General features: G+C 69.3%; 51 protein-coding genes, 1 pseudogene and 2 riboswitches (1 of these 54 cut by a window edge). Of the genes and pseudogenes, 15 read left to right on the top strand and 37 right to left on the bottom strand.

The annotated features are described in order from the left end of the window. The 4 genes from CA984_RS03325 to CA984_RS03310 form a co-directional block, all read right to left on the bottom strand. A protein-coding gene (locus tag CA984_RS03325) for a hypothetical protein (RefSeq protein ID WP_086567892.1) crosses the window boundary here: on the bottom strand, positions 1–324 show its start. Its footprint begins 471 nt before the window's first position; 324 of the gene's 795 nt are visible here — the first part of the coding sequence; its start codon is at positions 322–324; its stop codon lies off the left edge, out of view. A 155-nt stretch (positions 325–479) separates the two neighbouring features. Further along, positions 480–2630, bottom strand: a complete 2151-nt coding sequence (locus CA984_RS03320) for a (Fe-S)-binding protein (protein WP_086567889.1) — start codon at positions 2628–2630, stop codon at positions 480–482. Positions 2631–2880: 250 nt separating this feature from the next. Further along, positions 2881–3564 (bottom strand): TetR/AcrR family transcriptional regulator, encoded by a 684-nt coding sequence (locus CA984_RS03315; RefSeq protein WP_086567887.1) that lies wholly within the window; start codon positions 3562–3564, stop codon positions 2881–2883. 84 nt (positions 3565–3648) lie between these two features. Continuing rightward, on the bottom strand, positions 3649–4461 hold the full coding sequence (locus tag CA984_RS03310; protein ID WP_086567884.1) for a sugar phosphate isomerase/epimerase family protein: 813 nt from the start codon (positions 4459–4461) through the stop codon (positions 3649–3651). A gap of 161 nt (positions 4462–4622) precedes the next feature. Between CA984_RS03310 and CA984_RS03305 the strand changes: the two genes are divergently transcribed. From CA984_RS03305 to disA, 5 genes are all read left to right on the top strand, one after another. After that, the gene (locus tag CA984_RS03305; RefSeq protein ID WP_165781079.1) at positions 4623–5321 is read left to right on the top strand and encodes a class I SAM-dependent methyltransferase; all 699 of its coding nucleotides are present in this window, start codon (positions 4623–4625) and stop codon (positions 5319–5321) included. 106 nt (positions 5322–5427) lie between these two features. Further along, a complete protein-coding gene (locus CA984_RS03300; RefSeq protein ID WP_086567877.1) occupies positions 5428–5808 on the top strand; it encodes a MerR family transcriptional regulator in 381 nt (126 codons plus the stop codon). After that, positions 5805–6119 carry a thioredoxin gene (gene trxA, locus CA984_RS03295; RefSeq protein WP_086567874.1) on the top strand — a complete coding sequence of 105 codons (315 nt, stop codon included), beginning with the start codon at positions 5805–5807 and terminating at the stop codon, positions 6117–6119. Before CA984_RS03300 ends, trxA begins: the two co-directional genes overlap by 4 nt. Before the next feature lie 246 nt (positions 6120–6365). Next, positions 6366–7766 (top strand): DNA repair protein RadA, encoded by a 1401-nt coding sequence (gene radA, locus CA984_RS03290; RefSeq protein ID WP_086567871.1) that lies wholly within the window; start codon positions 6366–6368, stop codon positions 7764–7766. Between the two features lie 79 nt (positions 7767–7845). Next, on the top strand, positions 7846–8931 hold the full coding sequence (gene disA / locus CA984_RS03285) for a DNA integrity scanning diadenylate cyclase DisA (protein ID WP_086567869.1): 1086 nt from the start codon (positions 7846–7848) through the stop codon (positions 8929–8931). A 313-nt stretch (positions 8932–9244) separates the two neighbouring features. Here the strand turns inward: disA and CA984_RS03280 are convergent, their stop codons facing one another. From CA984_RS03280 to CA984_RS03270, 3 genes are all read right to left on the bottom strand, one after another. Next, positions 9245–9577, bottom strand: coding sequence for a hypothetical protein (locus CA984_RS03280; RefSeq protein WP_086567866.1), 333 nt, complete (start codon positions 9575–9577; stop codon positions 9245–9247). Positions 9578–9783: 206 nt separating this feature from the next. Then, entirely contained in the window at positions 9784–10845 is a 1062-nt protein-coding gene (locus tag CA984_RS03275) for an AraC-like ligand-binding domain-containing protein (RefSeq protein ID WP_086567863.1), read from the bottom strand. A gap of 425 nt (positions 10846–11270) precedes the next feature. Further along, positions 11271–11936 carry a hypothetical protein gene (locus tag CA984_RS03270; protein ID WP_086567860.1) on the bottom strand — a complete coding sequence of 222 codons (666 nt, stop codon included), beginning with the start codon at positions 11934–11936 and terminating at the stop codon, positions 11271–11273. A gap of 112 nt (positions 11937–12048) precedes the next feature. On the opposite strand from CA984_RS03270, the gene CA984_RS03265 reads away from it, so the two are divergent. Then, positions 12049–12924: an A/G-specific adenine glycosylase gene (locus CA984_RS03265; protein WP_207620691.1), complete on the top strand. Its 876-nt coding sequence runs from the start codon at positions 12049–12051 to the stop codon at positions 12922–12924. Between the two features lie 19 nt (positions 12925–12943). Here the strand turns inward: CA984_RS03265 and CA984_RS03260 are convergent, their stop codons facing one another. From CA984_RS03260 to CA984_RS03240, 6 genes are all read right to left on the bottom strand, one after another. Then, positions 12944–13894 carry a TIM barrel protein gene (locus tag CA984_RS03260; RefSeq protein WP_031157984.1) on the bottom strand — a complete coding sequence of 317 codons (951 nt, stop codon included), beginning with the start codon at positions 13892–13894 and terminating at the stop codon, positions 12944–12946. A gap of 358 nt (positions 13895–14252) precedes the next feature. Then, positions 14253–16760 carry an ATP-dependent Clp protease ATP-binding subunit gene (locus CA984_RS03255; RefSeq protein ID WP_086567858.1) on the bottom strand — a complete coding sequence of 836 codons (2508 nt, stop codon included), beginning with the start codon at positions 16758–16760 and terminating at the stop codon, positions 14253–14255. Positions 16761–17025: 265 nt separating this feature from the next. After that, complete coding sequence (locus CA984_RS03250) at positions 17026–17358, bottom strand: histone-like nucleoid-structuring protein Lsr2 (protein WP_012895497.1); 333 nt, start codon at positions 17356–17358, stop codon at positions 17026–17028. A 659-nt stretch (positions 17359–18017) separates the two neighbouring features. After that, a complete protein-coding gene (locus tag CA984_RS45280; RefSeq protein ID WP_133061520.1) occupies positions 18018–18482 on the bottom strand; it encodes an RDD family protein in 465 nt (154 codons plus the stop codon). 217 nt (positions 18483–18699) lie between these two features. Further along, positions 18700–20004 (bottom strand): RDD family protein, encoded by a 1305-nt coding sequence (locus tag CA984_RS48555; RefSeq protein WP_086567855.1) that lies wholly within the window; start codon positions 20002–20004, stop codon positions 18700–18702. A gap of 240 nt (positions 20005–20244) precedes the next feature. After that, positions 20245–20820: an amino-acid N-acetyltransferase gene (locus CA984_RS03240; RefSeq protein WP_423229279.1), complete on the bottom strand. Its 576-nt coding sequence runs from the start codon at positions 20818–20820 to the stop codon at positions 20245–20247. Between the two features lie 407 nt (positions 20821–21227). Continuing rightward, positions 21228–21378, top strand: a riboswitch (cyclic di-AMP (ydaO/yuaA leader). 5 nt (positions 21379–21383) lie between these two features. Between CA984_RS03240 and CA984_RS03235 the strand changes: the two genes are divergently transcribed. Continuing rightward, complete coding sequence (locus tag CA984_RS03235; RefSeq protein WP_242675702.1) at positions 21384–22436, top strand: C40 family peptidase; 1053 nt, start codon at positions 21384–21386, stop codon at positions 22434–22436. Positions 22437–22515: 79 nt separating this feature from the next. Here CA984_RS03235 and CA984_RS03230 read toward each other — a convergent pair whose 3' ends face one another. Then, complete coding sequence (locus CA984_RS03230; protein WP_031157992.1) at positions 22516–22716, bottom strand: LuxR C-terminal-related transcriptional regulator; 201 nt, start codon at positions 22714–22716, stop codon at positions 22516–22518. Between the two features lie 218 nt (positions 22717–22934). On the opposite strand from CA984_RS03230, the gene CA984_RS03225 reads away from it, so the two are divergent. Further along, entirely contained in the window at positions 22935–23609 is a 675-nt protein-coding gene (locus CA984_RS03225) for a TetR/AcrR family transcriptional regulator (protein ID WP_242675701.1), read from the top strand. Positions 23610–24123: 514 nt separating this feature from the next. Here the strand turns inward: CA984_RS03225 and lysX are convergent. From lysX to CA984_RS03210, 3 genes are read right to left on the bottom strand one after another with little or no spacing between them, the layout of a single operon-like run. Then, positions 24124–25626 (bottom strand): bifunctional lysylphosphatidylglycerol synthetase/lysine--tRNA ligase LysX, encoded by a 1503-nt coding sequence (gene lysX, locus CA984_RS03220; protein WP_086567847.1) that lies wholly within the window; start codon positions 25624–25626, stop codon positions 24124–24126. A gap of 24 nt (positions 25627–25650) precedes the next feature. Continuing rightward, positions 25651–26433 carry a type III pantothenate kinase gene (locus CA984_RS03215; protein WP_086567845.1) on the bottom strand — a complete coding sequence of 261 codons (783 nt, stop codon included), beginning with the start codon at positions 26431–26433 and terminating at the stop codon, positions 25651–25653. Further along, positions 26433–28991, bottom strand: a complete 2559-nt coding sequence (locus CA984_RS03210) for an L-aspartate oxidase (RefSeq protein ID WP_086567937.1) — start codon at positions 28989–28991, stop codon at positions 26433–26435. The genes CA984_RS03215 and CA984_RS03210 overlap by 1 nt, the downstream gene beginning before the upstream one ends. Positions 28992–29293: 302 nt before the next feature. On the opposite strand from CA984_RS03210, the gene CA984_RS03205 reads away from it, so the two are divergent. After that, positions 29294–30421, top strand: a complete 1128-nt coding sequence (locus CA984_RS03205; protein WP_133061519.1) for a hypothetical protein — start codon at positions 29294–29296, stop codon at positions 30419–30421. Between the two features lie 110 nt (positions 30422–30531). On the opposite strand, the gene panD is transcribed toward CA984_RS03205, so the two are convergent. The 3 genes from panD to CA984_RS03190 all read right to left on the bottom strand — a co-directional run bounded on the left by panD (position 30532) and on the right by CA984_RS03190 (position 33073). Further along, positions 30532–30960 carry an aspartate 1-decarboxylase gene (gene panD / locus CA984_RS03200; protein WP_086567841.1) on the bottom strand — a complete coding sequence of 143 codons (429 nt, stop codon included), beginning with the start codon at positions 30958–30960 and terminating at the stop codon, positions 30532–30534. 374 nt (positions 30961–31334) lie between these two features. Continuing rightward, entirely contained in the window at positions 31335–32192 is an 858-nt protein-coding gene (panC, locus tag CA984_RS03195) for a pantoate--beta-alanine ligase (protein ID WP_086567838.1), read from the bottom strand. After that, complete coding sequence (locus tag CA984_RS03190) at positions 32183–33073, bottom strand: Rossmann-like and DUF2520 domain-containing protein (protein ID WP_086567836.1); 891 nt, start codon at positions 33071–33073, stop codon at positions 32183–32185. The genes panC and CA984_RS03190 overlap by 10 nt, the downstream gene beginning before the upstream one ends. Positions 33074–33500: 427 nt before the next feature. On the opposite strand from CA984_RS03190, the gene CA984_RS03185 reads away from it, so the two are divergent. Together CA984_RS03185 and CA984_RS03180 are read left to right on the top strand one after the other, a co-directional pair. Next, positions 33501–34466, top strand: a complete 966-nt coding sequence (locus CA984_RS03185; protein ID WP_086567834.1) for an SAM-dependent methyltransferase — start codon at positions 33501–33503, stop codon at positions 34464–34466. Between the two features lie 370 nt (positions 34467–34836). Next, a complete protein-coding gene (locus CA984_RS03180; RefSeq protein WP_086567832.1) occupies positions 34837–35883 on the top strand; it encodes a S66 peptidase family protein in 1047 nt (348 codons plus the stop codon). 162 nt (positions 35884–36045) lie between these two features. On the opposite strand, the gene CA984_RS03175 is transcribed toward CA984_RS03180, so the two are convergent. From CA984_RS03175 to CA984_RS03165, 3 genes are all read right to left on the bottom strand, one after another. Beyond that, on the bottom strand, positions 36046–36729 hold the full coding sequence (locus CA984_RS03175; protein WP_133061518.1) for a hypothetical protein: 684 nt from the start codon (positions 36727–36729) through the stop codon (positions 36046–36048). 181 nt (positions 36730–36910) lie between these two features. Then, a complete protein-coding gene (locus tag CA984_RS03170; protein WP_086567828.1) occupies positions 36911–38110 on the bottom strand; it encodes a cytochrome P450 in 1200 nt (399 codons plus the stop codon). 20 nt (positions 38111–38130) lie between these two features. Beyond that, entirely contained in the window at positions 38131–38898 is a 768-nt protein-coding gene (locus CA984_RS03165; protein WP_242675700.1) for a TerC family protein, read from the bottom strand. A 135-nt stretch (positions 38899–39033) separates the two neighbouring features. Continuing rightward, a riboswitch (SAM riboswitch) is annotated at positions 39034–39149 on the top strand. A gap of 53 nt (positions 39150–39202) precedes the next feature. On the opposite strand from CA984_RS03165, the gene CA984_RS03160 reads away from it, so the two are divergent. Then, positions 39203–40507 carry an aminotransferase class V-fold PLP-dependent enzyme gene (locus tag CA984_RS03160; protein ID WP_086567826.1) on the top strand — a complete coding sequence of 435 codons (1305 nt, stop codon included), beginning with the start codon at positions 39203–39205 and terminating at the stop codon, positions 40505–40507. A gap of 17 nt (positions 40508–40524) precedes the next feature. Next, entirely contained in the window at positions 40525–41721 is a 1197-nt protein-coding gene (locus CA984_RS03155; protein ID WP_086567824.1) for an NADH-quinone oxidoreductase subunit D, read from the top strand. 38 nt (positions 41722–41759) lie between these two features. Here the strand turns inward: CA984_RS03155 and CA984_RS03150 are convergent, their stop codons facing one another. Both CA984_RS03150 and CA984_RS03145 read right to left on the bottom strand, forming a co-directional pair. Continuing rightward, on the bottom strand, positions 41760–42344 hold the full coding sequence (locus CA984_RS03150) for a hypothetical protein (protein ID WP_086567821.1): 585 nt from the start codon (positions 42342–42344) through the stop codon (positions 41760–41762). 52 nt (positions 42345–42396) lie between these two features. Next, positions 42397–42870: a MarR family winged helix-turn-helix transcriptional regulator gene (locus CA984_RS03145; protein ID WP_165781078.1), complete on the bottom strand. Its 474-nt coding sequence runs from the start codon at positions 42868–42870 to the stop codon at positions 42397–42399. A gap of 132 nt (positions 42871–43002) precedes the next feature. On the opposite strand from CA984_RS03145, the gene CA984_RS03140 reads away from it, so the two are divergent. Then, complete coding sequence (locus tag CA984_RS03140; RefSeq protein ID WP_086567816.1) at positions 43003–43872, top strand: 4Fe-4S domain-containing protein; 870 nt, start codon at positions 43003–43005, stop codon at positions 43870–43872. A gap of 348 nt (positions 43873–44220) precedes the next feature. On the opposite strand, the gene CA984_RS03135 is transcribed toward CA984_RS03140, so the two are convergent. The 11 genes and pseudogenes from CA984_RS03135 to dacB all read right to left on the bottom strand — a co-directional run bounded on the left by CA984_RS03135 (position 44221) and on the right by dacB (position 54511). After that, positions 44221–44673 carry a DUF3180 domain-containing protein gene (locus tag CA984_RS03135; protein ID WP_086567814.1) on the bottom strand — a complete coding sequence of 151 codons (453 nt, stop codon included), beginning with the start codon at positions 44671–44673 and terminating at the stop codon, positions 44221–44223. Next, positions 44670–45167, bottom strand: coding sequence for a 2-amino-4-hydroxy-6-hydroxymethyldihydropteridine diphosphokinase (gene folK, locus CA984_RS03130; protein WP_086567812.1), 498 nt, complete (start codon positions 45165–45167; stop codon positions 44670–44672). Before folK ends, CA984_RS03135 begins: the two co-directional genes overlap by 4 nt. Beyond that, positions 45164–45526: a dihydroneopterin aldolase gene (gene folB / locus CA984_RS03125; protein WP_031158037.1), complete on the bottom strand. Its 363-nt coding sequence runs from the start codon at positions 45524–45526 to the stop codon at positions 45164–45166. Before folB ends, folK begins: the two co-directional genes overlap by 4 nt. Continuing rightward, the gene (locus tag CA984_RS03120) at positions 45523–45960 is read right to left on the bottom strand and encodes a nuclear transport factor 2 family protein (RefSeq protein ID WP_012895518.1); all 438 of its coding nucleotides are present in this window, start codon (positions 45958–45960) and stop codon (positions 45523–45525) included. Before CA984_RS03120 ends, folB begins: the two co-directional genes overlap by 4 nt. Further along, a complete protein-coding gene (gene folP / locus CA984_RS03115; RefSeq protein ID WP_086567809.1) occupies positions 45957–46808 on the bottom strand; it encodes a dihydropteroate synthase in 852 nt (283 codons plus the stop codon). The genes CA984_RS03120 and folP overlap by 4 nt, the downstream gene beginning before the upstream one ends. A 525-nt stretch (positions 46809–47333) precedes the next feature. Further along, a complete protein-coding gene (folE, locus tag CA984_RS03110) occupies positions 47334–47900 on the bottom strand; it encodes a GTP cyclohydrolase I FolE (RefSeq protein WP_386448548.1) in 567 nt (188 codons plus the stop codon). 17 nt (positions 47901–47917) lie between these two features. Next, entirely contained in the window at positions 47918–49888 is a 1971-nt protein-coding gene (gene ftsH, locus CA984_RS03105; protein ID WP_031158043.1) for an ATP-dependent zinc metalloprotease FtsH, read from the bottom strand. Positions 49889–50170: 282 nt separating this feature from the next. Continuing rightward, positions 50171–50728 carry a hypoxanthine phosphoribosyltransferase gene (hpt, locus tag CA984_RS03100; protein WP_218919784.1) on the bottom strand — a complete coding sequence of 186 codons (558 nt, stop codon included), beginning with the start codon at positions 50726–50728 and terminating at the stop codon, positions 50171–50173. Positions 50729–50739: 11 nt separating this feature from the next. Next, positions 50740–51753, bottom strand: a complete 1014-nt coding sequence (tilS, locus tag CA984_RS03095; RefSeq protein WP_086567806.1) for a tRNA lysidine(34) synthetase TilS — start codon at positions 51751–51753, stop codon at positions 50740–50742. Positions 51754–52027: 274 nt separating this feature from the next. Then, positions 52028–53098, bottom strand: a pseudogene (locus CA984_RS03085) (zinc-dependent metalloprotease); the annotation flags it as partial. A 51-nt stretch (positions 53099–53149) separates the two neighbouring features. Further along, on the bottom strand, positions 53150–54511 hold the full coding sequence (dacB, locus tag CA984_RS03080) for a D-alanyl-D-alanine carboxypeptidase/D-alanyl-D-alanine endopeptidase (RefSeq protein WP_242675706.1): 1362 nt from the start codon (positions 54509–54511) through the stop codon (positions 53150–53152). Between the two features lie 123 nt (positions 54512–54634). Between dacB and CA984_RS03075 the strand changes: the two genes are divergently transcribed. After that, positions 54635–55123, top strand: a complete 489-nt coding sequence (locus tag CA984_RS03075) for an inorganic diphosphatase (protein ID WP_086567801.1) — start codon at positions 54635–54637, stop codon at positions 55121–55123. 3 nt (positions 55124–55126) lie between these two features. Here CA984_RS03075 and CA984_RS47645 read toward each other — a convergent pair whose 3' ends face one another. Continuing rightward, positions 55127–56542, bottom strand: coding sequence for a C40 family peptidase (locus tag CA984_RS47645; protein ID WP_086567799.1), 1416 nt, complete (start codon positions 56540–56542; stop codon positions 55127–55129). Between the last annotated feature and the right edge of the window lie 204 nt (positions 56543–56746).

Genomic DNA, 56746 nt, shown 5'->3' with positions numbered 1-56746 from the left:
CAGGGCCCGGCGGCTCAGCGCGTAGGCGTCGAGATGGTCGAGGGAGAAGCCGGGATCGATGCTCCGCAGCCGGGTGCGCGTCCCCTCCTGCCGCAGGTGGACGTCCCAGCGGCCGGGAGTGAGGGCCAGCGGCGCCAGCGAGATCGCGAGCGTCGCGTCGCGCGCCTCCGCTCCGGAGGCGCCCAGCGCCACCGTGTGCTCGACGGCGGTGACCCGGTGACGCAGGATCAGTTCGGCGTCGCCCGCGAGCGGCTCGCGGAGGGACAGGCGGAGCGAGAGGACGTCGGCCAGAGTGACCTCGGCATCCGTGACGACGACACGCATCGTCAGCTCCCTCCCCGTCAATGAGCTACGCGACGTTGAGGTTACCGTGATTTTTCCGTAATCGACAGGAAGAGTTTCGGACCTAGCGTCCTTTTCTCAACATCTTTACCGATTGTCAGGCACGGTCCGCAAAGCGGGCCGTGCCTGACCGGGATTCAGGACGTCTTGACGGGCTGTCCCTTGATGGACTTGATCAGAAGCTGGGAGACGTCCACGACCTCCAGCGTCTCCTTCGCCTCGCCCGCGTTCTTCTTCTCGTTGATCGAGTCGCCCAGCATGACCAGGCAGAACGGGCAGGCGGTGGAGATGGTGTCGGGGTCGGTGGTCAGCGCCTCGTCCACGCGCTCGGTGTTGATGCGCTTGCCGATCCGCTCCTCCATCCACATCCGCGCGCCGCCGGCGCCGCAGCAGAAGCCGCGCTCCTTGTGGCGGTGCATCTCCTGGGCCTGCACGCCCGGGACCTTGGCCATGATGTCGCGGGGCTGGGAGTACACCTTGTTGTGGCGGCCGAGGAAGCACGGGTCGTGGTAGGTGATCTTCTCCTCGATCGGCGTGACCGGGACCAGCTTGCCCTCGTCCACCAGCTTGGCCAGGAGCTGGGTGTGATGGACGACCTCGTAGGTCCCGCCGAGCTGCGGATACTCGTTGGCGAGGGTGTTGAAGCAGTGCGGGCAGGTGGCGACGATCTTCTTGACCCCGGCCTCGTTCAGCGTCTCGATGTTCTGCTTGGCCAGCATGTCGAAGAGGAACTCCATACCCAGGCGGCGGGCCGGGTCGCCGGTGCAGGCCTCCATCGGGCCGAGCACCGCGAACTTCACCCCCGCCACGTGCAGCAGCTCCGCGACCGCCTTGGTGGTCTTCTTGGCCCGGTCCTCCAGGGCTCCGGCGCAGCCGACCCAGAACAGGTATTCGGTGTCCTCGGGCATCTTCTCGTCGATGAGCTGGACCTCGATCGGGTCGACCTCGCGGCCGGCGAGCTCCTCGATCCAGTCGGCCCGCTTCATCTCGGACATCCCCCACGGGTTGCCCTTGTTCTCAAGGTTCTTGACCATGACGCCGGCCTCGGACGGGAAGTTCGACTCCACCATCACCTGGTAGCGGCGCATGTCGAGGATGTGGTCGATGTGCTCGATGTCCACCGGGCACTGCTCGACGCAGGCGCCGCAGTTGGTGCAGGACCACAGCACGTCCGGGTGGATGACGCCGTCCTCGCCGACCAGGGGCTTGTCCAGCAGGGCCAGCACGTCCTCGTGCAGGTCGGCGCGCTGGTCCTGGGCGGCCGTCAGGTACGGGGCGACCTTGAAGGCGTGGTCGCGCTGGTCGAGGATGAGCATCTTCGGCGACAGCGGCTTGTCGGTGTTCCAGGCCGGGCACTGCGACTGGCAGCGACCGCACTCGGTGCAGGTGTAGAAGTCGAGGAAGCCCTTCCAGGTGGTGTCCTCGATCTTGCCGCGCCCCAGCCTGTCACCGTCGAGGTCCTCGTCCTCGAAGTCGACGACCTTGCCGTCGATCCGCATCGGCTGGGCCGGACCGTTGCCGTCCGGGCGGCGGGAGAACATCACGTTCAGCGGCGCGGTGAAGATGTGCAGGTGCTTGGAGTTCACCACGATGACCAGGAACACCAGCATGACGCCGATGTGCAGGAGCAGCCCGACGTGTTCCAGCACCTCGTTGGCGGAGGCGCCCATCGGCCGCAGCAGGGCGGCGGTGGCCTCGGAGGCGAACGCCCCCGAGGCGTAGGGGAGATTGCCGGTGTTGAACGCCGCGCCGCGGAAGAGGAACATCGTCCAGATCACATTGAAGATCATGAAGAGGACGAGCCAGGCGCCGCCGAGATGCGAGCCGGAGAAGCGGGACCTGCGACCGAGCTTCTTGGGCGAGTTCTTGATCCTGATGACCGCGAAGGCGATCAGGCCGATCAGGGCCGCGACCGCGATGAAGTCCTGCAGGAAGCCCAGGACGGCCCAGGTCCCGATGAGCGGGATGTGGAAGTCGGGCGTACCGGTGATCGCGCCCTGGATCAGCGAGCCGTAGGCCTCCAGGTAGACGGTCGCCAGGATGAAGAAAGCCCACATGACGAAGAAGTGCGCGGTGCCCGAGGCCGTCCACTTGAGCAGCTTCTTCTGCCCGAAGACCTCGACGAGCTGGGCCTTGATCTCGTCGCCTACATTGTTCTTGGCGTATTCGACCCGCTCGGGCGCGGGTGGCCCGACGGTGGCGAGCTGGTAGAGGAACAGCACACGGCGCGCGGCAAGCGCGACCGCGACGGCTGTCATGACCAGCCCGATGATCGCTACCCAGAGCACGGGGTCCTCCCACAGACGGCGTTGGCTGCCAGCGTACGACCGCCGGTCATCCACGGTGACGACGGGTCGCCACAAATCCTACCGATGGGTAACATGTTCTCCGGTCGCGACCCGTGGTGAACGTGGTCACCATATGGCCACTTCGATGCCCAGAACAATGCTCTGTACACATGTCGCCGCCGGGTTCCGCCCGCCGGCGCCCTCGTGATGCCGCCCGCCGGCGCCTCCCGAGTTCCGCCCGCCGGCGCTGTCAGGATCCATCGAGATAGCGCTGGACCGTGGGGGCGAGCAGCTCCACCAGCTCCTCGATCTCGGCCGAGGCGAGCGGCTCCAGCTTGACGACGTAGCGCATCAGGACCACCCCGAAGAGCTGGGCGAAGGCCGCCTCCATCCGGATCGGCGGGATCCCCAGCCCCTCCGCGACCCGGTTCACGAGCGCGTGCGTGAGGAACTCGCGGACCATCGAGACCACCCGGTCGTTGGTCATCGCGGTGCGGACCAGCGCCAGCACGGGCTGGCGGGCTTCGGCCTCCGAGGTCATCGTCAGGACGAACCGGGTCAGCCGCTCGCCGATCTCCTCGCGCGGCCCGTTCATGATCGTCGGAATGACCTCGTCGGGGTTGACCGGCAGCTCCATGGCCGCGACGAACATCCCCTCCTTGCTGGCGAAGTAGTGATGGACCAGCGCCGGGTCCACCCCCGACTGGCGGGCGATGCCCCGGATGGTCGCCTTGTCGAACCCCTTCTCCGAGAAGGTCTCGCGGGCGGCCGCGAGGATCTGCCCGCGCGTGTCCGCCGACCCGGGCCGGCGCCCGGGACGCCTCCTGCCGCTCTCGGGCCGCTCGCTCTCGGGCCGCTCGCTTACGGGCTGCTCGCCCGTGGGCCGCCCGCTCACCGGCCGTTCTCCCGCGTCGTCCGCGGATCGTTCGCTCACAGGTCGTTCACTCACCGATGTGTTCTGCCGTGTCACCTACGGGCCGTCCGTCCGGAGGTCGTACGCTCATCGCCGGTCCCCCGCTCACACGCTGGAGGGCGTGGCGAGGTGCAGGCGCGCGAAGGCCAGCGCCTCGGCGAGGTCGTCGATCCGCTCCGTACGGCTGGCCGCCTTGCGCGTGTTGATCTCCAGCACGACCAGGCCGTCGTAGCCGTTGCCCGCCAGGCGCTCCAGGATCGGCGCGCACGGCTGGCCGCCCCGGCCGGGGACCAGGTGCTCGTCCTTGTTGGCCGTCCCGACGCCGTCGGCCAGGTGCAGGTGGGCGAGCCGGTCGCCGAGCTTGGTGAACATCTCCATCGCGTCGACCCCGGACACCGCCGTGTGCGACAGGTCCAGCGTCACCTGCGGGAAGTCGTAGTCGACCGGGTTCCAGTCCGGCGAGTAGGGCACGACCTCGTTGCCCCGGGCCTTCAGCGGGAACATGTTCTCCACGGCGAAGACCACGTCGGTCTCCTCCCGCATCCGGGCCAGGCCGACCTCGAAGTCGCGCGCGTAGTCGCGCTGCCAGCGGAACGGCGGATGCACCACGACCGTCCTGGCGCCCACCCGCTCGGCGGCCCGCTGCGCCCGCTGGAGCTTGGCCCACGGGTCCTTGCCCCACACCCGCTGGGTCACCAGCAGGCACGGCGCGTGGATGGCCAGGATGGGCAGCCCGTAGTGGTCCGACAGCCGCTCCAGGACGTCGACGTCCTGGCTCACGGGGTCGGCGCCCACCATGATCTCGACGCCGTCGTAGCCCAGCCTCGCGGCCAGCTCGAAGGCGTCCGGCGTGCGCTCCGGGTAGACGGACGCGGTGGACAGCGCGATCTTCGCACTAGGTACTCGGATAACGCTCATACGGCTTCCTCGCCTCCGGCTGGAGTTCGCGTGAGCGGGCGCCGCCGTGCCCGCAGGCCCCGCTCGCTCCGCTCACTCACGATGCCAGCCTAAGCGGGACGGCGGACGAGTGGAGTCCGGCCTCGCTGATGCAGCGGAGATCACATCGCTACGGTGGGGACATGCCGCGGTTCATGCAGGGCGCCATCCCCAGCCCGAACATCTGGAACACCCCGCACGTCTACGAGCTGGAGAACCGGGCGGTCGACCCCGACGGGCAGGCCGATGCGGCGATGGCCGCCATCCGGCCGTGGGACGGCGCGACGGTCCTCGACATCGGCTGCGGCAGCGGCTACCACCTGCCCTCCCTGTCGGCCGCCGCCGCCCGGGTGATCGGTGTCGAGCCGCACGGCGACCTCGTCGAGCTGGCCAGGCGCCGCTGCCGCCCGCTGCCCAACGTCGAGGTCCACGCGGCCGTCGCCCAGGCCCTCCCGCTGCCCGACGCCTCGGTGGACGTGGCCGTCGCCCGCTGGGCCTACTTCTTCGGCCCCAGCTGCGAGCCGGGCCTGGCCGAGCTCTCCCGGGTGGTACGGCGGGGCGGCGCGGCCTTCGTGATCGACCTCGACGCCACCCGCGGCGCCTTCGGCCGCTGGTTCAGCCAGACCGTCCCCACCCACTCGGCCAGGTCCGTCGAGGACTTCTGGAGCCGCCAGGGCTGGCAAAGCCGCCCCCTCGACCTGCGCATGTCCTTCGAGCGCCGCGCCGACCTGGAGGCGGTGCTCCGCATCGAGTTCACCCCCGCGATCGCCGACCGGGCCATCGCCGAGACCCCCGGGCTGGAGCTCGCCTACCCCAACGTCCTGCGCTGGAAGCTGTTCTGACCGCTCCGGGAGGCCGCCTGCCGGACGGCCGGGATGAAAAGTCCTCCGAAACCGCTTGACCTTGTCGTTGATGTCAACGTTTAGCGTGAGGCCGTAAGGAGGACGGATGCGGATCGGGGAGCTCGCGAGACGGGCCGGGGTCAGCACCCGCGCGCTGCGCTACTACGAGCAGCAGGGGCTGATCACGGCACGGCGGGCGGCCAACGGCTACCGGGAGTACGGCGAGGCGGACCTCAAGCTCGTCACCGAGATCAGGTCGCTGCTCGGCGTCGGCTTCACCCTGGATGACGCCCGGCCGTTCGTGGCGTGCCTGCGGGCCGGCCACGAGTCGGGCGGGTCCTGCCCGGAGTCGGTGGCGGTCTACCAGCGCAAGCTGGCCGAGATCGACGACGAGATCCGCACGCTGCTCGCCCGGCGGGCCGAGGTCGCCGGACAGCTGACCGAGGCCTGTCCCGGATGCGTACTGAGAAAGCAGGGAGAGTCATGATCACTTTGACCGCCGAGAACTTCGCCGAGCAGGTGCTCCAGAGCGACAAGCCCGTCCTGGTCGACTTCTGGGCCGAGTGGTGCGGGCCGTGCCGGATGATCGCGCCGGTTCTGGAGCAGATCGAGGCCGAGTACGGCGACCGCGTCACGATCGCCAAGCTCAACTACGACGAGCACCAGGAGATCGCGGCCCGCTACGGCGTCATGGGCCTGCCGACGCTCAACCTCTACAAGGGCGGCGAGGTGGTCCAGCAGATCATCGGCGCCAAGCCCAAGCGCCTGCTCCTCGCCAACCTCGAAGACCACATCTAGGCGCCCCCGGCTCCCGCAGGACCCGCGGCGCCGCTCGGGGCTCCCCGTCCCACCGGCCGTGGACATCGGGGAGCAGGCCGCCCCGGCCCAGCCGCTCCTGAGCCCCCACGGTACGGCCCGCGGCCGAGGACCCGGCCGAGGAAGGGCCGGACCGCCGCCGGGCCGTGTGACGCCTTTCCGCCCTCCCCGGTACGGCGTGAGCCGTACCGGGTGAAAGTTGTCGGTCGGGACCGGTAACGTGCGGCCATGGCTAAGAAGGTCGGCTATCGCTGTGGTGAGTGCGGTTGGCAGACCGCCAAATGGGTGGGTCGCTGCGGCGAGTGCCAGGCCTGGGGCACGGTCGAGGAGGAGACCGCCCGCGGTGGCGTGAACGTCGCCTCCGCCGGGGCGGTGTCGGCCCCCGCCGTCCCGATCGGACAGGTCAAGGCCGAGGTGGCGCACGCGCGCGGCACCGGCGTGCCCGAGCTCGACCGGGTGCTCGGCGGCGGCCTCGTGCCGGGCGCCGTCGTGCTGCTGGCCGGGGAGCCGGGCATCGGCAAGTCCACGCTCCTGCTGGAGGCGGCGGCCAAGATCGCCCGGCAGCAGACCGTCCTCTACATCACGGGCGAGGAGTCGGCCGCCCAGGTGCGGGTCAGGGCCGACCGGATCGGCGCGATCCAGGACCAGCTCTACCTCGCGGCCGAGACCGACCTGAGCGCGCTGGTGACCCACGTGGAGAAGGTCCAGCCGGACCTGCTCATCGTCGACTCGGTGCAGACGATCGGCTCGGCCCAGGCGACCGGGGTGCCCGGCGGGGTCACCCAGGTCAGGGAGGTCGCCGGCAACCTGGTCCGGCTGGCCAAGGAGCGGGGCATGTCCACGGTGCTGGTCGGCCACGTCACCAAGGAGGGCTCGATCGCGGGCCCCCGGACGCTTGAGCACCTGGTCGACGTCGTGCTCCACTTCGAGGGCGACCGGCACTCCCGGCTCCGCATGGTCCGCGCCATCAAGAACCGGTACGGCCCCGTCGACGAGGTCGGCTGCTTCGACCTGCACGAGGGCGGCATCGAGGGGATCGCCGACGCCAGCGGCCTGTTCGTCTCCCACCGCGCCGAACCGGTGCCCGGCACGTGCGTCACGGTCACCCTGGAGGGCACCCGGCCGCTGCCCGCGGAGGTCCAGGCCCTGGTCGCGCGGACCGAGGCGCAGCAGCCGCGCCGCTCCTCCTCCGGGCTCGACACCTACCGGGTGACGATGGTGCTGGCCGTGCTGGAGCGGCGGCTCAACGCCAAGCTCGGCGGCTGCGACGTGTTCACTGCGACCGTGGGCGGCATCAAGCTCAGCGATCCGGCGGTGGACCTGTCGGTGATGCTCGCGGTGGCCAGCGCCGCCGGAGACAAGGCACTGCCACCCGGGCTGATCGTGATGGGCGAGGTGGGCCTGGCCGGCGAGCTGCGCCCGGTGCGCGACGTGCGCCGCCGCCTGTCGGAGGCGGCACGGCTGGGCTTCACCCGCGCCCTGGTCCCGGCCGGCTCCCTCGACGCGGGCAAGCGAAAGAACGGCGAACGCTCCCTGGTCCCGGTCGGCGGCCGGAGCGCGAGCTTCCTGCCGGGGTTCGACGTCGTCGAGGCGGACAACGTCTGGGACGCCCTCACTCACGTCACCTAGAGGTGACCATCCGGCGATTCGGGCCTCCGCGGGGCGGCCGCCGGTAAGCTGAGCGTGATACGCGGACCACGGGGGTCATGTGCCAGCAAACTACAAAGGGCTCGACGAGCGCCGCAGGGCCGTCCTCGCCGCGGTCGCTCCGGGCACCGCGCTCCGCGACGGCCTGGAACGCATCCTTCGCGGCCACACAGGCGGTCTGATCGTCCTCGGCCACGACAGCACGGTCGAGGAGATCTGCAGCGGCGGCTTCGAGCTGGACGTCGAGTTCTCCGCGACGCGGCTGCGTGAGCTCGCCAAGATGGACGGTGCCATCGTGTTGAACGCGGGCGACCTCAGGATCGTGCGCGCGGCCGTGCACCTGATGCCCGACCCGTCCATCCCCACCGACGAGTCGGGCACCCGGCACCGCACCGCCCAGCGAGTGGCCGTGCAGACGTCCGTGCCCGTCATCTCCCTCAGCAAGTCCATGCGGATCATCGCCCTCTACCTGGACGGCTTCCGCTACGTGCTGGAGGAGTCGGCGGCGATCCTCTCCAGGGCCAACCAGGCCCTGGCCACCCTTGAGCGCTACAAGCTCCGCCTGGACGAGGTCTCCGGCACGCTGTCGGCGCTGGAGATCGAGGACCTGGTCACGGTCCGCGACATCGCGGTGGTCGCCCAGCGCCTGGAGATGGTCCGGCGCATCTCCGAGGAGATCGCCGGCTACGTCGTCGAGCTCGGCACCGACGGCCGTCTGCTGTCCCTGCAGTTCGACGAGCTGGTGGCCGGGACCGAGACCGACCGCGAGCTGATCGTGCGCGACTACCTGCCGATGGCGGGCCGTCGTCCCCGCAAGTTCGCCGAGGCCCTGCACGATCTCGACGAGCTGTCCTCCAGCGACCTGCTCGACCTCTCCGTCGTCGCCCAGGTCCTCGGCCACTCGGGCAACGACGCCCTGGACAGCCCGGTGAGCCCCCGGGGCTACCGCCTGCTGGCCAAGGTCCCCCGCCTCCCGGGCACGGTGGTCGACCGGCTGGTCGACCAGTTCGGCAGCCTGCAGAAACTCCTGGCCGCCAGCATCGGCGACCTGCAGGAGGTGGGCGGGGTCGGCGAGGCCAGGGCCCGCCACATCCGTGAGGGCCTCTCCCGGCTGGCCGAGTCCTCCATCCTGGAGCGCTACGTCTGAGACCGCGGAGATCCGCGGGACGGGCCCTGGCGGGCGGGAGAACGGCATCGAGCCGGCCGGGTCCCGAACACTCGATGCCTACCTCCGCGTGCCGTTCGCCGGGCCGGCCGTAACCCGGGAGACCCTGATCACCCGGCTGGGCGAACAGGGTCTCCCACCTCGCGGCGGCTCTGTTCCGAGCTGCCCGCCCGCCGGCCAGCGCCCTCGATGCGTCACTCGGCGATCGATCGACGACCGGTATGCGGCGTCAGAGGTGTCATGCGTCCCGACGCCTTCGCGGACGGAGATGTCGCTCGTTCACCGGGCGTCACTGTCAGGGGGCGTTACTGCACCAGCGCGACCCGAAGTAGGTGTCCGACGTGTCACCGTCCGACCCGCCGTCGTTGTCCGCCCACCAGTTCCATATGTACATCCCCGAGTTGGCATCCCGCCCGTAATCGCGGACGTAATGGTTGCCGCTGCTGTGGGAGTGACCGCGGGCATCGCTGATGGGATCTCCGCCGGCACTGTCGTTGATCTTGATCCATCCCCAGGTGCACCGGGTGTCCGCATGCGCCGACGTCGTCCCGCCTGCGACGACCATGACCCCTGCCAGCGATACGGCCGCGGCGCCGAGGGCGCCCCATTGTTTGAGGGTCCGCTTCATTTCTTTCCCCTTTGCTAAGAAGTTCACGGAAACGTGCGGTGTCAAATCCACCCATTGCGATCCGACCGGTTCAGTATTCCGGTGACCGATCACGGAAGTCTTTACCACGGCGCGCAGTGTTCCTTGGCGATGAGCGCACACGGGGGTCCGGCGCCGGCCGTCATCCGCTCGGGAGGAGTGCGGCGCCGCCGCCTTGACTTTCCTCCTCACATATCCGGAGAGAGGTGTCCGCCGTTGTTCAGGACCGTCGGCGGCGTGGTGTCCAAGGCGTTCGCCGGCGGGATCGCACTCCGATCACCGGCGCGTGCCGCATGGCGGTATTCCGAAGGAGACATGCCGTACGCGGAACGGAACGCGCGGCTGAAGTCGGCGGAGGTGGCGAAGCCCCTCCGCAGGGCGACGGCACGGATCGAGTGACCGCGCAGGGAGGGGTCGGCGAGGTCCTCGCGGCACCGTTCGAGGCGTCGCCGGCGGATCCAGCCCATCACGGTCTTGTCCTGCTGCTGGAAGAGGAGCTGCAGGTAGCGGACGGATATGTGGTGATGGGTCGCGATAACGGCCGGCGTCAGAGCGCGGTCGGCGAGGTTGAGCTCGATGAAGGCGTGAATGCGCAGGATCAGGGTCCGTCGGTGGGTTTCCGGCGGGAGGATGTCGTCGGCCTCCAGGGTGCGGGCGAACAACGCGGACACGAGGTCGACCGCGACCGTCCCCAGCCGCAGCCCGTCGGACGGCTGGTACGAGCCGGCTCCTTCCGTCAAATGGGTGAGGAAATGGGCCAGCAGGGCGCCGAAGCCCTCCCGCACCGGCAGCTGGCGCGTGGTCAGCTTCTCGAGCGTGTTCCCGGGCAGGTGCAGCAACGCCTTGGGAATCTCAAGCGCCACGCCCGTATGCAGGTCGGAGAAGTCACCCGCGTGTAAATCGGTAGGCTGCGAGGTGTCGTGAACACACAGGTCATATGGCCCGTACACGATCTCGTGATCTTCACGGACGGTCACGAGAGGACCGTTCGTGGGCAGCGACAAGTGCACCCCTTCGGGATCGGACTGCCGGATCAGCTTCGGGGTCCGGCGACAGCACAGGGGCTGGAAGGCCGTCCGCCATACGGAAACGGGGCCGAGATCCAGCAGATGCTGGGAGGCCCGGAAATCCTCCCGGTAATCGCTGGACATCTCCATGGGCGCGTGCGCCTGATTGATGAGATCACGCCACTGCTCGAACCGATCCGCCGCAGGCACGTCATCACTCCGGAACACCGTCTCGGACAGCATGTCACTCTCCTTCGCGTTGGCCGAAATCCATACCGCCGGACCTCACACCTCCGACGGGCGACAGCTCCGGACATCCGGAGCGCCCCACTGATCAACTTCACCCTTACATGATCAGAAGAGCCGGTCGAGAGTGCCCGAATAACCGGAAATGGATGGGCGGCGAATCAGCCGGAAGGGTTTACCCGGTAGTTTTCTGCATTTGACATGGTCAGCTCGCCGTTTCATCCACCGCGGAACACGCCTCACCGGTTCGGCGACCGATCGGCCCCGTGAGTGAATATCGGATGTCGGATGTCGGAGAAATGGTGACGGTCGGGCTACCGGGCCTTCGCACCCGGACGCGTGGCGCCGGACCCCGAGGATCGCCGCAGCCGTCCAGGCGCCCCGCCGGGACCAGCGGAGGTGGAAGACGGTCCTGGCCGGGACTAGCGGAGATGGAAGACGGTCCTGCGGCTCTTCAGGCCGGGACCGCGGACCACTGCCACGTAGGTGCCCGCCAGGGCGGCGTCAGGCTCTGCCGCGCAGTCGCCGCCGGACCGGCGGCGGTCCCACTCGATCTCCCGGACGTACGGGATGCCGCGGTCGAGCTTGCGGATGTCGTCGGTCTCGCCGCTGACGCAGTCGGCCGACGACCAGACCCGGTCGCTGCCGGAGGTGATGCGGACCTCCATCGCCCGGGGTCCGACGTCGGCCGTGCACATCACCTTGCCGATGTTCACCAGCGTCAGGATGAACCGGGGCCGGTTTCCCGGCGCGTAGACGTCGCCCTGGCCCTGCATGTTCAGCACGAGGTCAGGAGACTCGCAGGCGTCGCCGGGCCGCTTGGTCCCGGCGGCCGCCTTGGCCGCCCCGGGAGTCGTCGTCGGGCTCGGCGAGGGAGTGACCGTCACCGTGGGCAGCACGGTCACCATCGGATCCGGCGTGGGCGACCCGCCGAGCTGGGCCTGCACCTTCGACGTGTCCTCCGGCCCACTCGACGAGCAGGCCCAGGCCACGACGGCGACCACCACGAGCACACCGACGAGCGCGGCCATCCGACGCCGCCAGTAGACGTCCACCCCTATATCGCTACGGAAAGTGTCCGGGTCCATACACACAGTATGAAGATTCCTCATGAGTGATGAGGGACGACCCGCCGCTACCCCCGCCGTTTCGGCCGCCGAAGAGGAGGGAAGGGCTCCGGACCGGCACTATCGTCGAGAGGTGCCCGAGTCGAACCTCCTGTTGGAACCCGTTCTCGACTGGTATGCCGAGAGCGCCCGCGATCTCCCCTGGCGCGCCCCCGGCGCCTCCCCCTGGTCGATCCTGGTCAGCGAGATCATGCTGCAGCAGACACCGGTGATCCGGGTGCTGCCCGTCTGGACCGAGTGGATGGAACGCTGGCCCACGGCCGCCGCGCTCGCCGAGGAGCCCCCCGGTGAGGCCGTACGCCACTGGGGGCGTCTGGGCTACCCGCGCCGCGCCCTCAACCTGCACGCCTGCGCACGGGCGATCACCGACCACCACGGCGGCGAGGTCCCCTCCGACCACGCCACCCTGCTGACACTCCCCGGCATCGGCGAATACACCGCGGCCGCGGTGGCCAGTTTCGCCTTCAAGGGCCGCCATGCCGTTCTCGACACCAACGTCCGCCGGGTCCTGGCGCGGGCCGTACGGGGCGAGGAGTATCCCCCGAAGGCCACCACGTCCGCCGAGCGCCGGCTCGCCGAGTCGCTGCTCCCCGGCGCCGACGACGCCCCCGTCTGGGCGGTCGCCGTCATGGAACTGGGCGCCCTGGTCTGCACGGCACGCGCCCCCCGGTGCGCCGACTGCCCGATCGGCGACCTGTGCGCCTGGCGCCTGGCCGGCAAGCCGGCCTACGACGGCCCCGCCCGCAAGGGCCAGACCTACGCCGGCACCGACCGCCAGTGCCGCGGCCGCCTCCTGTCCGTCCTGCGCCAGGCCCACGGCCCCGTCCCCAAAGACGCCCTCGACGTGGTCTGGGACATCGCCCCGCAGCGGGAGCGCGCCCTCGACGGACTGATCGCCGACGGCCTGGCCGAGGTCCTCGACGACGGCACCTACCGCCTTCCGGGGTGAGCGGCCCGCCCGGAGGCGCTCAGGCGGCCAGGCGCAGGCCGAGTGCGGTGAGGTTGGTGCGGGCCCAGTCGAGCTCCTCGGCGAGCATGTCGACCAGGGCGCCGGGCCCCCTGGTCCGCAGCGGCACGGCCAGGTCGTGGGTCTCGACCTCGATGTGGGCGGTGCCGTTCACCGCGCCGGAGAGCATGGCGGTGAGGGTGTCCTCCAGGACCGAACGGGTGCTCGGCAGCTCATGGCGGGCCTCGCTCACATGGTTGTGGACGTGGCCGAGCTTCACCACGGGGGCACCGGCGGCCGCGAGGCCGCGCAGGGCGGCTCCGGGCTCCTCCGAGCCGCCGGCGAGGTGGCAGGCGTCCAGGCAGACCCCGAGGTGGTCGGAGTCGATGTCGCCGACCCGCTCCAGCGCCTGCTTGGTGGTCTCCAGCACGCAGCCGGGCCACGGCTCGAAGCCGACCCTGATCGTCTTTCCGGTGACGCTGTAGAGGCCGCGCAGCTCGCGGGAGAGGCGCTCCAGGCGTCGCGAGGCGATCGTGTGCAGGTCGGCCGGCCAGTCGCGGCGCCAGCCGATGGGGATGGTGGAGATGCTTCCGAACCGGACGTCCTCCGGCAGCAGGAAGGCAAGGATCTTGGCCAGCGCCATCGTGTAGCGGTAACGCTCGGGCTTCGCCCAGTCGGGGCCGGGGGCGTCCTGGTTGCGCCCGCCGGTGCCGTTGAGGCTGACGACCTCCAGGCCTCGCTCCTCAAGGGAACGGCGCAGGCGCACCAGCTCGATCCGGTCGGCGGTGAGATGGTCGGCGACGCTCGGGGAGAGCCAGAGGCCCACGCCCATCCGCTCCACGCCGAGCCGCTTGCGCACCGGGACCGCGTATCGGGTCAGGTGCGCTATCAGGTTCTCCAGGTCCTCAGCGGGATGTACGCCCGCGTTGTAGGACAGGTGAACGAGCGTCCCGTCCTCGTGCCGCAAACGCATCCGATGCCTCCCAGGCGTGCTCCGTGTAAGCGACCTCGATTGCCCCACGCCGGCGGTTGTGGCGTCATGGGTCAACAGGCCTTCCCTGCCGGGAACTCGGCCCGGCCCGCCGAGCATCCCGCACGGGCACCGATCTCCGCGTCACTCCCGGAGTTGATTCCTCGGTACGTCGCTGGGCTGACCTCGGGGGCGCCCTCACCGCAATCAGTACGATCTGTGGATCACTTCGGTGAGATGAGCCGGATTCACTCTACGGAGTGTAGTACTACCTATGGTGGCGGCATACCTTATTGCATAACAAATGAGTAGACCCCGCCGTGAATCTCCTCACGGCGGGGTCTCTCTTTACCTGGTGGGACTAGTTCTGGATCGGCTCCGCGATGGCGGCCGCCGAGTCCGGAACCTGGTCGGCCGGCGCGGACTCACCCACGAAGACGAACTTCGCGTTGTCGCCCTCGCCCTCGATGCTGATCTTGACGATCTGACCGGGACGGAGCTCGCCGTACAGGATCTTCTCCGACAGCGAGTCCTCCAGCTCGCGCTGGATGGTGCGGCGGAGCGGACGGGCGCCCATCACCGGGTCGTAGCCGCGGTCGGCCAGCAGCTGCTTGGCCTCCTGCGTGACCTCCAGACCCATGTCGCGGTCCTTCAGACGCTCGCCCACCTGCGCGAGCATCAGGTCCACGATCTTGATGATCTCCTTCGGCGTGAGCTGGTGGAAGACCACGATGTCGTCGACACGGTTGAGGAACTCGGGCCGGAAGTGCTGCTTGAGCTCCTCCTGGACCTTGGACTTCATCCGGTCGTAGTTCGACTCGGTGTCGTTGGACTTCGCGAACCCGACGCCCTGCCCCTTGGAGATGTCCCGGGTGCCGAGGTTGGTCGTCATGATGATGACGGTGTTCTTGAAGTCCACCACGCGGCCCTGGGCGTCGGTCAGGCGACCGTCCTCCAGGATCTGCAGCAGCGAGTTGAAGATGTCCGGGTGGGCCTTCTCGATCTCGTCGAAGAGGACCACGGAGAACGGCTTGCGCCGCACCTTCTCGGTGAGCTGGCCGCCCTCCTCGTATCCGACGTAGCCGGGAGGAGAGCCGAAGAGCCGGGAGACGGTGTGCTTCTCCATGAACTCGGACATGTCCAGCATGATCAGCGCGTCCTCGTCCCCGAACAGGAACTCGGCCAGCGCCTTGGAGAGCTCGGTCTTACCGACACCGGACGGACCGGCGAAGATGAACGAGCCACCCGGACGGCGCGGGTCCTTCAGACCGGCGCGCGTACGGCGGATCGAGCGGGACAGACCCTTGATGGCGTCGTCCTGGCCGATGATCCGCTTGTGCAGCTCGTCCTCCATGCGGAGCAGTCGCTGGGACTCCTCCTCGGTGAGCTTGAAGACCGGGATGCCGGTGGCCGTGGCGAGGACCTCGGCGATGAGCTCCTCGGTGACCTCGGCGACGACGTCCATGTCGCCGGCCTTCCACTCCTTCTCACGGCGCTCGCGCTTGAGCTGGAGCTGCTTCTCCTGGTCGCGCAGCGCGGCGGCCTTCTCGAAGTCCTGCGCGTCGATCGCGGACTCCTTGTCGCGCCGCACGTTGGCGATCTTCTCGTCGTACTCGCGCAGGTCCGGCGGCGCGGTCATGCGACGGATGCGCATGCGCGAGCCGGCCTCGTCGATGAGGTCGATCGCCTTGTCGGGCAGGAACCGGTCGCTGATGTAGCGGTCGGCGAGCTGCGCGGCGGCCACGAGAGCGCCGTCGGTGATGGAGACCCGGTGGTGCGCCTCGTAACGGTCGCGCAGGCCCTTGAGGATCTCGATCGTGTGGCTGAGGCTGGGCTCGGCCACCTGGATCGGCTGGAAGCGGCGCTCGAGCGCGGCGTCCTTCTCCAGGTGCTTGCGGTACTCGTCGAGGGTGGTCGCCCCGATGGTCTGCAGCTCACCGCGGGCCAGCATCGGCTTGAGGATGCTGGCGGCGTCGATCGCGCCCTCGGCGGCACCCGCGCCGACGAGCGTGTGGAGCTCGTCGATGAACAGGATGATGTCACCGCGGGTGCGGATCTCCTTGAGCACCTTCTTCAGGCGCTCCTCGAAGTCACCGCGGTAGCGGGAGCCCGCCACCAGCGCGCCCAGGTCCAGGGTGTAGAGCTGCTTGTCCTTGAGCGTCTCCGGGACCTCGCCCTTGACGATCTTCTGGGACAGGCCTTCGACGACGGCGGTCTTGCCGACGCCGGGCTCACCCACCAGAACAGGGTTGTTCTTGGTCCTCCTGGAGAGGACCTGCATGACCCGCTCGATCTCCTTCTCCCGGCCGATGACCGGGTCGAGCTTGCCCTCGCGGGCGGCCTGTGTCAGGTTGCGGCCGAACTGGTCCAGCACAAGGGAGGTCGACGGCGCGGCCTCCTGCGGACCGCCCGCGGCGGCCGGCTCCTTGCCCTGGTAGCCGTGGAGCAACTGGATGACCTGCTGCCGCACGCGGTTGAGATCCGCGCCCAGCTTCACCAGCACCTGGGCGGCGACGCCCTCGCCCTCACGGATGAGGCCGAGCAGGATGTGCTCGGTGCCGATGTAGTTGTGTCCCAGCTGCAAGGCCTCGCGGAGCGACAGCTCAAGGACCTTCTTCGCGCGCGGGGTGAAGGGAATGTGCCCCGACGGCGCAGACTGTCCCTGGCCGATGATCTCCTCGACCTGCTGACGCACACCTTCAAGACTGATGCCGAGGCTCTCCAGAGCCTTGGCGGCAACGCCTTCACCTTCGTGGATCAGACCAAGAAGGATGTGCTCCGTACCGATGTAGTTGTGGTTGAGCATCCGGGCCTCTTCTTGAGCCAGGACGACAACCCGCCGTGCGCGGTCGGTGAACCTCTCGAACATCTCGTCGCTCCTCACAGAGCGGTCAGGCAGGTCCGGGATGTCCGGGCCCTGTCATCCCGCATGGTAGCCCCGACCCGGCGACCGCTCTATGCAGAAGACGTTCCCCGAGAGCAGGGCGTTCACCCTCCATCCAACTACTTACAGGGGGTGGGATGTTCCCGATACGCCGCAAGCGAACGACGTTTATCGGCCACTCAAACGCGTCATGCGGTCATGGCCGCCACCGGACCCCACCGTGGCCGCCATAACCGCATGATTCAACGATCTAGTGAGCCGCTTCGTACTGCTCGACGATCTTGGAGGCGATTCGACCGCGCTCGCTGACATTAAGGCCGTGCGACTTCGCCCACGCCCGGATGTCAGCGCTCTTCTCCCGCGTCAGTGCCCGAGCGCCACCTGCACGGCGGCGACGAGGGGCCAGCGCGCCGGAACGGCGAGCGCTCTGCACGAAAGGCGACAGGGAGTCGCGGAGCTTCTTCGCGTTTACGTCACTCAGATCAATCTCATAGCTGGTGCCGTCAATCGCGAAGGCGACAGTCTCATTGGCCTCGCCCCCATCGAGGTCGTCGATGAGAATCTCCTGGATCTGCTTGGCCATCTACGCAATCCTTTCGCGGAGTATTGTTTCATTCGCTAGCTAAACATATACCCGCAATCGGAGAGCGGCAATTCCGGGAGCCCGGCGATTCTCGCCGGGAACCCAGACGGCGAGTGGATCAGCTGTTCTGCGACTCAGCCTGATCCCGCCGTTTTGCCGGACGGCGGCCGGCGGCTTCACTGCGAAGAAGCTTGACCACTCCGTAGATGAAGGCCCCGCCGACGACCACTGGAGGTATCAACGCGGACAATACGTCGCTCATTCGTCCTCGCTCCGTACCGGGGATGACATTTTGGGGACCATGGAATTTTTGGCGGCGGCATCCCCGGCCGCGCCGGGGACTCGCTCGATCACTCTGGATCCACCCACACATGACCATAGCGTCACCATCGAGCAGCGCACGTCACCGGGGCGGCCATGTCGCCCGTTCACTACCTTAATGCTTCTCTCCAGCCGTCTTACCGGTTGCACTCCGTAAAGCTGTGTGGAAAAAACCGACAGAGCGATCAGGTGATGATCAACTTTGCCGGAAAACCAATGCCGATCCGGGTCCCGACCCCCTGGACTACCCACCATCCGGTCGCGAAACCCCTGCTCAAACAGCCCGTGGGCAAGGACGGACGGACTTACCGCGGAGCCGGGGACCGGTTCCGCGAGCTTCACCACGGAATGCCCGCAGTGATGAGAACACCCGGTCGGAGAGCTGCCCGCTTCATCGGGCCGGCGGCTCGCGGCGCAACGCCATCGTAGGGAACAAGGCGGATCTTCATCGCTTTCTTACCAAGAGTACGTCCGCCTCCGCCATGCGGGACATAGTCGTAGCCCGTATAACCACCAAACGCGATCAGGTGTGCCGACAAGCCCGGCGACACCGCGGAGCCCGGCCCCGGATCGACGAGAAGACCTTCACCCACCGGCCGGAAGACCCGGAAGGCGGCGTAGAAGGCAGGCCCGGAAGAGTAGAAGGCAGGCCCGGAAGACGGGTGCGGAAGGCGCGCGTAGAAGGAGAAGGAGAGAATCCGGTAGAGCGTCACGGAGACGGAGACACCGGTGATGCCGGCGGGCGGGCGCTCCCGCCATTCGGCCGCCGGTCCGGGAACTCCCGGCGGCGACTGGCCGCCCATTGACCCCTCATAGCCCCTCACGGGCGACGGGGTCGCGGGTTGACCGGGAATGTCGGCGACGGGCCCCGGGGAGGCTGCCATAACGTTCCTCCCGGCGGCGCGTACGGGTTTGCGCTTCCATCGCACTGCGGCCGGACGCCGTTACGACGCCGCTTTTCTCACCCGCGCATGAAATCGGGGCCGGCGGTTCATCCCGCCGACCCCGATATTCACGGAACTACTTGGTCTTGACGACGACCGTCCCGGCGACCTTGTCGTGCAGAGCCTGCTGCAGGGGCTTGTCCCACAACGGCCACAGCACGTCCACCAGCAGGAAAACTCCCACCACGAAATTCACCACCAGGCCGAGGAAACCCAGGAAGCCGGCGAACGCGTTGATGATGTAGGAGCCGAACAGCACGAGGGCCCGCTTGGCCGCGCTGACCGTGTCGACGCCGCCGGCGAGCTGGCCGCCCAGCCGGACGACCCTGATGCCCATGATCTGCTTGCCGAGCGTGGTGCCGTTGCGCCCCAGCATGAAGATCTCGTAGCCGATGAGGGCCAGTCCGACGATGAGCGTGTTCACCGCCGTCGAGAGGAAGAGGTTGCCGCTGACGGCGTAGGTGGCCGGATCGAACGACGGCACGAACGGCAGCGAGACCAGGAAGCCGATGATGCCCGCGGGGATGCCGACGATCAGGAGGTCGAGGATGCGGGCCACCAGACGCTGCCACCACTCCGCGAGCGGAGCAGGCACACCGGGGGGCATCGCGCCCTGCGGCGCGTATCCCTGACCGTAGGCGGGGGCCTGCTGGCCGTACGCCTGCTGCTGGCCGTACGCCTGCTGCTGCCCGTACGCCTGCTGCTGGCCGTAGCCCGGCTGAGAGGCCTGCTGGCCGTAGGGGGACTGCTCCTGGGAGGGCTGCTGGCCGTAGGCCGGCTGCTGCCCGTAGGCGCCGGTCCCCTGCTGCCCGTACCCCTGCTGCTGACCGTAGCCGGGCTGCTGGCCGTAACCCGGCTGGGAGGACTGCTGACCGTAGGGCGACTGCTCCTGAGAGGCCTGCTGGCCGTAAGGGGACTGCTCCTGGGAAGGCTGCTGGCCGTAGGCCGGCTGCTGGCTGTAGGAACCGGTCCCCTGCTGGCCGTACCCCTGCTGCTGGCCATAGCCCGGCTGAGAGGCCTGCTGGCCGTAGGGGGACTGCTCCTGGGAAGGCTGCTGGCCGTAGGCCGGCTGCTGCCCGTAGGAACCGGTCCCCTGCTGCCCGTACCCCTGCTGCTGGCCGTAGCCCGGCTGCTGACCGTAACCCGGCTGGGAGGCCTGCTGGCCGTAGGGCGACTGCTCCTGAGAGGCCTGCTGACCGTAAGGGGACTGCTCCTGGGAAGGCTGCTGGCCGTAGGCCGGCTGCTGCCCGTAGGCGCCGGTCCCCTGCTGGCCGTACCCCTGCTGCTGGCCGTAGCCCGGCTGCTGACCGTAACCCGGCTGGGTCTGGCCCGGACCGGTGTGCGGCTGTGAGGCCTCCGATCGATATCCCACAATTGTCATGTCGGGGTCATGTTCGCCAGGGGCTCGACCCGCATTGTGCTGTCCGTACTCCGGCTGCCCCGACGGTGTGCGATCGCGGTCGGGATCATCCTGATACGGCGGCTGTCCGGTGCTCACCGCGTCACCTCACTACTTCGACGGCGCATGTGGCATATGTGAGACTCACATGCTTGCTGCAGCACAAGGTATCGACATAGGTATCAACAGTCATCTTTCTGATCGGTAACCGTCAAGGTCACGTCAGTCGCGATCCCGTGTCAGGTGGAGCAGCATCCGGGTGTTTCCCAAGGTGTTCGGCTTGACGTGCTCCAGGTCGAGGAACTCCGCGACGCCCTCGTCGTAGGAGGCGAGAAGTTCGGCGTAGACCTCCGGTGAGACGGGCGTTCCCTGGATCTCACGGAAGCCGTGCCGGGTGAAGAAATCGACCTCGAAGGTGAGGCAGAAGACCCGGCGGAGCCCGAGCCCGCCGGCGGTGCGGATGAGCTCCGAGACGATCCGGTGGCCGATGCCCAGCCCCCGGCAGGCGGGGTCGACGGCGACGGTACGGATCTCGGCGAGGTCCTCCCAGAGCACGTGGAGCGCTCCGCAGCCCACGACGGCGCCCGCCCGCTCGGCCACCCAGAATTCCTGGATGTCCTCGTACAGGGTGACCGTGGCCTTCTCCAGAAGGCGCGGGCCGGCTCCCCCGTAGGTGTCGACGAGCCGCCGGATGGCGCGCACGTCCGGGGTGCGGGCCCGCCGTACCGTGATCTCCGCCGCGTCCGCCGGGCGGTCCCGCGGATCCCGTTCCACGTCCGCGCCCCCATCCCCGGCCACGGCGCGTCGTCCCGCGATCTCGGTGTCGCGAACGGCCGGGGTGGGGGAGTGCTCCGCAACCTGCTCCATAACCGATCAGCGTACGTCCTCGGGACGTGCGAATTACGGCTCACCCTTAACTCGTGCCCCACGGCCAACAGGTGACAGATGGTAGTCGAGTCCTGACACTGGGCTGCGGGCGCCGACAACGGGGCAAATCTCGCCTTTCACATGGTCCCGGAGCTGCGAAGACCTCCACCTCCCGCAGGCCGAGGGCGCATAAAACCAGCTTAATGCCCATGTTGATCATGAAAATGCGTGATCTTCCTGTGACATTCCGGTTGTGAAAGCTCTACCGAGTTTGTAGTTCTGGTTGAGCATGAACCTCCAATTGCACTAATGTCCGTGCTCGATGTCAGCGACGTTAAAGCGCTGAACCGCCGAATCCCCGGACCCGGGGAACCGGGGACCCACCCTTTAGTCCCCTGGGGTGAATCCGAGGTGCCACCAGCACCCTCGGTAGGGCTGCCTCCGGCCCGAACCCGTCAGCTAACCCGGTAGGCGGCCGAGAGAGGAGCCTGTTGGTGAAGCGCACGCGTGACCGTGGAGGGAAGAACGCGGGCAGACATGCCCGCTATCGAGAACACGCCCCGCGTGGACTCGCCCGCCGGATGGCGTTCATCGGACTGGCCTTCGCCACCCTGACCCTCGGCACCCCTCTCGTCGCGGCCACCGCCGACCCGGAGCCCAGCCTCCCGGAGCTCGCCAAGCAGGTCGAGAAGCTGCACACCGACATCGAGACGCTCACCGAGCAGTACAACGGCGAGCGCGTCAAGCTCAAGCAGGCGCAGCGCGCCGCCGCGAGCGCCAAGAAGACCCTCGCCGTCAGCGAGTCCGAGCTGGCGTCCCGGCGCACCAAGGCCAGCCTCCTCGCGCAGAGCTCCTACATGTCGGGAGGTCTGGGCTCCGCCATGCTCTTCAGCCAGCCGACCGATCCCGACACCTTCCTCGACCAGGCCACCACGAACTACGCCCTCCAGCAGCAGCAGAGCGAGGAGGTCGCCCAGGTCGCACGGGCGATCGAGGCCGCCGAGCGGGCACAGGCCAGCGCCAAGGCCCGGACCGCCGAGGTCAAGGACCTCCTGTCGGAGATCGGCACCAAGCGCACCAAGATCGAGCGGCTCGTCGACAAGGTCGAGAGCAACCTGTTCAGCGAGGTGCGCAGCCGGGCCAAGTCCAACAGCCGGGGCAGCCGGGTGAAGATCAGCGTGCCGATCGTCGGCAGCGGCAAGGCCGCCGAGGCCGCCCGCTGGGCACTCACCCAGCAGCTCAAGCCGTATGTCTGGGGCGCCGAGGGCCCCAACTCCTTCGACTGCTCCGGCCTGGTCATGTGGGCCTACCAGAAGGTCGGCATCAGCCTGCCGCACTACACCGGTGACCAGTGGACCGCGGGCACCCACATCTCCAGGGACGAACTGCGCCCGGGTGATCTGGTCTTCTTCTACAACGACCTGCACCACGTCGGCATCTACATCGGCGCCGGACTGATGGTCCACGCGCCCCAGACCGGCGACGTCATCCACATCGCCTCGATCGACAACCGGCCCTTCGCCGGCGGCGTGCGGGTCGCGGACTGAAGCGGGCGGCGAAGGACCACCTGATCCGGCAGGACGGCGGACCGCCCGGCCGGATCAGACCGGGTGACGGACCGCGCGGCTAGATCAGCCGGCGGCGAGCCGCCCAGGCCACGGCTTCGATCGCCGTGGCGACACCGATGCGGTCGCAGATCCCACGGAGCCTGCGCCGGACGGTCCGGCCGCTGATGTCGAGGCGACGACCCACCCGGTCCACGGTGACGCCCTTGGCAAGCTCTGCCAGGAGCACGAGATCTTCGTCACTGAGACCGATCTCGCCCATGCCCAGGAGGCTGTCGCCACGACGGGAATCCACTTCTGGATATGCCATCTAGAGTCGCTCCCCCCGCACTGGAACTCGGGCGCGAGTATGTTGGATATCAATGTCGCCCGTCAGGAACGGTAAACGCCTTGTTCAAAGGTCGTCAAGTTCCCCTCTTCATAGAGGCGACGAGCGCCATTGACATAGCGGGCGCTACGTGAAGTACTCATGATATGTCGGTGCCTTTGCGGTTAAGTCGCGGCCAAGCCAAGGCACGCACCCGCAACCGCCTGCTGGCCGCGGCCGCCGAAGTCTTCGCAGAACAAGGTTTCGCCGGAGCCTCCGTCGACGAGATCGCCTCCAGAGCGGGCCACACGGTCGGCGCCCTCTACTCCCATTTCACCGGGAAAGATGAGCTGTTCCTCACTCTCTTCGACGAGCACGCCGCCCACCGCCTTGACGGCGTCGAGGAAATCGCCTCCCAATGGGAGGAGGACCAGACCGTTTTCGTCGCGCTCGGTGAGTATCTGGCCGAGATCGCCGATCACCACACGGTATGGAGCACACTGGAAATGGAGTTTCTGCGCTACGCGCTGACCCGGCCGGAATTGCTCGACCGTCTGGCCGCCCGCTGGTGGGCTCCCCGTACGGCCGTCGCCCGCCTGGTGGCCCCGCACTGCGCCACGCACGACCCGGTCGCCGTCTCGACCGCGATCATCGGGCTCTTCGAAGGGCTCGTCACGCAGCGCCGCGTCGACCGCGCCGCGGTGCCGTCCGAGCTGTTCGCCGAGGCGCTGCGCTGGCTGACGACCGGACTCGCCCACTCTTCCGGACCGGCGGCCGCGAACACACCGCGGCCCCCGCGGCCGGCATACCGGGAGACCGGCCGTAAGCACGCCGGGAGGACCTCGTGAACATGCCGGGAGACCGGCCGTGAGTCACCGAACGTGCCAGGAGACCCGTCAGGAGCACGCCGGGGGATCGTGGTGAACATGCCGGGAGACCGGCCGAGTCACCGAACGTGCCGGGAGACCGGCCGTGAGGCACCTGAAGGGCCGTCGGCCTCCGGGGGCGTTCCGTCCCGCCCAGGCTCCGCACGCGCGCCCTACGGGCTCCGTGGGAGCGCAGCCACCCGCTGCGCGGGCTCCGTGGAGGCGCGCGCATGCCGTGAAAGCCCGTGGAGGCGCGCGCATGCCGTGAAAGCCCGTGGAAGCGCGGGCACATGCCACGCGGGCTCCATGGAGGCGCGGGCACATGCCATGCGGGCTCGATCGTGCCGCCGCCCTCCGACGGCGGTACCGGGCCCGGCCCCTGACGGCACCGCCGTACGGGATCACGGTGCCCGTACGGGATCACGGTGCGGGGAGCCGGTGCCGCCCGGCGGGGAGAGCTGAGCCTCCCGCCGGGCGGCACCGGTTGCCGTCGGGCTCAGCCCGCCGGCTTGACCAGCGGGAACAGGATGGTCTCGCGGATGTTCTTGCCGGTGAAGGCCATGACGAGGCGGTCCACGCCGAGCCCCATGCCACCGGTGGGCGGCATCGCGTATTCCAGGGCGGTCAGGAAGTCCTCGTCAAGCTGCATGGCCTCGGGATCGCCGCCCGCAGCGAGCAGGGACTGCTCGGTGAGGCGGCGGCGCTGCTCGACGGGGTCGACCAGCTCCGAGTAGGCGGTGCCGAGCTCGGTGCCGAAGCCGATCAGGTCCCACTTCTCGGTGAGGAGCGGGTTGTCCCGGTGCTGGCGGGTCAGCGGGGAGGTCTCCAGCGGGTAGTCCATGACGAACGTGGGCTGGATGAGGGTGTGCTCGACGAGCTCCTCGAAGATCTCCTGGACGAGCTTGCCCTGACCCCACTTCGGGTCCCAGTGGATCTCGTGCGCGTCGGCGTGCTTGCGGACGTGCTCCAGCGGCGTCTCGGTGGTGATCTCCTCGCCCAGCGCCTCCGAGACCGCCCCGTAGAGGGTGATCCTCGGCCACTCGGGCAGGCCCAGGTCGATCTCCTGACCCTCGTGGGTCACCACGGAGTGGCCGAGCGCGGCCACGACCGCGCTCTGGATCATCCGCTGGGTCAGGTCGGCCATGTCGTTGTAGTCGAGATACGTGCCGTAGGCCTCGAGCATGGTGAACTCGGGGTTGTGGGTGGCGTCCGCGCCCTCGTTGCGGAAGTTGCGGTTGATCTCGAAGACCTTCTCGATGCCGCCCACCACGAGCCGCTTGAGGTAGAGCTCGATCGCGATGCGGAGGTAGAGCTCCATGCTGTAGGCGTTGATGTGGGTCTTGAACGGCCGGGCCGTCGCGCCGCCGTGGATCGGCTGGAGCATCGGCGTCTCGACCTCGAGGTAGCCCTCTCCGTGCCAGAAGTCGCGGATCGCCCGCACGACGGCGCTACGGGTGTAGGCCATCTTCCGCGCCTCGTCGTTGACGACGAGGTCCAGGTAGCGCTGGCGGACCCGCGCCTCCGGGTCGGTGAGCCCGGCGTGCTTCTCCGGCAGCGGGCGCAGGCACTTGGAGGTGATCGCCCAGCGGTCGGCGAGGATGGACAGCTCGCCCCGGCGGGAGGTGATGACCTCGCCCTCGATGCCGACGTGGTCGCCGAGGTCGACGTCGCGCTTCCACGCCGCCAGGGACTCCTCGCCCACCTTGTCCAGGGAGATCATGACCTGGAGGTCGGCGGAGCCGTCCCGGATCGTGGCGAAGCAGAGCTTGCCTCCGGTCCTGGAGAGCATGACCCGTCCGGTGACGCCGACCCTGTCGCCGGTCGCGGTGTCAGCGGTGAGATCGGCGTATTTCTCACGGATCTCGCCGTTGGTCGCGGTGCGCGGGAAATTCACCGGGTAGGGGTCGACGCCCTCGGAACGGAGGCGGTCGAGCTTCTCCCGGCGCACGCGCATCTGCTCGGGCAGATCCTCAGCGGGGTTCGTCACTTCATCGGTCACAGGGCAAGGTTACCGACGTCCGTGCTAAGCGGTGTTGCGGTGATAGATCAGCCGGAGACCGATCAGTGTGAGCCACGGCTCGTGCACGTCGATCGAGCGCGCCTCGCTGACCACGAGCGGCGCCGCGCTGCCGGTCGCGACGACGGTGACGTCGTCCGGGTCGTCGGCCAGCTCGGCCGCCATGCGCTCGACGATCCCGTCCACCTGGCCGGCGAAGCCGTAGATGATGCCCGACTGGAGTGCCTCGACCGTGTTCTTGGCGATCACCGACCGGGGCCGGATCAGCTCCACCTTGTGCAACTGCGCCCCGGCCGCGGCCAGCGCGTCCACCGAGATCTCGATGCCGGGGGCCGTCACGGCGCCGATGTACTCCCCCTTGGCGGAGACCGCGTCGAAGGAGGTGGCGGTGCCGAAGTCGACGATGATGCACGGCCCGCCGTACAGCTGGATGGCCGCCAGCGCGTTGACGATCCGGTCGCTGCCGACCTCCTTCGGGTTGTCCATCCTGACCGGCACCCCGGTCCGGATGCCGGGCTCGACGATCACCGCGGTGACGTCGCCGTAGTAGCGGCGGCACATCTCACGCATCTCGTTGAGCACCGACGGCACCGTGGAGCAGAGCGCTATGCCGTTGACGTCGGCGCCTTTCAGCAGTGGTGACTGCCCGAGCAGCCCCTGCAGCACGACGGCTATCTCGTCGGCCGTGCGCCGGGCGTCGGTGGCAATCCGCCAGTGCTCGATGACCTCGTCGCCCTCGAACAGGCCGAGAACGGTGTGCGTGTTACCGACGTCGATGGCGAGCAGCATCAATTCCCCCGGAGGTCCAATGCGATGTCAAGAGCCGGCGCCGAGTGGGTGAGCGCGCCCACTGCAAGGTAGTCAACGCCTGTTTCGGCCACATCACGAGCTGAGTCGAGGGTCAGCCCGCCGCTGGACTCCAGCCGCGCCCTGCCGTCCACCAGCCGTACGGCCAGCACCAGGTCGTCCACGGTGAAATTGTCCAACAGGATCTCCTCGGCTCCCTCGGCGAGCACCGGCTCGATCTGGTCGATCCGATCGACCTCGACCTCGATCGGCAGGCCGGGGTAGGCGTCGCGCACCGCCCGGAACGCCTCGGCCACGCCACCCGCGGCCACCACGTGATTGTCCTTGATCAGCGCCGCGTCCGAAAGCGACATGCGGTGATTGACCCCGCCCCCGCACCGCACGGCGTACTTCTCCAGGGCCCGCAGCCCGGGCAGCGTCTTGCGGCTGTCCCTGATCCGCGCCCCGGTCCCCTCCACCGCCCGGACCCAGCGGTCGGTGAGGGTCGCGATGCCGGACAGGTGGGTGAGCAGGTTGAGCGCGGTCCGCTCGGCGGTCAGCAGGTCCCGCGTGGGGCCGGTGACGGTCATCAGCACGTCGCCCCGGGTGACGTGCTCACCGTCCTTGACCAGCCGCTCGGCCGTGAGGCGGCCCTGGCTGAGATGGGAGAACACGCCCTCGGCGACGGCGAGCCCGGAGACCACCCCGTCCGCGCGGGCCACCACGTCGGCGGTGTCGGTCTGCCCGGCCGGGATGGTGGCGAGGCTGGTGACGTCGCCCGGGGCCTGGAGGTCCTCGTCCGCGGCGGCCCGGAAGAGGGCCGTAACCGTGGCCGGGTCGAGCCCCGCCTCGATCAGGTCCGTCTCCACCCGGGGCGGCAGCGCGGTCGCGCGCTGTCCGTGCGGCACGTACGTCATGGTCATTCCCTCCGCTGTCAGAGTCACGTCGAGGTGGCCCAGCCACCAGGCATCGTTCCGTTCGGGGAAGTCCTCGCGCCAGTGCGACCCGCGGGTCTCCTCGCGATTGCGGGCGGCCTCCACCAGCGCCGACGCGACCGTCAGCAGGTTGGTGGCCTCCCATGACTCGGTGCACGGCTCGACCGCCACCGGGGTCCACCGGCTGCTCACCAGCGCCCGGGCGACCTCGCTCAGGGACTCCTGGCCGCGCAACACGCTCGCGCCCCGGCTCATGTGCCCCTGGATCCTGGGCCTGGCCCTGGGGTCGACCAGGCCGGTGGGCCGGTCGTCGGTCACCGGCTCGCCCGGCGCGGGCCGTACGGCGTCCGGAGATCCGGCCCGCCGCCCGGCGTGGATGTCGGCGGCGATCCGCTCGGCGAAGACCAGGCCTTCGAGCAGCGAGTTCGAGGCCAGCCGGTTGGCGCCGTGCACCCCGGTGCAGGCCACCTCGCCGCAGGCGTACAGGCCCGGCACGCTGGTACGGCCGTGCAGGTCGGCGCGGACGCCGCCGCTGGCGTAGTGGGCGGCCGGGGCGACCGGGATGGGCTGGGTGACCGGGTCGATGCCGTGTTCCCGGCAGACGGCGTGAATCGTCGGGAAGCGGGTGCGCCACTTCTCCTCGCCGAAGTGACGGGCGTCGAGATACATGTGGTCGGCGCCGGTCTCGCGCATCCGCCGCATGATCGCCTTGGCCACGACGTCGCGGGGCGCGAGGTCGGCGAGCTCGTGGACGTCCTTCATGAAGCGGACGCCCTCGGCGTCGACCAGCACCGCGCCCTCGCCCCGGACCGCCTCGGAGATCAGCGGCTGCTGGCCGGTGGAGTCCTCTCCGAGCCAGAGCACGGTCGGGTGGAACTGGACGAACTCCAGGTCCCTGACGACGGCGCCGGCCCGCAGCGCCAGTGCCACCCCGTCTCCGGTCGAGACGACGGGGTTGGTGGTGGCGGCGTAGACCTGGCCCATGCCGCCGGTGGCCAGCACCACGGCCCCGGCCCGGACCGCTCCCACGCCGTCGCGCTCGCCCTCGCCCATGACGTGCAGGGTCACCCCGGCGGCCCGGCCGCCGGCGTCCTTCAGGAGGTCGAGCACGAGCGCGTGCTCGATCACCTCGATGGACGACTCCCGGAGGGCCTGGACGAGCGCCCGCTGCACCTCCGCGCCGGTGGCGTCTCCGCCCGCGTGCACGATGCGGTTGCGCCGGTGACCGCCCTCCCTGGTGAGCTGGAGCTCTCCCGAGTCGTCGGTGTCGAACCGGGCGCCCGCCGCGATCAGCCCGCGCAGCGCGCCGGGCCCCTCGGTCACCAGGACCCGCACGGCCTCCTCGTCGCAGAGGCCGACCCCCGCCAGGAGCGTGTCGGACAGGTGCTCGGCCGGGGTGTCCTGCGGGTCGAGCACAGCGGCGATCCCGCCCTGCGCCCAACGGGTGGATCCCGACGACAGCACGTCCTTGGTGACGACCAGGACCTTCGCCTCGGGGTCGAGACCGGCGTACCGCAGCGCCAGGGTCAGCCCCGCGATGCCGGATCCCACCACGACCACGTCGGCCTCGACCGTCCAGCCCGGGGCGGGCGCGGTCAACCTCTGGGGAATGGCAGGGATCGCCATGGCCGTCTCCTCGCGGGGGTTGAGAGGCACTTCATTTCGTCAACGTGACGATAACGTGCGCATCATCGTGCTTCTTCCCCGGGGGTGCCCCGTCGGGTCCGTCCCGCGGCGAGGCCGGCGGGCGGCGGCCTCGCACGCCGGCGGGTCACGGGGGCGCGGGCCGAGGGCCCGCCGCGGCCACCGGGACTCCCCGAGACGCATGTTCGAAGATCTGCGACGTCGGGCCGGCCACTTCCAGGACCCGCGACTTTCTTGATCTTTATTCAACTGTCGTTGACATACATGTAACCGCCCTACATAACATGCATGTAGCCGATGATCATCCCCCAAACCATCGCAGCGGAGGCATCGCCGTGGCGCCTGAACCAGACCCGCAACAGTGGCGAGAGTGGGACGGCGGGCTTGATCTCTCCCGCTCGTGGCCCTCCCCCCACGCGGACATCGACGTCGACACCGCCGGTCTCAGGAAGGTCGGCGAGACGATCACCACGGAACTGGCTGCCGCGGACAGCCATGAACCGGACGGCCCTACATCCTCCGGCCTGAGGTCCTGGAAGGACACGGCCGTCGCCGTCAGCCAACTCGAGTTCGATATGACTGCCTACGGCCTGTGGCCGCGTTGGATTGCGTTCGACAGATTCTGGGGGACGGTGTCGTTCATCGGCGACCGCATCGTGACGGAAACCGATTTCGTCCTGCTAACTTACGGCCAGTTCGGCAACATGATCATCGCAACTTCGGCGAACTATGCCATGGCCGACAGTGTTTTCGACAAGAAGATCTCCCAGCTGCGATACATCGTCAACGGCAAAGGCGTCCACCACACCACCATGCTCATGAAGGCCGGGTGGGAGGCGGACAACATCTCGGACTATGACGCCCCCAAGATCAAGGCCATGCTGTTCAGCTTTGATGTGGCGACCATGCTGCGTAAGGGCGGCGAGTGCGCCGAGCTGGCCGCGTGGTTGATCAGTCTGCAGTCCCTCATCGAGGAGCGCGCCAGGCAGCTGGCCGACGTCTGGTCGGGCGAGCCGTCCGAACTCGCCCTGGAGGCCTTCCGCAAGGTGCACGCCAGCGTCAGAGCGCTGGCCCACTCCATCGGCACGACCGGTGAAACGATCATCTGGCTGGCCAACGTGATCCACCGATATCAGGTGAACTTCGAATCCGTGGTCAAGCTGGGCGACTGGGAGTTCGACGACGACCTGCCGGACTGGCTGCTCCCGTCGGGCGGCGGCGCGCACGACCGCGCCCGCGACTACCTGCGCGACCTCAACCAATACGTGAAAGCCGCCTACGACGCGCTTCCCGCGGAGATCGAGACCCTCATCCCCGGTGCCCCCAGCAGCCTCGTCTACCCCGACCTGTCCAAGGGCGTGAAGGACTACTGGGATTCCACGCTCGTGGGCAGCGGCGAGGATGAGCCCTGACAGAGCCCGCCCGCATACGTGCGGCGGGTTGGGTAAGGGGAGCCGGACGGGCCGCCGTCCTACCGGCGCCGACATCCGACTCCGCCGGAGCATTTCCCCGTGAGGGGCTCTCAGTCCGCCGGCCGGTGGAGCCTGTCACCGCGCAGGAGACCGGTGGCGGGCTCCGGAGCCGAGGCGGGGTCGTGGCCGAGATCGACGATCCGGTTGCCACCGTCGACGTGGACGACCCTGGGCCGGAAGGTCCGCGCCTCGGCGTCGTCGAGCTGGCCGTACGCGATGATGATCACCAGGTCGCCCTGGTGGACGAGGCGGGCGGCCGCGCCGTTGATGCCGATGATCCCGGAACCGCGGGGGCCCGCGATCGTGTAGGTCACCAGCCGGGCGCCGTTGTCGATGTCCACCACGTGGACCTGTTCACCGGGGAGCAGGCCCGCCGCGTCCAGCAGATCCTCGTCGACGGTCAGCGATCCCACGTAGTGCAGGTCGGCCTGGGTGACGGTGGCACGATGGATCTTGGACGTGAGCATGGTGCGGAGCATGTGTCGATCACCTCTCACTCGGTCGCGCCGCCTGGTGGCGTGCACGCCTGCGCGGAATATATCCGACACCCCGGAAACGCCGCAGTGCTTCCGTCCCTCCGGGCTCCCTGAAGACCGATCACCGAAGGCCGACCGTTCCTGAAGACCCGCCATCCCTGAAGCCCGACCGTCCCTGAAGCCCCGCCATCCCTGAAGCCGGTCGGACCCGCCGTCTCTGAAGCCTGACCGCCCCCCGAAGACCCGCCGTCCCTGAGACCCGCCGTCCCTGAGACCCGCCRTCCCTGAAGCCGGYCGGACCCGCCGTCTCTGAAGCCCGACCGCCCCCCGAAGACCCGCCGTCCCTGAGACCCGCCGTCCCTGAAGTCCGGACGTCCCTAGAGGCCGATCGTCACGTTGTCGATCAGCCTGGTCGAGCCGAGCCTGGCGGCCACGGCGAGGATCGCCTCACCCGTGTGGCCCTCGCCGACCTCCGCGAAGGTCGCCGGGTCCACCAGGACCAGGTAGTCGACGGCCACCGAGGGCTCCTCCGCCAGCACGGCACGCGCGACCCGCCGGATCTCCCCGGGGGTCCGCTGCCCGGCCCCCGCGAACAGGGCCCGGGACAGGACCGTCGCGGTCCCGCGCTCCTCCGGGGACAGGTAGCGGTTGCGGCTGGACATGGCCAGGCCGTCGGCCTCCCGGAGCGTGGGCGCCCCGACGACCGAGATCGGCAGGTCGAGGTCGGCGACCATCCGGCGGATCATCGCGAGCTGCTGGGCGTCCTTCTGCCCGAACACCGCCACGTCCGGCCGGACCAGGTTGAACAGCTTGAGCACCACGGTCAGCACGCCGTCGAGGTGCCCCGGCCGGAACGCCCCCTCGACGATCGCGCCCATCTCCCCCGCCGAGACGCCGACCTGCCGGTCCGGCAGATACATGTCCTCGGCGGCGGGGGCGAACACCATGCCCACGCCCTCCGCGGCGCAGACCTCCAGGTCGTCGTCGAACGTGCGGGGATAGCGGGAGAAGTCCTCGCCGGGACCGAACTGCAGCGGGTTCACGAAGATGCTCACGGCCACGTGCTCGGCGTGCTCGCGGGCCAGCCGCATGAGCGAGCGGTGGCCCTCGTGCAGCGCGCCCATGGTCGGCACCAGCGCCAGGGCGGCCTTCCCCGGGGGTACCGGCCCGCCGATCCCCAGGGCCCGCCTCGCCTCGGCCAGCTCGGCGCGGTCACCCGCCACGATCACGTCCATATGTTGCCTCCCAGGGCGTCCAGGAGGCGCTCGGCGGCCTCGGGCTTGAGCAGCCCGGCCGCCAGCGCCCGGTCCGCCGTGAGCCTAGCGAGGGCCACATAGGCGTCCGCGGCCTCGGGGGCGGCCAGGATCAGCGCGTCCACGTGCTTGCGGACGGTCCCCGCGTCTCCGCGCACCACCGGGCCGGTCAGCCCGGCGATGCCGAGCCGCAGCACGTTCTCCAGGGCGGCGCCCAGCAGCGGGCCGAGCATCCGGCCCGGCTGCTCCACGCCGATCTTCTCCAGCAGCTCGGAGGACTCCGCGACGAGCGTCACCATGTGGTTGGCCGCTCCCGCCAGGGCCGCGTGGTAGAGCGCCCGGTCCTCGTCCTCGATCCAGACCGGCTCGCCCTCCATCTCGATGACCAGCGCCTCGGCCACCGGGCGGAGCGGGTCGGGCGCGGTGACGCCGTAGGAGATGCCGACGAGCCGGCGGAGGTCGTCGTCCTTGCCGGTGAAGGTCATCACCGGGTGGAGGGCCAGCGGGAGCGCCCCCGCCTTGATCGCGGGGTTCAGCACCGCCAGGCCGTACGCGCCGCTGGTGTGGGCCACCAGCTTGCCCCGCAGGTCGGCGCCGGTGCCCACCAGGCCGGAGACCAGGTCGGGCAGGACGTCGTCGGGGACCGTCAGGAGGATGAGGTCGGATTTCGAGACCACGTCCTCGGGGCGGGTGGGGACCAGGCCGAGCCGCTCCGCCGCCCGTTCCCTGGAGGAGTCGGAGACCCCGCTCGCGGCGACGACCCGGTGGCCCGCTCGCGCGAGCGCGGCGCCGAGTGCCGAGCCGACCCGGCCCGCGCCGACCACTCCGACGGCCAGCCGTGCCGGGCGATCACGTGTGTCCATCAGATGCCCATCAGATCTAGCGAGCGAACTGTCGGATTTATCCGCCAGGGGAATCGCCTCATCGAATATCTCCAGCGTGGAGACCCCCGCCTTCAGGCGGAGGAGGAAACACTGACTGATAGCGTTCTTTCGTCCGAAACGGGCAGGGCTTGTGCGTCGCCCACCTCGGCTGAGGCAAGCGAGAAGCCGCTCCCTTCAGGGAGTCGAGGGGTCACGACGTCCCGTCCTTCGACCATCTGGGCTCCTTGCCCAGGTGACCAGCGTAACGGGCCGAGCCGTTCCAGCCACGTCACGGCGTGAATCGGAAAACGGCGACGGGTGCCGCCCCTCCCTTCAGCCCCGCGTCCGCCGGGTATCCGGCCGGTCATGGGGTGACCTGGGCCGTACTCCTCAGGTGAGCGGGCCGGGCGCTGTAGCGTCTGTTGACGTGTGGCTCACCTGGCGCGACGCGATGGAGCATGCGCTCTACGGCGACAACGGCTTCTACCTGCGGGAGCGACCCTCGGGGCACTTCCGGACCTCGGTCGGCGCCTCCCCCGTCTTCGCCGAGGCGGTGCTGCGCGAGCTCGTCGCGGTGGACGACGCGCTCGGTGCCCCGCCGGTGATCGACCTGGTGGACATCGGCGCGGGCGAGGGCGTCCTGGCGGCCGGCGTGCTCGCCGCCGCACCGCCCGGCCTCCGCTCCCGGTTGCGGGTGACCGGGGTGGACCTGGCCCACCGGCCCGCCCGGCTGCCGGAGGAGATCAGATGGACGGCGTCCGTGCCGGACGGGGTCCACGGGCTCGTGATCGCCAACGAGTGGCTGGACAACGTGCCCGTGGACGTCGCCGAGCAGACGGCGGACGGCCCCCGGCTGGTCCTGGTCGACCCGTCGAACGGCGCGGAACGACTCGGAGACAGGCCGCAGGACGCCGATCTGGCCTGGCTGGCCCGCTGGTGGCCGATGCGGGCGGCGGGCGAGCGGGCCGAGATCGGCAGGCCACGCGACGAGGCCTGGGCATCGGTGATCGTACGGCTGGCACGCGGGCGTGCGGTCGCGATCGACTACGCACACCCTGTGGACGACCGTCCGCCGTGCGGGACGCTGGCCGGTTACCGTGACGGGGCGGCCGTCGCGCCCCTGCCGGACGGATCGTGCGACATCACCGCGCACGTGGCCCTGGACGCCTGCGCGGCAGCCGGGGAGCGTGCCGGGGCCGCCACGACGGTTCTGACCACGCAGCGGCAGGCGCTGCGCGCCCTCGGCGTCACCGGGGTCCGCCCGCCCGTCGAGCAGGCCCGCAGCGACCCGCGCGGCTATCTCCGCGCCCTGGCCAGATCCTCCGAGGAGGCCGAGCTGATCGCCGCCGGGGGACTCGGCGGCTTCGGCTGGCTGTCCCAGACCCGGACCTGACGAGCCCGCATCCGCGAGCCGGAGCGGCAGAACGCCGGAAGCGACCAAGCCCCCTTGGCCTCGGGCGCCTTGGTCCTGGCGATGCCCAGCGCGAACGGCTTGCCGACGGCCGGCGAGCCCCACGCCGTACCGCCCGGCAGGAGTGGGCGGCATGGGCGGCCGGCAGATCCACCAGCCCCCGGCTCAGACGGGCTTGAAGGCGGATCTGGAAAGGGCCCTGTCCGATCCGGCGGATCAATGAGGCCTCCCGCCGGTCACAACGGCGACGCCGGCATCAAGCCCGAGCTCAGCGATCCCCCTGCCGGCGCGGATCCCAACCACGATCCAAAAATGTCACTTGAGTATTAGATCTTGCGTATTAAATAAGGGGATGCGCCCTGATCTAACCCTCCCTCCGAAGCTGACGGCCGGAGACCGGGTGGCGGTGGTCTCCCCCTCCTTCGCGGCGCCGGGGATGTTCCCGGCCGTGCATGAGCTGGCGATGCGGCGGCTCCGCGACGAGTTCGGGCTGGAACCCGTGGAGTATCCGACGACCCGCCGGTTGGGCGCCACGGCGCGAGATCGGGCGGCCGATCTGACGGAGGCGTTCACCGATCCGGGCATCCGCGCGGTGCTGTCCACGATCGGAGGGGACGACCAGCTCAGCGTGCTGCCCTTCCTGGATCCCGCCGTGGTCACCGCCGACCCCAAGCCGTTCGTCGGCTACAGCGACAACACCAACCTGCTCAACTGGCTGTGGAACCTCGGTGTGGCGGGCTACCACGGCGGATCGACGATGGTGCACCTCGGCCGCGGCGGCGGTCTGCACCCGGTGTCGGCCGGTTCGCTGCGGGCGGCGCTGCTGACCGGCGGGGACATGGAGCTGCATCCGGTCGAGGTGTTCAGCGAGGACGAGCTCGACTGGGGCGATCCCGCGTCGTCGGACCGCGCGGCGCCGACCCTGCCCAGCCCCGGCTGGACCTGGCACCGGCCCGACCGGGTCGTCACCGCCCCCACGTGGGGCGGCAACCTGGAGATCCTGCACTGGAACCTGGCCACGGACCGGTGGATCCGTCCGGTCGAGGACTACGCCGGGTGCGTGCTGCTGCTGGAGACCTCCGAGGAGATGCCCTCGGCCCAGGAGGTGTTCTACATGTTGCGCAACGCGGGCGAACGCGGGCTGCTCGCGCAGTTCCCGGCCGTCCTCGTCGGTACGGCCAAGGCCAGCAGCCTGATGCGCCGCACCACGCCCGAGGAGCGGGACGGCTACCGCACCGAGCAGCGCGAGGCGATCCTGCGGGCGCTGGACCACTACAGCCCCGAGGCCATGGCGGTGTTCGGCGTCGACTTCGGACACACCGATCCCCAGTGGGTCCTGCCCTACGGCGGACTGGTGACCGTGGACGGCCCCGCCCGCCGCGTCATCGCTCACTTCTGACCGGCCGTGTTTAGGTGGAACACCGTACCCGCTCCCTGGTGCTGCGCCAGACGCCCGCCTGACCCCGGGCGGGCCCGTCTCCCCTGCCATACTCCTGCAGGGGCAGACCTCCAGGGACCGGGGCGCGGCCGTCCTGCGTCGACATCGGCCGAGAGCCGGCAATCATCCTCGCCGAGTACACACGCCGGGAAGGTCGCAGACCTTCTTGGCCATCTTCTTCGCCCTGTTGGTGAGTATCTTGGTCGTGTCCTCGCCGGCCCAGTAGGAGTCGGCGGTGTAGAGGACCAAGGCGCTCCCGCGGCGGACGACGACGTACCGATCTCCGCTGGAAATGTACAGCTCGCCCTTGAGGGGCTCCTCCGTGCCCCTTTCGTAGAAGCTCCCCTTGACCAGCAGGGCCTCGTCTGCGATGTTCACCTTCTTGCCGGTGTAGCGGTGAAAGCCCCCGGCCACGATCGCCGTCTGCGGAGTCTTGGCCTTGGCGCATTTTTCCACGTCGGCGCGGAGCCTGCGGAACACGGCCCCGGCGTTCTTCGCGCTGGGATACAGCACGAGCTGCTCGGTGGCGTACGAGGGGGCGCTGGTCCCCTCGGTGATGGTCCGCATCGCGATGCGGCCATCGCGGGGCTTCTCCTTGGAGCGGCAGGGGATGAGCTCAAGCGGCTTGGTCAGCTTGTCGCTGACCGTCCACCACTCATCGGCCGCCTGATCCTCAGTGAGGGGCTTGGTCGCCTCGGCCTCGGTCAGCAGAAACCCTTTGGGGATCTTGACGGTCTCCGCCTGGGCCGTACTGGCCGCGCCGACCGCCGAGGCCACCATGACCGCCGTTGCGATGATCGATACCATCGCTCTCTTGCCCGTCATTTCGATCATGAGCTGTTAGATGCGTGATCCTGCTGAAAAGTTCTCCGGCGTCGAGACGGGCAGGGGGCACAGCGAAAGTCATTCCGTCAGGAGCTGTTAGCCGGGTAGGCACGGGCTCGGCGTGGTTGATCGCCCCCGAGGGATTCGGGGGCGATTACATGGATCAGACCCGCACGTCGAGTGAGGTGAGTCCCCGGATGATGTAGCCCGGTCCCCACGAGGGCTCGGCGGTCAGTTCCAGCTTCGGCGCCCTGCGCAGCAGCGCGCCGAACGACTCGATCAGCTCGATCCTGGCCAGCGGCGCGCCCAGGCAGAAGTGGATGCCCGCGCCGAATGAGATGTGCGGGTTGTCGACCCTGCCGACGTCCAGGCGGTCGGGGTCGGCGAACACCTCGGGGTCGCGGTTGGCCGAGCCGAACAGCAGCGCCACCTCCGTGCCGCGCGGGATGTCCACCCCGCCGACCGTGATGTCCTCAAGGACCCAGCGTTCGAACATCTGCAACGGGGTGTCCCAGCGCATCAGCTCCTCGATCGCCGTGGGGAGCAGGCCGTGGTCGGCGCGGAGCCGCTCCAGCTCGGCCGGGTTGCGGAACAGCGACCACCAGCCGTTGCCGGTGACGTTGACGGTGGCCTCGTGCCCGGCGTTGAGCAGCAGCACGCAGGTGCCGACCAGCTCCTCCTCGGTGAGCTTGTCGCCCTCGTCGGCCACCAGGGCCAGCGCGCTGATCAGGTCGTCACCGGGGTCCGCCCGGCGGGCACGGGCCAGTCCGACGAGGTAGTCGGAGAACTCCTCGGCCGCGCGCACGGCGGTGTGCTGCGCCTCGATCGAGGGATTGAGCTCGTACATCCCGCAGATGTCGGCCGACCAGGGCCGCAGCAGGTGCCGATCGGCCTCGGGCACGCCGAGCATCTCGGCGATCACGGTCACCGGGAGCGGCTCGGCCACCTCCGCGATCAGGTCTCCCCCGCCGCGCTCGGCGAACCGGTCCACCAGCTCCCCGGCGATCCGGGCGACCTTGGGGCGGAGCGCCTCGACCATGCGCGGGGTGAACGCCTTGGACACCAGCCGCCGGAGCCGGGTGTGGACCGGCGGCTCGACGTCCAGCATCCCGGCCCTGACCACCCGCCAGAACGGGTCCTGGAACCCGGGGTCGTCCGGCCTGCCGAACTCCTGGTGCGTGGCCACGTGCAGGTAGGAGCGGCCGAGCCTGCGGTCGCGCAGCAGCGCGTTGACGTCGGCGTGCCGGGCGATCAGCCACTGGCCGGTCGGCTCGAAGAAGCTGACCGGCCGCTCCCGCCTCAGCTCGTTGTAGACGTCATAGGGATGGGCGACGAATTCCGGATTCCAAGGATCAAAGCGCACGTCAACATCGTAATGTTGACTTAAGACTCAGCCTGCTTGTCCGCCTCGTAACGCTGGTGCAGCTCAACCGGCTTCTCCCCGTTGGATTTGCTGCGCAGCCGGATGTTCAGCAGCTCCACGGCGAGCGAGAACGCCATCGCGAAGTAGATGTAGCCCTTGGAGATGTGCTGCTCGAAGCCCTCGGCGATGAGTACGACCCCGATCAGCACCAGGAACGACAGGGCGAGCATCTTGATGCTCGGGTGCTTGTCCACGAAGCGGCTGATCGGGCCGGAGGCGAAGAGCATCACGACGACCGACACGACGACGGCCGCGACCATGACGCCGAGCTCGTCGACCATGCCGACCGCGGTGATCACCGAGTCGAGGGAGAACACGATGTCCAGGACCATGATCTGGAGGATCACCGAGGTGAAGGAGGAGGCGACCTTGCCGCTGGCGTGCCCCGACTTGCCCTCAAGGCTGTCGTGCATCTCGAAGACGCTCTTGGCCAGCAGGAAGAGACCACCGAAGATCAGGATCAGGTCGCGCCCCGAGATCGGCTGGCCGAAGACCTCGAACATGGGCGATGTGAGTTTCACCACCCACGACAGCGCCAGCAGCAGCGCGAGCCGGCTCAGCAGGGCGGCGAGGAGGCCCAGCTTGCGCGCCTTGTCCCGCTGTTCCGGCGGGAGCTTCCCCGCCAGGATCGAGATGAAGATGATGTTGTCGATGCCGAGCACGATCTCCAGACCGACAAGGGTGACAAACCCTATCCAGATCTCCGGGTTGGTCACCCAATCCATCATCTGCTCCTTCATCAAGCGTTACGGGGTCACTGCCTAGACGGGTGGAGACCTCCAGGAGTTCCTGAACCAGGATCACATCTGCGCATTTTGAAGACTTGCGGAGCCCGGCCGGCTGTCGGTTATAGTTCCCCTGTAGGTCATGAGTGCCAGTGACAAGCCCCGGCTCGCTGGCCGGCAACCCTCGCGTCCGCGGCGGGGTGCCCCGGGTGAGGACCTGGTCCGGCACGATGTGTGCCGGGCAAGCGCGGGCTCCACGCACCAATGCCACGGCTTGGGGTCCGATGACCTCTCAGGGAGCCTTGGCGTGTCCGCACTGACGATCTTCACCTCCGCCGCCACCACCGCCGCAGCCGTGACCGTCCCGGCGACCCGCGCCTCCGAGGACCGGCGGATCCCCGCGGTGCTCGGCTCGGACCTCGAGGTCCCGGTCAAGGGCGGCAGGCTCGTCCCCTACGCCAACCTCGACTACGCCGCCAGCGCGCCCTGTCTGGAACCGGTGAGCGCCGCCGTCGCCGCCGCGCTCCCGGCCTACTCCAGCGTCCACCGCGGCGCCGGATACGCTTCCCAGCTCACCACGGCCCGCTACGAGCAGGCCCGGCACACGGTCCGCGCCTTCGTCGGGGCCCGCCCCGACGACTCGGTGGTCTTCACCCGGAACACCACCGACGCCACCAACCTGCTGGCCCGCAGCCTGCCCGAGGGGACCACCGCCGTGGTCTTCGACACCGAGCACCACGCCTCGCTCCTGCCCTGGGCCGACGCCGTACGGCTCGCGCCCCCCGCCTTCCCCGGTGAGGCGGTCCGCGCCGCCGACGAGGCGCTGGCCGGGATCGACGGCCCCAAGCTGCTGGTGGTGACCGCCGCCTCCAACGTCACCGGCGAGCTCTGGCCGATCGCCGCCCTGGCCCACATCGCCCACCGCCACGGCGCCCGCATCCTCGTCGACGCCGCCCAGCTCGTCCCGCACCGCCGTCTCAACCTGACGGCGCTGGACCTGGACTACGTGGTCTTCTCCGGCCACAAGCTCTACGCCCCCTTCGGCACCGGCGCCCTGATCGGCCGGACGGACTGGCTGGCGGCGGCGGAGCCGTACCTGCGGGGCGGCGGCGCGGTGAAGGCCGTCAACGACGACGAGACCGAGTGGCACGTCGACCCCGAGGCCCGCCACGAGGCCGGCACCCCGAACGTCCTGGGCGCCATCGCCCTGGCCGCCGCCTGCGACGCGCTGAACGCCACCGGCTGGAGCGCCCTGCTCCGCGAGGAGGAGCGCCTCATCGGCCGTCTCCGCGCCGGGCTCGCCGCCATCGAGGGCGTCCACGAGCTCTCCCTGTGGGGCCCCGACCACCCCCGCGTCGGCATCGTCTCCTTCGTGGTGGACGGCTTCACCGCCCGTGAGGTCGCCGAGGTCCTGTCCGGCGAGTACGGCATCGGCGTGCGCGACGGCAAGTTCTGCGCCCACCCCTTCGTCCGCCACCTCCTCGGCGCCAAGGACGGCGGCTGCGACGACGTCACCGCCTCCGCCGTCCGCGCCTCCATCGGGATCGGCACCACCGAGGAGCACGTCGACCGTCTGGTCGCCGCCCTCCGGGATCTCCTCAACCGGGCCTGACGTGACAGCATGGCCGTATGACTGAGCGTCGTGCCGCAGGCCCGCCCCGGGAGATCAGCGTAGGGATCGGCGCCGGAGCGGACGCCGTGCACGGAGCGCGCGGCAAGGAGCTCGCGACCGAGGACATGGTCCTCAACATCGGGCCGCAGCATCCGTCCACGCACGGGGTGCTGCGGCTGCGGCTCACCCTGGACGGGGAGCGGATCAGCGCGGCCGAGCCGATCGTGGGCTACATGCACCGCGGCGCGGAGAAGCTTTTCGAGGTGCGCGACTACCGGCAGATCATCATGCTGGCCAACCGGCACGACTGGCTGTCGGCGTTCGCCAACGAGCTGGGCGTCGTGCTCGCGGTGGAGCGGATGCTCGGCATGGAGGTGCCCGTCCGGGCCGTCTGGATGCGCACGCTGCTGGCCGAGCTCAACCGGGTCCTCAGCCACCTGATGTTCCTCGGCTCCTACCCGCTGGAGCTCGGCGCGATCACCCCGCTCTTCTACGCGTTCCGGGAGCGCGAGACCCTCCAGGCCGTGATGGAGGAGATCTCCGGCGGGCGGATGCACTACATGTTCAACCGGGTCGGCGGCCTCAAGGAGGACGTGCCCGAGGGATGGACCGGCCGGGCCTCGCGCGCCGTCGCGGACGTGCGGCGGCGGCTGCCCGACATCGAGAACCTGATCGCCGGGAACGAGATCTTCCTGGCCCGCACGGTCGGGATAGGCGTGCTGGACCGCGAGACGATCATGCAGTACGGCGTGAGCGGCCCCATCGCCCGCGCCTCGGGGGTGGACATCGACCTGCGCAGGGACGAGCCCTACCTCGCCTACGGCGAGCTGCCGGTGCGGGTCGTGACCCGGTCGGCCGGAGACTGCCACTCCCGCTTCGAGGTGCTCCTGGAGCAGGTGAAGGTCTCCCTGGACCTGGCCGACGCCTGCCTGGAGCGGCTCCGGGAGCTGCCACAGGGGCCCGTCAACCAGCGCCTGCCCAAGGTGCTCAAGGTCCCCGAGGGCCACACCTACGCCTGGACGGAGAACCCGCTCGGTATCAACGGCTACTACCTGGTCTCCCGCGGCGAGAAGACCCCGTGGCGGCTGAAGCTCCGCTCGGCCTCCTACAACAACGTCCAGGTGCTGCGCGAGATGCTACCGGGCCATCTGCTCGCCGACATGGTGGCCATCCTCGGTTCGATGTTCTTCGTCGTGGGCGACATCGACAAGTGACCGCGCGGGCGGACCCTAGATGATTGCGGCTAAGGGGTTCAGTGGTCGTAGGCGGTCAAGGCACGTTTGACGGGCTGGCCGGTGTGGTCGTTGTGCCAGATCGCGGCGGTCAGCGTCAGGACGCGCTGCAGAACGCGAGCGATCACGCCACTGGGGGTGCGTCCGCGGTGGCGCTCCAGATCGAGCCGGCCTTTGAAAGTCTCGTTGATCGACTCGATGACCTGCCGCAATGGCTTGAGCATCGGTGCGCCTGGCCGCTCCCCCTCGCTTTCGCGGGCTGGCCGGAGCAGCCGGAGGTTCCACAGCGTGGCGTAGATCGCCAGTAGCCGTATGGCCTGCTGGAGCAGGGCCGCCGCCTTGCGCAGCCGCTTGTTGTAGCCGAGAGCCATCGGTAGGTACGGGAACAGATGCCGCAGGTGAGCGCGGGCATGACGGATCCACCGCCGCTCGGAGGTGAAGCCCAGCAGGGCCTGCAACACCGCCGGCGTGACCAGCTCCGCGTCGCTGAGCTTCGGTGCGATGCCCACCGACGGGCGCCAGGGCGCCAGCTGAGGTGATTGTTTCAGCAGGTCGCCGAATCCCACGTACAGTGCGGTGGCCAAGCTGTCGAGGTCCGGCTTCACCGATGTCTCCGTCTCCCCCAAGCTGAGGAACATGGTGCGACGTGGGGCCTGGCTATCGAGTCAGGTGATCACACTCTTCGGCGGCACTTTCGTAACTACCCAGAAGGAAGGTGTGGATAGCCGCCAGTTGGTCGCCGGAGAAGGTGGCCATCAATCGGCGGCCGCGGGCGTCGATCCCGTCGTAGAACGAAGCGATCCGTTCGAGCCCTGGGGTCGAGGCTTCGACGAGTACGCGGCGGCGGTCCTGCGGGTCGGGTTTACGCCGGACGTATCCCGCCTTCTCCAGACGGTCGAGCATGTGCGTGACCGCGCCGGTGGTACGCCCGAGCTGAGAGCTGAGTGCACCGGCGGTGCAGGCTCCGGCGCGGTTGAGTACGTGCAGGCAGAGCAGATCGGTCTGCGCGATGCCGAGATGCTGGGCGATCAGGTCGTTCAGGCGTCCCAGGGCTCCGGCGAGGTCCGTCATGGACGTAATGATCCGGTCGGGTAGTTCGTCGTTCTGGTCGTCCTGCGGTTTGACGGGCATGCGAGGTTCCATTTATCTTCGCGATTCAGATACTTAGCTATGCAGCTACTTTATCCGATGCGTTGCCTCTGCGACTCGGAGAGGCAATGGCGGCCCTGGTCCGGGTCGTTCCCCTTGGGAAGGAGTCCTGCCATGGACGGCTGGTACGTGGACGACCGCTGCATTAACTGCGATGCCGCCCGACAGCTCGCGCCAGACCTGATCGGCGAGGCCGGCGGAAGGTCGCAGATCCTGCGCCCGCCGAACGGTGAGGCGGAGACACGGCGCCTCCACGCGGCCGCCTTCGCCTGCCCCACACGCTCGATCCGCCCGGCGTCCGGGCCGCCGAACCAAGCACTCGACCCTTTTCCGATGGCCTTGGACAACGGCGTACTGATGTGCGGGCACAACTCCCGACACACCGCCGGGGCCAACTCCTACCTGCTGCTGCGGCCGTCCGGCACGGCCATGATGATCGACACACCGCGCTGGAGCCGTGAACTCGCCGAGCGTTACGCGGCATCGGGTCTGGTCACCGATGTGCTGCTCACACACCGAGACCACGCCGCACACGGCCGCCAATACGCGGACTATTTCGGCGCCCACCTGTGGATCCACGAGGGCGACCTCGACGCGGCACCGGACGCGGACCACGTGATCCGGGGCCTGGAACCTCTCGAGATCAGCGAGGGAGTCACCGCTCATCCACTGCCCGGCCACACCCGGGGCAGCGTGCTCTACCTCGCGGATGACCGGTACTGCTTCAGCGGAGACAGCTTCTACTGGTCGCGCACCACCTGTGATCTGGAAGTCGCGGAGAGTGTGACCTGGTACTCCATCGAGGAGTTGGCCGCCTCCTTGGCCAGGACGGCCGGACGGCTGCGATTCGAATGGATCCTGCCAGGCCACGGTGACCGCCAACGCCTGGCCGCCGACGAGATGTCCCGGCGGCTGCGAGCGCTGGCCGAACGCACGCGACTGCTACGGCCCGGGCCGATCGACTTCACGGCCGTCCGCTGGTGAGAGAGCGGCCCAACCGGCACAAGGCCCGCACGGCATCGGCTACAGCACCATTCCTCAATATCGGCGTACTGCCGGAGCCCGATGAGACAGTCCCCCATGGTGCTGCACGGCGAGCGGAATCGGACCGGGGGTGCTGGGCCTTCACAGCTCCGATTCCGAACACGAGAGCGTCATCCCCAAGGCCCCACGTCGGCAAGCGCGGCGGCGAGAGCCGGTCCGGTCCTGGCCTGCGGCCGCCTCGATGGTCTCTACACACGCTGACACCGCACCGACGGCGCAACAGCAACGCTAGAACTTCTCGTTACGTCGGGTTCAAGCCCACGCAGCCCACGCCTTGGAAGCAATCATCTAGCGGTCCTCCTCCGAGGAGTCCTTCGGCACCTTGCAGCAGTACTCCAGGTAGAGGGCGGCGCACACCAGCAGCACGCAGACGACGAACGAGCCTCCGGTGATGAGGAAGTCGCGGCGCGGCACGCCCTGATCCAGCAGCTCGGCGGTGTAGAGGGTGAATCCGGCGAAGATCCCGCCGAAGATCGCCCCGCCGTACGCGGAGGCCTTGGCCAGGGCCGCGAGCCGGGCCACGGCCAGCGGTTCGACGGGTTTGGTGTCGCCCCTGCGCTCGATCCGGGCCTTGGTCATCCATCCGCTGTAGATCTCGCCGACGGCCAGCAGGAGCACCGTGGGGATCGCGGTCCACGGCACGGTCGGCAGGGACGAGTAGAGGGGCTTCAGCAGTGCCCAGGTGATGATCGCGAACACGACGAGGAGACCGACGAGCACGCCGGGGCGGGTCGGTTTCAAATGGGCCTCTGCAGCGTCAGGTCGGCGCGGAGCCGTACGTAGTCCTGGTCCAGCGCGGCCAGCAGGTCGTCGACCCTGCGGCCGGACAGGACCGCGTCCGGGTCGGCCCGCGACCACGGCACCAGCACGAACGCGCGCTCGTGTGCCCGGGGGTGCGGCAGCGTCAGCTCGGGGTCGTCGGAGACGACGTCCCCCACGGTGATCAGGTCGACGTCCAGGGTGCGCGCTCCCCAGCGCTCTGTCCGGACCCGGCCGAAGGCGTTCTCCACACCTTGAGCACGATCGAGGAGCGCCCTGGGTTCCAGGATGCTGTCCGCGATCACCACCGCGTTGAGGTAGGGCCCCTGCTCGGGGCCGCCGAACGGGTCGGTCTCGTAGACCGGCGACACCGCGACGAATTCGAGGCCCGGCGCGTCGAAGAGCGAGTCGAGCGCGCCCTGCAGCGTGTCGAACCGGTCGCCCAGGTTGCTGCCGAGCGCCAGCACGACCTTCATCCCCGGCTCCGCGTGATCGTCACGACCACGTCGTCGAACGGCAGCGGGATCGGCGCGGCCGGCTTGTGCACGCTCACCTCCGCCGACAGCACCTGCTCGCGGGCCAGGCAGACATCCGCCAGGCGCTGGGCCAGGGTCTCGATCAGATTGACCGGCTCGCCCTCCACAACTTTCACCAGGTCCTGGGCCAGCTCGCCGTAGTGAACGGTCCTGGTCAGGTCGTCCCCGGCCGCCGCGGGCGCCGTGTCGAGGAAGAGCGTGGCGTCGACGACGAACTCCTGGCCGAGCTCCCGCTCGGCGGCCAGCACGCCGTGCCGCCCCCGCGCCCGCAGGCCCTTCACACTGATCCGGTCGGTCACGCGGCTTCCTCTTCCTCGTCCTCGTCGCCCTGCAGCACCGGTGAGCCGTGGTGCAGCCAGAGCCGCCACCCCGACTCCGTCCTGATGAAGGTGTTGCTCGCCACGACCTTGCCCGCGGCGAAGCTGGAGTCGCCCTCGTCCCCCGCGGTGAGGATGTTCTCCTCACAGGTGAGGATGGCCACGTCACCCAGGACCATGACGCGGACGTCGGTCAGCACGAACTGGATGTAGGGGGTGTTGGCCATGATGAGCGCCCAGGAGCGCAGCACCTCCTGGCGGCCGTTCACGATCGGCCACCCCGGATGCACGCAGCTCACCTGCTCGCCGTCGACGTCCTCGGCCCAGATCTCGGTCATCCTGTCGAGGTCGGCGTTCTCGATCGCGGTGTAGAACGCCTGGTTGACCGTCTCGACGGCGGTGGTGTCGACGCTCATGCTCTCGCTCCCTGAACTGCGGCAGCCACACGGACGGCGTCCGCGTTCGGGCGTACGTCATGCACGCGCACACACCATGCCCCCGCCTGTGCGACGAGGGCGGTCACGGCCAGCGTGGCGTCGTCACTGCGACTGAAAGGACGCGGAGCGCCGTCCGGGTCCGCGAGCAGGCGGCCCAGGAAACGCTTCCGCGAGGCCCCGATGATCATCGGATAACCCAGCTCGGCGAGCTGGTCCAGCCCCGCGAGCAGAGCCCAGTTGTGTTCGGGGTTCTTGGAGAAGCCCAAGCCCGGGTCAAGCACGATCTGATTGTCGGCCACCCCCTCGGCCAGCACGGAGGAGACCCGTTTGGAGAGCTCCTCCCGCACCTCGGTCACGACGTCGCCGTAGACCGCCCTGCTGTTCATGGCGTGGCTGTGGCCCCGCCAGTGCATCACCACGTACGGCACGCCGGACGCGGCGACGACGCGCGGCATCGCCGGATCCGCGAGGCCGCCGCTGACGTCGTTGACCAGCTTCGCCCCGGCCGCCACGGCCGCCTGGGCGACCTCGGCCCGCATGGTGTCGACGCTGACCGTGACACCCTCCCGGCTCAGCTCCCTGATGACCGGCTCGACCCTGGCCAGCTCCTCTTCGAGCGACACCCTCGCCGCCCCGGGCCTGGTGGACTCCCCGCCCACGTCGACGATGTCGGCGCCCTGCTCGACCAGCTCCAGGCCGTGCCGTACGGCCGTCACCGGGTCGAACCACTGGCCGCCGTCGGAGAACGAGTCGGGGGTCACGTTGACCACGCCCATCACCAGGCATCGGCCCTCCGCGGGCATCCCCGGCACACTCCACGTAGTCATGCGGACAAGCCTAGGCGTAGTCCACTCTTCGCCCATCTCGCGGGTCCAGCTTGTGCCATAACGAAACAGCCCGTCCATCCCGGGGCGGACGTCCGCCGATCGGGGCATCCGCCGGTCATGTTCTCCTCCGCCCAGATCCTGAAGCTCCGCCGGGCTCCGCCGCCCCCGCCCGCGACGGGCGCCGTCCGGTGACGATCCGCGCCGGCCCCGGCTGCCCGGACGCGGCGACCGTCACAGTGACCCGCCCGACCGGGCCGGCGACCGCCGAGGCGACGGGCCGACGTGGACAATCGGTGACATTTCTGGCGATCATCTCCCCGGTTGGGCCGCATCTGTCCCGGTCAACCGATCGGAGGGCATTCGGATCAGGAGTTCGGAGCATGCCGGACCTTGGCAAGTGTGGAGATATTAGCCCGAGCAAAGCGGGATTGGAGGGCTTTCGAACCGGCCCCCAAAACAGAAACCTTGCTCGGGCCGCCGTGGCGGCCCGAGCAAGGCGGGATATCTGCGGGCGAGGAGCGGGGATCAGCGGAGGATGAGCGCCATCGCTTCGGCCCGCGTCTTGTCGCTGTTGCGGAAATCACCGCGCACAGCCGAGGTGATGGTCTTGGCGCCGGGCTTGCGGACACCGCGCATGGTCATGCAGAGGTGCTCGCACTCGATGACGACGATGACCCCGCGGGGCTCCAGCACGCTCATGAGCGCGTCGGCGATCTGGGAGGTCATCCGCTCCTGCACCTGGGGGCGGCGGGCGTAGACGTCGACGAGGCGGGCGAGCTTGGACAGGCCGGTGACCTGACCCTTCTCGTTCGGGATGTAGCCGACGTGGGCGACACCGTGGAACGGCACCAGGTGGTGCTCGCAGGTCGAGTAGACCTCGATGTCGCGCACCAGCACCATCTCGTCGTGGTCGACGTCGAAGACCGTGGTCAGTACGTCTTCCGGGGACTGCCCCAGCCCGGCGAACTGCTCCGCGTAGGCACGGGCGACGCGGGCGGGGGTGTCCTGCAGACCGTCCCGGTCCGGATCCTCACCGAGCGCGATCAGGATCTCGCGGACGGCTCTCTCGATCCGGGCCGAATCGACCTGCAACGGCTTCACACTCACTCTCAGTTCCCGTCCCTGGGCACGGAGTCGACGTGGCCCGCACCCGCGGGGAGCGCGCCGTTGCCGGACTGCTCCTTCGGGGTCAGGATCGGCGGGCGGTCCGAGGGGAGCCGCTTGCCGTAGCCGGAGTAGGAGGGGCGCTTCTCCTTGACGACCACCGGCGCGAAGATCTGCAGCACCATGTCGCGGGAGAGCGTCTCCTTCTCCATGAGTTCGAGCACCAGGTTGTCGAGCACGTCGCGGTATTCGACGAGGATCTCCCAGGCCTGGTCGTGGCCGGCCTCGATCAGGCGGCGCACCTCCTCGTCGATCGTGGAGGCGATCTTCTCGGAGTAGTCGCGCTCGTGACCCATCTCACGGCCCAGGAAGACCTCGGCGTTGCCGCTGCCGAACTTCCGCGCGCCGAGCTGCTCGCTCATGCCGTACTCGGTGACCATGCGGCGGGCGATGGAGGTGGCCTTCTCGATGTCGTTGGAGGCGCCGGTGGTGGGCTCGTGGAAGACGAGCTCCTCCGCCGTACGGCCGCCCAGCAGCATCGCGAGCTGGTCCAGCATCTCCGAGCGGGTCGCCAGGAACTTGTCCTCCATCGGCAACGTCATCGTGTAACCGAGGGCGCGTCCGCGGGACAGGATCGTGATCTTGTGGACCGGGTCGGAGTTGGGCAGCGCGTGCGCGACCAGGGCGTGACCGCCCTCGTGGTACGCGATGATCTTCTTCTCCTGGTCCGACATGACGCGGGTCTTGCGCTCCGGGCCGGCCATCACGCGGTCGATGGACTCCTCGAGCATCTCCATCGTGATCAGCTTCTGGTCCGCGCGGGCGGTGAGCAGCGCGGCCTCGTTGATCACGTTCGCCAGGTCGGCGCCGGTGAAACCGGGCGTCCGGCGGGCGATGATGTCGAGCTCGACGCCTTCGGCGAACGGCTTGCCGCGGCCGTGCACCTTGAGGATGCCCTTGCGGCCCTCCAGGTCGGGGCGGTCGACGGTGACCTGGCGGTCGAAACGTCCCGGACGCAGCAGTGCCGGGTCCAGGATGTCGGGCCGGTTGGTCGCGGCGATCAGGATCACGCCGCCCTTGACGTCGAAGCCGTCCATCTCGACGAGGAGCTGGTTCAGCGTCTGCTCGCGCTCGTCGTGACCGCCGCCGAGGCCCGCGCCGCGGTGACGGCCCACCGCGTCGATCTCGTCGATGAAGATGATCGCCGGCGCGTTCGCCTTGGCCTGCTCGAACAGGTCACGGACTCGCGAGGCGCCGACACCGACGAACATCTCGACGAAGTCGGAACCGGAGATCGAGTAGAACGGCACGCCGGCCTCGCCGGCGACGGCCCTGGCGAGCAGGGTCTTGCCGGTTCCAGGCGGGCCGTAGAGGAGGACGCCCTTGGGGATCTTCGCGCCGATCGCCTGGAACTTGGCCGGGGCCTGCAGGAACTCCTTGATCTCCTGGAGCTCCTCGATGGCCTCGTCGGCGCCCGCGACGTCGGCGAAGGTGGTCTTCGGGGTGTCCTTGGTGATGAGTTTGGCCTTCGACTTGCCGAAGTTCATCACCCGGGAGCCGCCGCCCTGCATCTGGTTCATGATGAACAGGAAGATCAGCACGATGATGACGATCGGCAGGAAGCTCACCAGGAGGCCGAGGAGGAAGTTCTCCTTCGGCACGTCGACGGTGTAGCCGCCGGTGAGCTTGCCGCTGGTCGCGGCGGATTCGAGCTTGTCTGCGAGCTGGACACCCTGCCCGGTCACCCACGAGGAGTAGTAGCGCTTCTTGTCGGTCAGAGTGACCTCGATGCGCTGGTCCTTGTCGATGATCTTCGCGTTGGCGACCTTGCCCTCGTCGATCCAACTAATGATCTTCGAAGTGTCGGCCTTCTCGTAGTTGCCGTCGCCGCCCCACATCGTGGTGACGAGCAGGAGCAGCACGACGATGCCCAGGATCCACAGCAGTGGCCCACGTGTAAATCGCTTGAGATCCATCCGATGCGGAACCCCGGCGGGCCCGTCCCTTCCTGACCAAGGCCTGACACCCCGGGCGAACCCGGGGTTCGCGGTATCCCTAACCGCTCCAACTGACTCCCCAGAGACACCCCGAAAGGTCATCTCTTTGGTGTCCGAAGGTACACCGGCGTGCCGCGCAGAGTAACTGCCCGGGCGGTACCGGCTTTGCCCTACCAACGTACGTCAAGTAGCCCGGTGTTCCCCGCCGCTATGAGCAATGTCGGCCCCCTTGGGGGGCGCGCTTCGCGCAGGGCGTACTTTTCAGCCCGCTCCATACACATGCGGGGCGAGGGTCCCGATGAAGGGAAGGTTGCGATATCGCTCCGCGTAGTCGAGCCCGTAACCGATGACGAACTCATTGGGAATGTCGAAACCGATGTATTTCACATCGATCGGCACCTTGACCGCGTCCGGCTTCCGCAGCGCGGCGCAGATCTCGACCGAGGCGGGATTGCGCGACTTCAGGTTGTGCACCAGCCACGACAGGGTCAGGCCGGAGTCGATGATGTCCTCGACGACCAGCACGTGCCGGCCGGCGATGTCGGTGTCGAGGTCCTTGAGCACGCGCACGACGCCCGAGGACTTGGTGCCCGCGCCGTAGGACGAGACGGCCATCCAGTCCATCTGAACCGGCACATGCAGTGCCCTGGCCAGGTCGGCCATGACCATGACCGCCCCCTTGAGCACTCCCACGATCAGCAGGTCCTTGCCCGCGTAATCCTCGTCGATCCGGCTCGCGAGCTCCTTGATCTTTGCCTGGAGCTCTTCCTCCGGGATGAGGACCTTCGAGAGATCCTTGCCCATGTCGGCTGCGTCCACCTGGGATTTCCTTACGAGACGGGGCTTGCTGGCTGTCTGGCGAATATCAGGGTGCCATACCGCCGGACCGCTCCCACCCCCCCGGGGACCTCCACGCGCCGCTGCCCCCGCCAGTCGGTCACCAGACGGTCCACCTGAAGGATGTGGAACGCGGCGAGCGTGCCCGGCGGGGCTCCGGCCTCGATCGCCGCCCGGCGCAACACCCGCCGCCGCACCGCGGCCGGCACGTCCTCCACCTCCGGTACGGCCACCGCCACCGCCCCGATATCGCTTAGAGCGGAATCGGAGACGACCGCCCGCGCGTAGACCGCGTCGGCCCAGCCGTCGAGCGCGTCGGCGTCGTCCCGGCAGAGGGCGGCGGTCCGGGCGAGCGCCTCGGCGACCCCCGGGCCCAGCTCGTCCTCGAAGGCGGGCAGCAGCCGCTCGCGGACCCGGACCCGGGTGTAGCGGGGATCGAGGTTGTGCGGGTCGTCCCACGGCGACAGCCCGAGCGCCGCGCAGGCCGCCACGGTCGTCCGCCGGCCGAGCTCCAGCAGCGGACGCCGGTAGAGCCCCGCCCGCGCCGGCATCCCCGCCAGCGACCGCGTCCCGCTCCCCCGGGCCAGCCGGAGCAGGACGGTCTCGGCCTGGTCGTCCCTGGTGTGCCCGAGAAGCACGGCCGCCGCCCCGAGCCGCCCCGCGGCCTCCGAAAGCGCGGTGTACCTCGCCTCCCTCGCGGCCGCCTCGGGCCCTCCCGAGGTGCCGACCGAGACGCTCAGCGCCTCGGCGGGGTCGAGCCCGAAGGCGGACGCGAGCCGTACGACGTCGGCGGCCCGGTCCGGAGAGCCCTCCTGGAGACCGTGGTCGACGGTCAGCAGCCCGGCGCGGAGCCCGGCGCGGGGCGCCACGAACCCCAGCCCGGCCGCGAGCGCCAGGGAGTCGGCGCCGCCGCTGCACGCGGCCAGCACGAGATCGCCGGGCTCCAGGCCGTCCAGGGCATGCCGTACGGCACGGCGGACGTCGGCGACGGCGGGAGGCGGACCCATGCCGCCATTGTCCGGCCTCTGGTCAGCCCGCGGCGCCGTCGGCCTCGCTCCCGGTCGCAGTCTTGGTCTCGGCCTCGCTCCCGGTCGCCGTCTTGGTCTCGGTCTCGGTCTCGGTCGCCGTCTTGGTCTCGGGCTTGGTCTCGGTCGCCGTCTTGGTCTCGGGCTTGGTCTCGGTCGCCGTCTTGGTCTCGGGCTTGGTCTCGGTCTCGGGACGGGCGGTGGCGCCGTCGGTCCCGGTTCCCGGAAGACCCGCGGCGCCGTCGGCCCCGGCGCCGGGAAGGGGCGGGGCGCCGATCACCCTGGCGATCCAGCGGTCGGGGTGGGCGATCTCCTCCTGGGTCGGGAGGGTCTCCGCGGAGGTCCAGACCTTGTTGAAGCCGTCCATGCCCACCCGGTCGACGACGGTGCGGACGAAGCTGGAGCCCTGGGCGTACTGCTTCATCTTGAGGTCGACGCCGAGCAGCTTGCGGACCGTCCGGTCGAGACGGGAGCCTCCCTCACGGCGGTGGTGGAACTTGGCCCGGATGTCGGCGACCGAAGGGACCACCGAGGGGCCGACCGCATCCATGACGTAGTCGCCGTGGCCCTCGACCAGGGTCATCACCGCGGTGAGCCGGTCGAGGATCTCCTTCTGCTCGGGGGTCTGGATCGCGTCGATCAGGTTGCCCTCGCCGCCCCGGACAGCGTCGGCGACCGCGTCGGCGGCCGAGCGGAGCCGCTCCAGGAGGGTGGGCAGGTCCAGGTCGGAGGCGAGCAGGAACTCGGTCATCTGGGAGCGGATGTACTCCCGCAGCCAGGGGACACCGGTGAACTGCACCCGATGGGTCTCCTCGTGCAGGCAGACCCAGAGACGGAAGTCGCGCGGGTGGACGCCGAGCTCCTGCTCGGCGTGCACGATGTTGGGCGCGACCAGGGTGAGCCGGCCGATGGCCTCCTGGCCCGAGGGGTCGGGCGGGAGGAACAGTTCGTACTGCCCGAGGACGCGGGAGGCGAGGAAGGCCAGCACCGCGCCGACCTCGACCCCGGTGATGCGCGAGCCCACCGCGCTCACGATCGCCGGCGTCTGGTCCCTGCGCGCGGCCATCCGCTCGGTCAGCGGCTCCAGGACCACCCGGAAACCCTCGACGTTGGCCTTGATCCAGCCGGACCGGTCGACGATCGTGGCCGCTTGCGGCGCGGTCTCGGTGTCGATCCGGGTGAACTCCCGGACGTGCCCTTCGGCCTCACGGGATAGCTGTCGCAACTCCGCGACCGCCTGCCGGGCCTCCTCTCGGCTCACTTGCGGCCCGGGGCGCACCAGGCGCGTTCCGGTCGCTACGGCAAGGTCCCAGTCGATCACCTGCATACCGTCCACCGTACGCGGTCTCCTTCCCGGCCGCGCGCCCCGAGCCCGCGGTCAGCTCCCGGCCACCGTGGCGGCGAGTCTGTCGAGGGCCGCCTCCGCGTTCCTGCCCGGGGGGATGTCGTCCGCCATGAAGGCGAAAGTCACCAGCCGGCCGTCCCTGGTGGTGGTCATACCCGCCAGCGTGCTGACCCCGTTGAGGGTGCCGGTCTTGGCGCGGATCAGCCCGTAGGCGGAGTGGATCTTGCCGAACCGGTGGCCGAGGGTGCCGCTGAACCCGGAGATGGGCATGCCGCTGACGATCGGGTGCAGGCGGGGATTCGCCGGGGAGGCCGCCACCGCGATCAGGCGGGCCAGGCCCATGGGAGTGATGCGGTTCTTGGGCGACAACCCGCTGCCGTCGAAGACCCGCACGCCCTCGTCCGCCTTCAGCCGGACCAGCACCTGGTGGACAGCCGCAGCCGCTCCGTCGAAGGAGACGGGCCTGCCCTCCTTGATCGCCACCTGCCTGGCCAGGGCCTCCGACAGGTCGTTGTCGCTCATCGTCAGCGCCCGCTCGACCAGCGCGTAGACCGGGGCGGAGTCGACCCGGGCGATCTCCTGGGCGCCGGCCGGGGCCTTGACCCGGCGGGCGGACCTGGAGACCGCGATGCCCTGCTTCGACAGCATCGAGACGAACGCGCCGTGTGCCGTGCGGGAGGGGTCGGCGACCCGCTGGCGGACGCCCGGCGCGACCCTGCCCTCGTCGACCATGAGCGCCGTGACGGGAGCGGCCTCGCCGTCGGGCACGTAGTTGGGCTTCCACACCGGGGAGATGGTCGGCCCGGTGTAGAGACCGTCGTCGTAGGCCACCGTCACCTTGGTGGTCCCGGCGGCCTTCAGAGCCCTGGCCGTCCGCAGGGCGAGGGAGGCGAGCGAGGCCGGCTGGGGGTAGACGGGGACCGCGGACGGCTTACGGGCCGTCAGGGTGGGGTCGCCGCCGCCGACCAGGACGATCGAAGCGGGCGAGGAGCCTCGGACCACGCGGGTGCTCAACCGGGCGTCAGGCCCCAGCGAGGCCAGCGAGGCGACCGCGGTGACCAGCTTGGTGGTGGATGCCGGGGTGACGCCGCCGTCGGCTCCGCTGCCGAACAACGTGGCGCCGGTCTCGGCGTCGAGGATCGCGGCGCCGACGTGCCCGCCCAGTGCGGGGTCCCCCAGCGCCTCGGTGAGCCGCCCCGCCAAAGTACTCTTGGCCGGGAGAGGTCCGTTCCCCCCCGCGGCCAGCACCGGACTCGCGGTGATGACCGGGACGGGAGGCGGCTCCACCGGAGCGGCCGATCCGGTCGCCTTCTCGACCAGCAGACCGCTGGTCAGCAGGTGGGCGCCGGCCGCGACGACGAAAAGCTGCAGCAAGACGAGAGTGACCAAGGCCACCCACCGCTCGCGCCGCATGACGTCGCCGACCTCTCATCAATCGGTATCCAACAGGTATTAACGCTTACGAGACACTAATGCCCAGCCGGGGGTGCCCGGGGGGGCTTGAGCGGAGGAAAAGCGGTGGAGTTCGACGTTCTCGTTGAGATTCCCAAGGGGCAACGGAACAAGTATGAGGTGGACCACGAGTCCGGGCGGATCAGGCTCGACCGGATGCTCTTCACCTCCACGCAGTACCCCGCCGACTACGGCTTCATCGAGAACACCCTCGGCGAGGACGGCGACCCCCTCGACGCCCTGGTGCTGCTCCAGGAGCCGACCTTCCCCGGCTGCCTGATCAAGTGCCGCGCGGTCGGCATGTTCCGCATGACCGATGAGAAGGGTGGCGACGACAAGGTCCTGTGCGTTCCCGCCACGGACCCCCGGATGGAGCACATCCGCGACATCCACCACGTGCCGGAGTTCGACCGTCTCGAGATCCAGCACTTCTTCGAGGTCTACAAGGACCTGGAGCCCGGCAAGTCCGTCGAGGGCGCCAACTGGGTCGGCCGGGTCGAGGCCGAGGAGGAGATCGTCCGCTCCATCAGGCGCGAGAAGGACCACAAGCACTGATCGTCAGTCCGGACGGGTCGCGCCGATGAGGTCCCTGCGCCATATCGGCGCGACCCGAACCACGTCCCCGGTCTGCGGGGCGTGCACCATCAGGCCCCTGCCGATGTAGATCCCCACGTGGGAGATGTCGCCTGGATCGCGGGTGATCCGCCCGAAGAACAGCAGGTCGCCCCGGCGGACCTGGCTGAGCTGGACGTGCCGCCCCGAGGTCCACTGGGTGCCCGTCCAGTGGTCGAGCCTGATCCCGGCCCGCGCCCACGCCTGCATGGTCAGCCCTGAGCAGTCGTAGCTGCCGGGCCCCGTGGCCGCCCACAGGTAGGGCTTGTCGAGCTGGGTGAGCGCCCAGTCGGCGGCGATGTCGCCCCGCGCGGCCTGCCAGGTCGTGTTCAGCGGCCAGGTCGGCACCGTCCCCCTGGCCGCCACGAACCGCGCTCTGTTCCGTGCCACCGCCGCGCTCCGGCGCTTGCCCTGCCGGGCGCGCTGCTTGGCGACCCTGGACCACTTGAGCACGGCCACCCGCTTGCCGGCGAGCCGTTCGGCGACGATCGTCTCCGCCTTCGCCTGCCTGTCCAGCCGCGCCCTGTCGGCTTCGATCCGCCGGGTCTCGGCGACCTGCCTGACCACGGCCTCCTCGGCCGCCTTCTTCGCCGCAGCCGCTCGTTCCGCCGCCTTCCGCCGCTCATACCAGGCGGCCTCCGCCACAGCGGCCTCCACCCGGCCGTTCTCCGTCTCGGCGGCCCCCTGCTGAACGGCCTCCGCCTCGGCGGTCCCCGTCCGGACGGCCTCCGGCTCGGCAGTCCCCGTCCGGACGGCCTCCGCCTCAGTGGTCCCCTGCTGAACGGCCTCCATCCCAGCGGCCCCTTGCTGAACGGCCTCCGCCTCGGCGGTCCCCGTCCGGACGGCCTCCGTCGCAGCGGCCTCCGTCTGGGTCTTGAGGGCGGTCGCAGCCTCCTGCGCGGGGATCGCGACCGACCCGCCGTCACCCTGGCGGGGGATCATGACCGCCCCACCTCCCTGGGGATGGTTCCAGAGCGTCCCGCCGTCTCCCCGGACAGGGGTCACAGCCGCCGCCTGGCGGACCTTCTCCGCCCTGCCGGCCCCGGCCCGTTCCCTCGCCTCCCGGAGGAGCTCCTCGGCCCGGGCCGCCTTGGCGCGCTCGCCCTCGTAGATCTCGACCAGCTTCCTGGCCCGGCCGCTCAGCGCGCCGAGTTCAGCCTGGGCCCTCGCCAGCAGGGCCGTGGTCTCACCGAGCTGTTTACTCCGTTCACCGGCCTTGGACCGGGCCCTGGCGACCTCCTCGGCGGATGGCCCCACCCTGTCCCGCATGGCGACGGCCGGGACGGCCGCGCACGTGATCAGGCAGCAGGTCAGGCCCGCCACCATCACGCCGGCGCGACAGCACCTCTCGACGGACTGCATGCGCCCACCTCCTGAATCGCCGTGTATCGCTACATGTCGTTCCGTGACAATGATCTAGCTCAAGATTCCCCTTAGTCACTCTTCGCACACATGCAACTCACGCAACGTAATCAATACCGGCGGGAAATGCTCTTGGTCATGCCGCCACCGCCGGCCCCAAGGGCGCGCCGGGCGGCCGTCCGGCGGGTTCGGCCATCGGCCTCT

Source organism: Streptosporangium minutum, assembly GCF_002149035.1.
Taxonomy (GTDB): domain Bacteria; phylum Actinomycetota; class Actinomycetes; order Streptosporangiales; family Streptosporangiaceae; genus Streptosporangium; species Streptosporangium minutum.
This window is presented reverse-complemented; position numbering and strand designations above follow the sequence as displayed.

Coding starts and splice junctions, on each gene's coding strand:
- radA (WP_086567871.1), top strand. CDS start 6,366: ATGGCTAAGAAGGTCGGCTATCGCTGTGGTGAGTGCGGTTGGCAGACC.
- tilS (WP_086567806.1), bottom strand. CDS start 51,753: ATGGGTCCGCCTCCCGCCGTCGCCGACGTCCGCCGTGCCGTACGGCAT.
- CA984_RS48555 (WP_086567855.1), bottom strand. CDS start 20,004: ATGACAATTGTGGGATATCGATCGGAGGCCTCACAGCCGCACACCGGT.
- CA984_RS03215 (WP_086567845.1), bottom strand. CDS start 26,433: ATGCTGCTCGCCATCGACGTCGGTAACACGCACACCGTTCTCGGCCTG.
- CA984_RS03210 (WP_086567937.1), bottom strand. CDS start 28,991: ATGGCGATCCCTGCCATTCCCCAGAGGTTGACCGCGCCCGCCCCGGGC.
- panC (WP_086567838.1), bottom strand. CDS start 32,192: ATGGACGTGATCGTGGCGGGTGACCGCGCCGAGCTGGCCGAGGCGAGG.
- CA984_RS03305 (WP_165781079.1), top strand. CDS start 4,623: ATGCCGCGGTTCATGCAGGGCGCCATCCCCAGCCCGAACATCTGGAAC.
- CA984_RS03230 (WP_031157992.1), bottom strand. CDS start 22,716: ATGGGCGAGATCGGTCTCAGTGACGAAGATCTCGTGCTCCTGGCAGAG.
- CA984_RS03175 (WP_133061518.1), bottom strand. CDS start 36,729: ATGGTATCGATCATCGCAACGGCGGTCATGGTGGCCTCGGCGGTCGGC.
- CA984_RS03270 (WP_086567860.1), bottom strand. CDS start 11,936: ATGGACCCGGACACTTTCCGTAGCGATATAGGGGTGGACGTCTACTGG.
- CA984_RS03155 (WP_086567824.1), top strand. CDS start 40,525: ATGACTGAGCGTCGTGCCGCAGGCCCGCCCCGGGAGATCAGCGTAGGG.
- ftsH (WP_031158043.1), bottom strand. CDS start 49,888: ATGGATCTCAAGCGATTTACACGTGGGCCACTGCTGTGGATCCTGGGC.
- CA984_RS03300 (WP_086567877.1), top strand. CDS start 5,428: ATGCGGATCGGGGAGCTCGCGAGACGGGCCGGGGTCAGCACCCGCGCG.
- CA984_RS45280 (WP_133061520.1), bottom strand. CDS start 18,482: ATGGGCGGCCAGTCGCCGCCGGGAGTTCCCGGACCGGCGGCCGAATGG.
- CA984_RS03255 (WP_086567858.1), bottom strand. CDS start 16,760: ATGTTCGAGAGGTTCACCGACCGCGCACGGCGGGTTGTCGTCCTGGCT.
- trxA (WP_086567874.1), top strand. CDS start 5,805: ATGATCACTTTGACCGCCGAGAACTTCGCCGAGCAGGTGCTCCAGAGC.
- CA984_RS47645 (WP_086567799.1), bottom strand. CDS start 56,542: ATGCAGTCCGTCGAGAGGTGCTGTCGCGCCGGCGTGATGGTGGCGGGC.
- CA984_RS03310 (WP_086567884.1), bottom strand. CDS start 4,461: ATGAGCGTTATCCGAGTACCTAGTGCGAAGATCGCGCTGTCCACCGCG.
- CA984_RS03145 (WP_165781078.1), bottom strand. CDS start 42,870: ATGCCCGTCAAACCGCAGGACGACCAGAACGACGAACTACCCGACCGG.
- CA984_RS03120 (WP_012895518.1), bottom strand. CDS start 45,960: ATGAGCGTCGACACCACCGCCGTCGAGACGGTCAACCAGGCGTTCTAC.
- CA984_RS03260 (WP_031157984.1), bottom strand. CDS start 13,894: ATGCGTTTGCGGCACGAGGACGGGACGCTCGTTCACCTGTCCTACAAC.
- CA984_RS03190 (WP_086567836.1), bottom strand. CDS start 33,073: ATGGACACACGTGATCGCCCGGCACGGCTGGCCGTCGGAGTGGTCGGC.
- CA984_RS03140 (WP_086567816.1), top strand. CDS start 43,003: ATGGACGGCTGGTACGTGGACGACCGCTGCATTAACTGCGATGCCGCC.
- CA984_RS03165 (WP_242675700.1), bottom strand. CDS start 38,898: ATGATGGATTGGGTGACCAACCCGGAGATCTGGATAGGGTTTGTCACC.
- CA984_RS03180 (WP_086567832.1), top strand. CDS start 34,837: ATGCGCCCTGATCTAACCCTCCCTCCGAAGCTGACGGCCGGAGACCGG.
- CA984_RS03205 (WP_133061519.1), top strand. CDS start 29,294: ATGCATGTAGCCGATGATCATCCCCCAAACCATCGCAGCGGAGGCATC.
- folP (WP_086567809.1), bottom strand. CDS start 46,808: ATGACTACGTGGAGTGTGCCGGGGATGCCCGCGGAGGGCCGATGCCTG.
- CA984_RS03275 (WP_086567863.1), bottom strand. CDS start 10,845: ATGCTGTCCGAGACGGTGTTCCGGAGTGATGACGTGCCTGCGGCGGAT.
- CA984_RS03280 (WP_086567866.1), bottom strand. CDS start 9,577: ATGAAGCGGACCCTCAAACAATGGGGCGCCCTCGGCGCCGCGGCCGTA.
- folK (WP_086567812.1), bottom strand. CDS start 45,167: ATGAAGGTCGTGCTGGCGCTCGGCAGCAACCTGGGCGACCGGTTCGAC.
- panD (WP_086567841.1), bottom strand. CDS start 30,960: ATGCTCCGCACCATGCTCACGTCCAAGATCCATCGTGCCACCGTCACC.
- CA984_RS03250 (WP_012895497.1), bottom strand. CDS start 17,358: ATGGCCAAGCAGATCCAGGAGATTCTCATCGACGACCTCGATGGGGGC.